The organism is Alteribacter populi, from assembly GCF_002352765.1.
GTDB classification, from domain to species: Bacteria; Bacillota; Bacilli; order Bacillales; family Salisediminibacteriaceae; genus Alteribacter; species Alteribacter populi.
In genome coordinates, this window is the sequence record NZ_KZ293963.1 from 1,481,471 (window position 1) to 1,539,141 (window position 57,671).

General features: G+C 41.7%; 58 protein-coding genes and 2 other annotated features (2 of these 60 running past the window's edge). Of the genes, 9 read left to right on the top strand and 49 right to left on the bottom strand.

Annotated elements, in window-relative coordinates; all coding sequences use genetic code 11:
- Both CDZ94_RS07190 and cudC read right to left on the bottom strand, forming a co-directional pair.
- Positions 1–192 carry the beginning of a high affinity choline transporter 1 gene (locus tag CDZ94_RS07190; RefSeq protein ID WP_232735873.1) on the bottom strand. It extends 1,341 nt beyond the left edge of the window, so only the first 192 of its 1,533 coding nucleotides appear in the window; it begins with the start codon at positions 190–192; the stop codon falls past the left edge of the window.
- Between the two features lie 238 nt (positions 193–430).
- Entirely contained in the window at positions 431–982 is a 552-nt protein-coding gene (gene cudC / locus CDZ94_RS07195; RefSeq protein WP_096435824.1) for a choline uptake/conversion transcriptional regulator CudC, read from the bottom strand.
- 274 nt (positions 983–1,256) lie between these two features.
- Between cudC and betB the strand changes: the two genes are divergently transcribed.
- Both betB and gbsB read left to right on the top strand, forming a co-directional pair.
- On the top strand, positions 1,257–2,714 hold the full coding sequence (betB, locus tag CDZ94_RS07200) for a betaine-aldehyde dehydrogenase (RefSeq protein WP_425352557.1): 1,458 nt from the start codon (positions 1,257–1,259) through the stop codon (positions 2,712–2,714).
- 46 nt (positions 2,715–2,760) lie between these two features.
- Positions 2,761–3,969: a choline dehydrogenase gene (gene gbsB / locus CDZ94_RS07205; RefSeq protein WP_096435826.1), complete on the top strand. Its 1,209-nt coding sequence runs from the start codon at positions 2,761–2,763 to the stop codon at positions 3,967–3,969.
- A gap of 839 nt (positions 3,970–4,808) precedes the next feature.
- Here the strand turns inward: gbsB and speB are convergent.
- The 20 genes from speB to CDZ94_RS07310 form a co-directional block, all read right to left on the bottom strand.
- Positions 4,809–5,762 carry an agmatinase gene (gene speB, locus CDZ94_RS07215; RefSeq protein ID WP_096435828.1) on the bottom strand — a complete coding sequence of 318 codons (954 nt, stop codon included), beginning with the start codon at positions 5,760–5,762 and terminating at the stop codon, positions 4,809–4,811.
- A gap of 251 nt (positions 5,763–6,013) precedes the next feature.
- A complete protein-coding gene (locus CDZ94_RS07220) occupies positions 6,014–7,330 on the bottom strand; it encodes an aspartate aminotransferase family protein (RefSeq protein ID WP_096435829.1) in 1,317 nt (438 codons plus the stop codon).
- Between the two features lie 179 nt (positions 7,331–7,509).
- On the bottom strand, positions 7,510–8,847 hold the full coding sequence (locus tag CDZ94_RS07225) for a YjiH family protein (RefSeq protein WP_096440640.1): 1,338 nt from the start codon (positions 8,845–8,847) through the stop codon (positions 7,510–7,512).
- A 153-nt stretch (positions 8,848–9,000) separates the two neighbouring features.
- Positions 9,001–10,374 carry a sigma-54 interaction domain-containing protein gene (locus tag CDZ94_RS07230; protein WP_096435830.1) on the bottom strand — a complete coding sequence of 458 codons (1,374 nt, stop codon included), beginning with the start codon at positions 10,372–10,374 and terminating at the stop codon, positions 9,001–9,003.
- Between the two features lie 891 nt (positions 10,375–11,265).
- The gene (locus CDZ94_RS07235) at positions 11,266–11,619 is read right to left on the bottom strand and encodes a DUF1516 family protein (RefSeq protein WP_096440642.1); all 354 of its coding nucleotides are present in this window, start codon (positions 11,617–11,619) and stop codon (positions 11,266–11,268) included.
- Positions 11,620–11,858: 239 nt separating this feature from the next.
- Positions 11,859–12,572: a response regulator transcription factor gene (locus CDZ94_RS07240; protein WP_096435831.1), complete on the bottom strand. Its 714-nt coding sequence runs from the start codon at positions 12,570–12,572 to the stop codon at positions 11,859–11,861.
- A 48-nt stretch (positions 12,573–12,620) separates the two neighbouring features.
- Positions 12,621–13,277: a phosphate signaling complex protein PhoU gene (phoU, locus tag CDZ94_RS07245; RefSeq protein ID WP_096435832.1), complete on the bottom strand. Its 657-nt coding sequence runs from the start codon at positions 13,275–13,277 to the stop codon at positions 12,621–12,623.
- An 18-nt stretch (positions 13,278–13,295) separates the two neighbouring features.
- On the bottom strand, positions 13,296–14,060 hold the full coding sequence (gene pstB, locus CDZ94_RS07250; RefSeq protein WP_232735871.1) for a phosphate ABC transporter ATP-binding protein PstB: 765 nt from the start codon (positions 14,058–14,060) through the stop codon (positions 13,296–13,298).
- Positions 14,061–14,152: 92 nt separating this feature from the next.
- A complete protein-coding gene (gene pstA, locus CDZ94_RS07255) occupies positions 14,153–15,037 on the bottom strand; it encodes a phosphate ABC transporter permease PstA (RefSeq protein WP_096435834.1) in 885 nt (294 codons plus the stop codon).
- A gap of 3 nt (positions 15,038–15,040) precedes the next feature.
- Positions 15,041–15,976, bottom strand: coding sequence for a phosphate ABC transporter permease subunit PstC (pstC, locus tag CDZ94_RS07260; RefSeq protein ID WP_096435835.1), 936 nt, complete (start codon positions 15,974–15,976; stop codon positions 15,041–15,043).
- 407 nt (positions 15,977–16,383) lie between these two features.
- Entirely contained in the window at positions 16,384–17,394 is a 1,011-nt protein-coding gene (locus CDZ94_RS07265; RefSeq protein ID WP_232735715.1) for a PstS family phosphate ABC transporter substrate-binding protein, read from the bottom strand.
- Positions 17,395–17,778: 384 nt separating this feature from the next.
- The gene (locus CDZ94_RS07270) at positions 17,779–18,513 is read right to left on the bottom strand and encodes an MBL fold metallo-hydrolase (RefSeq protein WP_096435836.1); all 735 of its coding nucleotides are present in this window, start codon (positions 18,511–18,513) and stop codon (positions 17,779–17,781) included.
- Positions 18,514–18,795: 282 nt separating this feature from the next.
- Complete coding sequence (gene rpmA / locus CDZ94_RS07275) at positions 18,796–19,089, bottom strand: 50S ribosomal protein L27 (protein WP_096435837.1); 294 nt, start codon at positions 19,087–19,089, stop codon at positions 18,796–18,798.
- Between the two features lie 5 nt (positions 19,090–19,094).
- Positions 19,095–19,427 (bottom strand): ribosomal-processing cysteine protease Prp, encoded by a 333-nt coding sequence (locus CDZ94_RS07280; RefSeq protein WP_096435838.1) that lies wholly within the window; start codon positions 19,425–19,427, stop codon positions 19,095–19,097.
- A 13-nt stretch (positions 19,428–19,440) separates the two neighbouring features.
- Positions 19,441–19,749 carry a 50S ribosomal protein L21 gene (gene rplU, locus CDZ94_RS07285; RefSeq protein WP_096435839.1) on the bottom strand — a complete coding sequence of 103 codons (309 nt, stop codon included), beginning with the start codon at positions 19,747–19,749 and terminating at the stop codon, positions 19,441–19,443.
- Between the two features lie 13 nt (positions 19,750–19,762).
- Positions 19,763–19,855, bottom strand: a sequence feature (ribosomal protein L21 leader region).
- 76 nt (positions 19,856–19,931) lie between these two features.
- The gene (locus CDZ94_RS07290; protein ID WP_096435840.1) at positions 19,932–21,428 is read right to left on the bottom strand and encodes an Rne/Rng family ribonuclease; all 1,497 of its coding nucleotides are present in this window, start codon (positions 21,426–21,428) and stop codon (positions 19,932–19,934) included.
- 373 nt (positions 21,429–21,801) lie between these two features.
- The gene (locus CDZ94_RS07295; protein ID WP_096435841.1) at positions 21,802–22,647 is read right to left on the bottom strand and encodes a M50 family metallopeptidase; all 846 of its coding nucleotides are present in this window, start codon (positions 22,645–22,647) and stop codon (positions 21,802–21,804) included.
- On the bottom strand, positions 22,640–23,458 hold the full coding sequence (locus tag CDZ94_RS07300) for a M23 family metallopeptidase (protein WP_096435842.1): 819 nt from the start codon (positions 23,456–23,458) through the stop codon (positions 22,640–22,642). The genes CDZ94_RS07295 and CDZ94_RS07300 overlap by 8 nt, the downstream gene beginning before the upstream one ends.
- Before the next feature lie 246 nt (positions 23,459–23,704).
- Complete coding sequence (locus CDZ94_RS07305; protein ID WP_096435843.1) at positions 23,705–24,721, bottom strand: DUF2332 domain-containing protein; 1,017 nt, start codon at positions 24,719–24,721, stop codon at positions 23,705–23,707.
- Between the two features lie 24 nt (positions 24,722–24,745).
- Positions 24,746–25,528 (bottom strand): Cof-type HAD-IIB family hydrolase, encoded by a 783-nt coding sequence (locus tag CDZ94_RS07310; RefSeq protein WP_157911702.1) that lies wholly within the window; start codon positions 25,526–25,528, stop codon positions 24,746–24,748.
- Between the two features lie 397 nt (positions 25,529–25,925).
- Between CDZ94_RS07310 and CDZ94_RS07315 the strand changes: the two genes are divergently transcribed.
- Positions 25,926–26,858, top strand: coding sequence for an ABC transporter ATP-binding protein (locus CDZ94_RS07315; protein ID WP_096435845.1), 933 nt, complete (start codon positions 25,926–25,928; stop codon positions 26,856–26,858).
- On the top strand, positions 26,848–28,092 hold the full coding sequence (locus CDZ94_RS07320; protein ID WP_096435846.1) for an ABC transporter permease: 1,245 nt from the start codon (positions 26,848–26,850) through the stop codon (positions 28,090–28,092). Before CDZ94_RS07315 ends, CDZ94_RS07320 begins: the two co-directional genes overlap by 11 nt.
- A 521-nt stretch (positions 28,093–28,613) precedes the next feature.
- On the opposite strand, the gene tyrS is transcribed toward CDZ94_RS07320, so the two are convergent.
- The 12 genes from tyrS to CDZ94_RS07385 form a co-directional block, all read right to left on the bottom strand.
- Positions 28,614–29,864 carry a tyrosine--tRNA ligase gene (gene tyrS / locus CDZ94_RS07330; protein WP_096435848.1) on the bottom strand — a complete coding sequence of 417 codons (1,251 nt, stop codon included), beginning with the start codon at positions 29,862–29,864 and terminating at the stop codon, positions 28,614–28,616.
- A gap of 47 nt (positions 29,865–29,911) precedes the next feature.
- Positions 29,912–30,139: a binding site (T-box leader), on the bottom strand.
- 430 nt (positions 30,140–30,569) lie between these two features.
- Positions 30,570–31,175: a response regulator gene (locus CDZ94_RS07335; RefSeq protein WP_096435849.1), complete on the bottom strand. Its 606-nt coding sequence runs from the start codon at positions 31,173–31,175 to the stop codon at positions 30,570–30,572.
- Between the two features lie 108 nt (positions 31,176–31,283).
- Positions 31,284–32,384, bottom strand: coding sequence for a sensor histidine kinase (locus tag CDZ94_RS07340; RefSeq protein ID WP_096435850.1), 1,101 nt, complete (start codon positions 32,382–32,384; stop codon positions 31,284–31,286).
- Positions 32,385–32,456: 72 nt separating this feature from the next.
- Positions 32,457–33,143, bottom strand: coding sequence for an ABC transporter permease (locus CDZ94_RS07345; protein ID WP_096435851.1), 687 nt, complete (start codon positions 33,141–33,143; stop codon positions 32,457–32,459).
- Positions 33,140–33,877, bottom strand: a complete 738-nt coding sequence (locus CDZ94_RS07350) for an ABC transporter permease (RefSeq protein ID WP_096435852.1) — start codon at positions 33,875–33,877, stop codon at positions 33,140–33,142. Before CDZ94_RS07350 ends, CDZ94_RS07345 begins: the two co-directional genes overlap by 4 nt.
- A gap of 2 nt (positions 33,878–33,879) precedes the next feature.
- Entirely contained in the window at positions 33,880–34,827 is a 948-nt protein-coding gene (locus tag CDZ94_RS07355) for an ABC transporter ATP-binding protein (protein ID WP_096435853.1), read from the bottom strand.
- A 245-nt stretch (positions 34,828–35,072) separates the two neighbouring features.
- Positions 35,073–36,002: a ribose ABC transporter substrate-binding protein RbsB gene (gene rbsB, locus CDZ94_RS07360; protein WP_096435854.1), complete on the bottom strand. Its 930-nt coding sequence runs from the start codon at positions 36,000–36,002 to the stop codon at positions 35,073–35,075.
- 26 nt (positions 36,003–36,028) lie between these two features.
- A complete protein-coding gene (locus CDZ94_RS07365) occupies positions 36,029–36,973 on the bottom strand; it encodes an ABC transporter permease subunit (protein WP_096435855.1) in 945 nt (314 codons plus the stop codon).
- Positions 36,960–38,459, bottom strand: coding sequence for a sugar ABC transporter ATP-binding protein (locus CDZ94_RS07370; protein WP_096435856.1), 1,500 nt, complete (start codon positions 38,457–38,459; stop codon positions 36,960–36,962). The genes CDZ94_RS07365 and CDZ94_RS07370 overlap by 14 nt, the downstream gene beginning before the upstream one ends.
- 30 nt (positions 38,460–38,489) lie before the next feature.
- A complete protein-coding gene (gene rbsD / locus CDZ94_RS07375; protein ID WP_096435857.1) occupies positions 38,490–38,879 on the bottom strand; it encodes a D-ribose pyranase in 390 nt (129 codons plus the stop codon).
- Positions 38,876–39,775, bottom strand: coding sequence for a ribokinase (rbsK, locus tag CDZ94_RS07380; protein ID WP_096435858.1), 900 nt, complete (start codon positions 39,773–39,775; stop codon positions 38,876–38,878). The genes rbsD and rbsK overlap by 4 nt, the downstream gene beginning before the upstream one ends.
- A complete protein-coding gene (locus CDZ94_RS07385) occupies positions 39,768–40,760 on the bottom strand; it encodes a LacI family DNA-binding transcriptional regulator (RefSeq protein ID WP_096435859.1) in 993 nt (330 codons plus the stop codon). The genes rbsK and CDZ94_RS07385 overlap by 8 nt, the downstream gene beginning before the upstream one ends.
- Before the next feature lie 146 nt (positions 40,761–40,906).
- On the opposite strand from CDZ94_RS07385, the gene CDZ94_RS07390 reads away from it, so the two are divergent.
- On the top strand, positions 40,907–41,326 hold the full coding sequence (locus CDZ94_RS07390; RefSeq protein WP_096435860.1) for a VOC family protein: 420 nt from the start codon (positions 40,907–40,909) through the stop codon (positions 41,324–41,326).
- Positions 41,327–41,340: 14 nt separating this feature from the next.
- On the opposite strand, the gene CDZ94_RS07395 is transcribed toward CDZ94_RS07390, so the two are convergent.
- The 3 genes from CDZ94_RS07395 to CDZ94_RS07405 all read right to left on the bottom strand — a co-directional run bounded on the left by CDZ94_RS07395 (position 41,341) and on the right by CDZ94_RS07405 (position 43,036).
- Positions 41,341–41,874, bottom strand: a complete 534-nt coding sequence (locus tag CDZ94_RS07395; RefSeq protein ID WP_096435861.1) for a histidine phosphatase family protein — start codon at positions 41,872–41,874, stop codon at positions 41,341–41,343.
- Between the two features lie 85 nt (positions 41,875–41,959).
- The gene (locus CDZ94_RS07400; protein ID WP_096435862.1) at positions 41,960–42,466 is read right to left on the bottom strand and encodes a GNAT family N-acetyltransferase; all 507 of its coding nucleotides are present in this window, start codon (positions 42,464–42,466) and stop codon (positions 41,960–41,962) included.
- Between the two features lie 33 nt (positions 42,467–42,499).
- Complete coding sequence (locus CDZ94_RS07405; protein ID WP_096435863.1) at positions 42,500–43,036, bottom strand: GrpB family protein; 537 nt, start codon at positions 43,034–43,036, stop codon at positions 42,500–42,502.
- Positions 43,037–43,408: 372 nt separating this feature from the next.
- Here CDZ94_RS07405 and CDZ94_RS07410 point away from each other — a divergent pair, with 372 nt between their 5' ends.
- Entirely contained in the window at positions 43,409–44,347 is a 939-nt protein-coding gene (locus tag CDZ94_RS07410) for an aminoglycoside phosphotransferase family protein (protein ID WP_096435864.1), read from the top strand.
- Positions 44,348–44,733: 386 nt separating this feature from the next.
- Here the strand turns inward: CDZ94_RS07410 and ilvD are convergent, their stop codons facing one another.
- Positions 44,734–46,425 carry a dihydroxy-acid dehydratase gene (gene ilvD / locus CDZ94_RS07415; RefSeq protein WP_096435865.1) on the bottom strand — a complete coding sequence of 564 codons (1,692 nt, stop codon included), beginning with the start codon at positions 46,423–46,425 and terminating at the stop codon, positions 44,734–44,736.
- Positions 46,426–46,996: 571 nt separating this feature from the next.
- Between ilvD and CDZ94_RS07420 the strand changes: the two genes are divergently transcribed.
- Complete coding sequence (locus CDZ94_RS07420) at positions 46,997–47,785, top strand: DUF2935 domain-containing protein (protein ID WP_096435866.1); 789 nt, start codon at positions 46,997–46,999, stop codon at positions 47,783–47,785.
- A gap of 1,007 nt (positions 47,786–48,792) precedes the next feature.
- On the opposite strand, the gene CDZ94_RS21220 is transcribed toward CDZ94_RS07420, so the two are convergent.
- The 3 genes from CDZ94_RS21220 to CDZ94_RS07430 form a co-directional block, all read right to left on the bottom strand.
- Entirely contained in the window at positions 48,793–49,089 is a 297-nt protein-coding gene (locus CDZ94_RS21220; protein WP_157911703.1) for a hypothetical protein, read from the bottom strand.
- Between the two features lie 391 nt (positions 49,090–49,480).
- Positions 49,481–50,047 carry a nucleotidyltransferase domain-containing protein gene (locus CDZ94_RS07425; RefSeq protein ID WP_096435867.1) on the bottom strand — a complete coding sequence of 189 codons (567 nt, stop codon included), beginning with the start codon at positions 50,045–50,047 and terminating at the stop codon, positions 49,481–49,483.
- 113 nt (positions 50,048–50,160) lie between these two features.
- Positions 50,161–50,655, bottom strand: coding sequence for a DUF6022 family protein (locus CDZ94_RS07430; RefSeq protein WP_096435868.1), 495 nt, complete (start codon positions 50,653–50,655; stop codon positions 50,161–50,163).
- A 135-nt stretch (positions 50,656–50,790) separates the two neighbouring features.
- Here CDZ94_RS07430 and CDZ94_RS07435 point away from each other — a divergent pair, with 135 nt between their 5' ends.
- Together CDZ94_RS07435 and CDZ94_RS21955 are read left to right on the top strand one after the other, a co-directional pair.
- Positions 50,791–51,153, top strand: coding sequence for a MerR family DNA-binding transcriptional regulator (locus CDZ94_RS07435; RefSeq protein ID WP_096435869.1), 363 nt, complete (start codon positions 50,791–50,793; stop codon positions 51,151–51,153).
- Positions 51,154–51,155: 2 nt separating this feature from the next.
- The gene (locus CDZ94_RS21955) at positions 51,156–51,509 is read left to right on the top strand and encodes a helix-turn-helix domain-containing protein (RefSeq protein WP_425352558.1); all 354 of its coding nucleotides are present in this window, start codon (positions 51,156–51,158) and stop codon (positions 51,507–51,509) included.
- Positions 51,510–51,667: 158 nt separating this feature from the next.
- Here CDZ94_RS21955 and CDZ94_RS07445 read toward each other — a convergent pair whose 3' ends face one another.
- The 8 genes from CDZ94_RS07445 to CDZ94_RS07485 form a co-directional block, all read right to left on the bottom strand.
- Positions 51,668–52,153: a tetratricopeptide repeat protein gene (locus CDZ94_RS07445; RefSeq protein ID WP_096435871.1), complete on the bottom strand. Its 486-nt coding sequence runs from the start codon at positions 52,151–52,153 to the stop codon at positions 51,668–51,670.
- 23 nt (positions 52,154–52,176) lie between these two features.
- Entirely contained in the window at positions 52,177–52,380 is a 204-nt protein-coding gene (locus tag CDZ94_RS07450; protein ID WP_096435872.1) for a DUF6366 family protein, read from the bottom strand.
- 24 nt (positions 52,381–52,404) lie between these two features.
- Positions 52,405–52,869, bottom strand: coding sequence for a DinB family protein (locus CDZ94_RS07455; RefSeq protein WP_096435873.1), 465 nt, complete (start codon positions 52,867–52,869; stop codon positions 52,405–52,407).
- Between the two features lie 526 nt (positions 52,870–53,395).
- Positions 53,396–54,268, bottom strand: coding sequence for a glycine betaine ABC transporter substrate-binding protein (locus CDZ94_RS07465; protein ID WP_096435875.1), 873 nt, complete (start codon positions 54,266–54,268; stop codon positions 53,396–53,398).
- A 134-nt stretch (positions 54,269–54,402) separates the two neighbouring features.
- Complete coding sequence (locus CDZ94_RS07470; RefSeq protein ID WP_096435876.1) at positions 54,403–55,233, bottom strand: ABC transporter permease; 831 nt, start codon at positions 55,231–55,233, stop codon at positions 54,403–54,405.
- Positions 55,230–56,429 (bottom strand): quaternary amine ABC transporter ATP-binding protein, encoded by a 1,200-nt coding sequence (locus tag CDZ94_RS07475; protein WP_096435877.1) that lies wholly within the window; start codon positions 56,427–56,429, stop codon positions 55,230–55,232. Before CDZ94_RS07475 ends, CDZ94_RS07470 begins: the two co-directional genes overlap by 4 nt.
- Positions 56,430–56,462: 33 nt before the next feature.
- On the bottom strand, positions 56,463–56,933 hold the full coding sequence (locus CDZ94_RS07480) for a thioesterase family protein (protein ID WP_096435878.1): 471 nt from the start codon (positions 56,931–56,933) through the stop codon (positions 56,463–56,465).
- A 23-nt stretch (positions 56,934–56,956) separates the two neighbouring features.
- Positions 56,957–57,671: the 3' portion of an L-carnitine dehydrogenase gene (locus CDZ94_RS07485; RefSeq protein ID WP_096435879.1), read on the bottom strand. 254 nt of this gene lie beyond the right edge of the window; only the last 715 of its 969 coding nucleotides appear in the window; its start codon lies off the right edge, out of view; the stop codon is at positions 56,957–56,959.

A 57,671-nucleotide genomic window follows, 5' to 3' on the forward strand; every position in this document is an offset into this window, starting at 1 on the left:
TGCAGTCCCATTAATGTAGCCGCCTCCTACCCAGGTAGCGGCCATTGTAAACATCGCAACACCCAACGGTAGACTTCGTTTTGCTACCATCATGTCACTAAGAGAATTGCTTTTTTTCGCAGCTACAAATGCCCCAACATAATAAATAAGAGCATAGAATACAAGCATCGAAATAAAGCCGCCCCAGTGCATATCTGTATTTGAGAAAAATAAATAGACAAAAAGTCCGGCGAAGATCGCGATAAACCCAATCACTTTGTAAGAATTCTTTTGTGCTTCTGTCACCTATAACACACTCCAATAATATAAGTTTGAAAATTCATAATATTCAGTTATTAAATCGCGCAAACACGCCTGTTTAGAACAACAGACAAATTTTTGCTGCTCAGTCTAGCGTGTTTTTTGAATTTTTTTCCATGAACTTTTTTAATTACTCACCCTTTTGTCTTGGGAATGCTTCGAAAATCTTTCCGTTGCGAATGCCATTAACGAGCTCACGAAGCCAGTAGTAATAAGGCTTTGACTGGTCTAATTGCTCATAAAGCGCTCTCGCCTCTTCTTTCATTTCATCTGAAATATCATCTGATTGAAACACTTCTTCAAGCTCGCCTTGAGCATTAGCGATCGCTTCAAGGTTAAGCTTCACTTCTCGTTCCCATTTTTGAGTGAAAAACTTATTAAAGAAACGGAAGAAATCTTTTTCAGCTACATATGTGTGCTTTCTGCTTCCCCTGCGAAATGTTTTTTTAACAATTTCGTACTCTTGAAGCTTTTTGACACCAGTACTCATGCTTGGCTTACTCATTTCAAGCTTCTCACGCATTTCATCTAGTGTCATATCTTCCTCAAAGTACATCGTACCGTATAAGTTACCGACACTTCTTGTTACCCCGTATAAGTCCATTGTTTCAGCAATCGACTCAATGACAAGGTCTTTGGCATGATCAATCGACTCTTTCGCATGATCATCCTTTGGGTTCATATAACAACCACCTTTTCCAATATAAAATTCGTTAAATTTTTTTCTTACAAACTTTATAGTAACGAAATGACGAGAAATGTCAAAATATAAATTTTTTAAAATAGTACTCACTGGTGAAGCGGCAAGGGATAAAAGAATTTTATTTATTTTTAGCTTTTGACAGAATATTATGCGCATGTTACATTCAATTTGTTAAAAACGTTAAATAAAAATTTAACAAACTTAACAAAAGGAAATGACCAAGAAGGAGGAGATCTCTTTGCCATTAAAACAAATGTTTATTAATGGGGAATGGGTTAATGCGCAATCTGGAAACACAAGAGAGATTATTGATCCATTTAATCAAGAGGTGATTGCAACGGCAACAGAAGGCAATCAAAAAGATACGATAGAAGCAGTTCATGCTGCGCGTCACGCTTTTGATGAAGGTACTTGGGCAACAACAACAGCAAGTGAACGCGGTGAAATTGTCCAGGAGCTTGCAAACCTCATCCGCCGTGATAAAGAGGAATTAGCCAAATTAGAAACGTTAGATACCGGAAAGACAATAGAAGAAAGTCGTGCAGACATGGATGATATCGCAAACGTCTTTCAATATTTTGCTGGATTAGCAGATAAAGATGGCGGGGAAGTCATCGCTTCGCCAATTCCGGATTCCGAAAGTCGGATCGTACGTGAACCTGTTGGTGTTTGTGCACAAATTACACCTTGGAACTACCCGTTATTACAAGCAGCGTGGAAAATTGCTCCTGCTCTTGCTGCTGGAAATACGATCGTCGTAAAACCGAGTGAAATTACACCACTAACAACGGTGAAAGTATTTGAACTTATCGAAGAAGCGGGCTTACCAAAAGGTGTAGCCAACCTTGTTCTAGGTCCAGGAAATAGTGTTGGAGCCGAACTGTCGGAGAATACAGATGTTGACCTCGTCTCCTTTACTGGTGGGATCGAAACAGGGAAAAAAATAATGCAAGCAGCTAGTCGCAATATGAAAAAGATTGCATTAGAACTAGGTGGAAAAAATCCGAATATTGTGTTTGCAAATGCTGATTTTGAAACGGCTGTCGACCAAGCATTAAACGCTGTATTTTTCCATGCAGGTCAAGTTTGCTCAGCAGGCGCTCGTTTATTAGTCGAAGAGAGCATTCATGATTCATTTGTTGAAGAATTAGTGAAAAGAGCGAAAAACATTCGACTCGGAAATGGTTTCAATGAACAGACACAAAGTGGTCCATTGATTTCAGCTGAGCATCGAGAAAAGGTCGAAGCCTACGTACAGATCGGAAAAGACGAAGGTGCGAAGCTTGTCGTTGGTGGAAAAAGACCAGAAGACCCTGAACTGCAACACGGCTTTTTCTATAAACCGACGATTTTTACGAATTGCACATCGAATATGAGAATCGTACAAGAAGAAGTGTTCGGCCCTGTTCTTACTGTAGAAAAGTTCACTTCAGTAGATGATGTTGTCCAAAAGGCAAATGATACGATTTATGGACTTGCAGGTGCAGTATGGTCTAACGATATTTCCAAAGCTGAGGAAGTTGTTTCTCGTCTTCGTATCGGCACCGTTTGGATCAATGACTTCCACCCTTACTTCGCTCAAGCACCTTGGGGCGGATACAAACAATCTGGAATTGGAAGAGAATTAGGTCACACCGGATTGGAAGAATATACCGAAGTTAAGCATGTATTTAGAAATAAGAAGCCACAGCCCATTGGCTGGTTTAACTAATAGAGTAAAAGATTATCAAACAACTATTTTTTAGGAGGTTTTTATTATGAGTTTAAATATGAAGGTTGAACAAATGATTAGCTATCACACGTTTGAAATCCCAACAACAATCAAGCACGGAATCGGTGCGATTGAGCACATCGGTGAAGAAGTGAAAGCGCTAGGAGTAAGTAAAGCATTACTCGTCACAGACCCAGGAATCTATGAAGCAGGCGTTGTAAATCCAGTAATTGAAAACTTAGAAAAAGCGAACATTGATGTTGTCGTTTTCAATAAAGTAGAACCCAATCCACCTGTTCGCCTTGTCGCAGAAGGGTCAAAGGTATTCCAAGAAAAAGGCTGTAATGGTCTTGTCGCTGTTGGTGGCGGAAGTTCGATGGATACTGCTAAGGCGATTGGCGTCGAAGCGACTCATGAAGGGTCTGTTTTAGACTATGAAGCAGCTGAAGGCAAAAAGCCACTTGAAAACCGGATCCCACCATTAACAACGATTCCGACAACAGCAGGTACAGGATCTGAAGTAACACAATGGGCTGTTATTACCGATGAAGACCGAGAATTCAAGTTTAATACAGGTGGCCCTTTAATCGCAGCTCATTTAACAGTTATCGATCCTAAATTACACGTTTCTATGCCTCCACATGTAACAGCGATGACTGGTATCGATGCACTAGCGCATGCAATTGAATGTTATACGATGAAATTCGCGCAGCCTATTACTGACTCTGTTGCGTTAACCGCGATGGAATACGGTGCAACATATATTCGCCGTGCTTACGCTGACGGTGAAGATCTTGAAGCTCGTTATGGGATGGCTCAAGCTGCGATGCTCGCGGGACTATCTTACGGAAGTGAATCTGCCGGAGCTGCTCATGCGATGAGTCAAACGTTAGGCGGTATCATCCCTGTGGCTCATGGTCAATGTGTTGCGGCCATGATGGGACCGGTTATGGAATTTAACTGGAAAGGAAATCCTGAGAAATTTGCTCGAATGGCACAAGCATTTGGCATCAACACATTTAACATGACTACTGAAGAAGCTGCAAAAGCGGCCGTCACTTGGATGTACGATCTCGTTGAAGATTTAGACATTCCAACATTAGAGAAGCAAGGCGTTAACCCAGATCAATTAGAACGCTTTGCAAAAGAAGCCATGAACGATCCACAAACAGTCGGAAATCCACGTGACCTAACTGTTCGTGATTACGAGTGGATTTATAAGCGTTGCTTTCATTTAACAGCAAAGACACTTTAAGATTTTTATAAAAAAAAAATTTCCCCCACTTTAACGGGTTTACTTTAGAAGTACAAAAAATCAAATCACAAAGGAAACGCATGGATTTTCTCACAAGGAAATCACATGCGTTTTTGTATTGATATATCAACGTTTTATAACCAATAGTCGTAAAATCTCACAGTAATTCACACCCCTAATCACATGACCAAAACGTCACATGAGAGATGTAGACATCATACTTTTCCATCGCTCGTACACTCAGCACCCGACAGCTGTCATCGGCATGTTCACGGGAAGCGATCATTTTTTCGCAATATCTCATTCTTCCGGCGTCAAGCTATTGTATGAAGGACCTTTCCGTTTTTTGTAGGGACGACGTTCATAGGGGCGGTCCTGTTCTTCCTATTCCTGACACCACCAACGCTGGACTCGTCTTTCATTCAACGTTAATACCTGGCAGGCTCGATACTGGGGAAGCCCTTCATCGCAAGCCCATTCAATCAATTCTAATAGGGCGCATCGATCGTCTCCATTGATATGCTGATTGGTGAGATCACCGTTATTCCGAGAGATCTTTTTTTAAGCAGTATGTGCTCTACCGTCAGGTCTGCCAGAGCACGCTCTTTCGATGCCAGTTCGGACTGTAGCGCTTTCAAACCTTTCTCATTTACTTGAGCAGAGGCCTTGGGATTTCCTTTTGCTTTATTCCGTGTATAGCCCAATGTTCCACGGATTGCTCGACCTCCCGAAGATCCGATGTAAGCCGCAGACTCTGTTCACCAAGAGCTTCTTCAGCTGGTAATCCAACAACAAAGGAACTGCATCCAAAGCCGATGCAGTCCCTTTTCCTATACCTGTTATTCTTCACGTCTTTTTTTCATTGCCACCAGCGTAATCATCTCGTAGGCGACCGCTGCAGCAAGACCCGCGGTAATATCCCCGGAGTCAAATGCCGGAAGTACTTCAACCAGGTCAAACCCTTTGATATTGAGGCCGTCCAAGCTTCTTACATACTCAAGGGCTTCAAAGCTCGTTGGACCGGCCACTTCAGGGGTCCCCGTCCCGGGAGCATAGGCCGGGTCCACAAAGTCGATATCAAACGTCACAAACACCGGACGATCCGGACCGACCCGGTCGTGAATACGGCGGATCACTTCTTCCTGACCGAGCTTTCGGGATTCCCGCATCGTGATCACTTCAAAGCCGAGCTTTCTGGAATCTTCAATGCAGCCCGGTCCGTAAAGAGGCCCGCGCATGCCGATCTGGATCGAATGATCCGTATCAACGAGGCCTTCCTCAACCGCACGGCGGAACGGCGTACCGTGCATGTATTTTTCCCCGTAGTAGTTATCCCACGTATCGCCATGGGAATCGAAATGAACCATGGCGACAGGGCCGTGCTGTTTGGCGAAGGACCGGAGATTTCCTAAGGAAATGGAATGATCACCCCCGAGAATGATCGGCACGACACCTTTTTCAAGTAAAGGCACCAGCCCCTCGGTCATCTGGTCGTACGTGCGGTGGACATTGCCCGGCACCACATCGATGTCGCCGTAATCCACGCCGGAGCAGTAGTCAAAGATGTTGATTTCCTGATCCGGATTGTATGGACGCAGAAGCACCGACGCGTCCCGGACGTGCTGAGGGCCGTAGCGGGCACCGACGCGGTTTGAGGCAGCTGTGTCAAACGGTACACCGAGAACGGCAAAATCCACATCCTCCACCGTACGAATATTTTCAAGGCGCATAAACGTGCGCACCCCGCTGAATCGGGGTGATAAAGAAGAATCTTTCGGCTGATATTTCACCATAGGTACCTCCAGTAAATAAAGTTATCTGTTCTTCAAGGCTATAAAACTGTAACTATGAAGCGGAAGGCCGCGATTCTGGCGGGAAAAGCAAGTGCTGAAGACCCCGAAGGGACGAACGGTTACTTCACGAGTATACTTCGAGTTGCTTCGACACAGACACTTCGAAGCGAGGCTCGTAGAGGAAGAAGCAGGATTGCCTTCCCCGAGGAGGCTCTTGCCCGCCGAAAGCGTCCGCCTGAAGCTGTGACCTTTTATTTTTTCTCTTCCGCAAACCGGGTCAGCGCTTTGTCTAGTGCCCTGAGTCCGTTATCAATCTGCTCGGTCGTCACGGTGAGCGGCGGAATCATCCGGATCACTTCCCCTTCGTTTCCGCAAAGGTAAAACAGCACCCCTTCCTCAAGGGCGAGGTCAAGAATTCGAAGAACCGCTTCCCCGTCCGGGCTGCCGGTCTCAGGATTCGTAATTTCTATCCCGATCATCAGACCCAGGTGACGGATGCTGCTGATGACTGGATGCTTTTCTTTCAGTTTGCGAATGCCGTGAACCGCATGCTCACCGGCCCGGATCGTATTATTAAGCAGTTTTTCCTCTTTGATTACATCGATTGTAGCAAGGGCGGCGGAGCAGGCTATCGGGTTACCCCCAAACGTGGTAGCGTGGCTGCCCATCGGCCACTGCTGCATCAGCTTGTGGTTAGCAGCCGTAGCACTGAGGGGCATCCCGGATGCGATCCCTTTGGCAACCGCCATAATGTCCGGCGTAACCCCAAATGTGTTGGCAGCAAACCAGTCGCCCGTGCGGCCGAATCCTGTCTGCACCTCGTCAAAAATAAGCAGCATCCCGTGTTCCGTACAGATATCCCGTACTTTTTTCAGCCAAGAGGCAGGAGGCATCACGTAGCCGCCTTCCCCAAGCACGGGCTCAAGAATCACCCCGGCCACCTCGTCAGGAGAGACATAGTACTTAAACAAGTTGTAAAAGTCACGCTCCAACTGGCGGATCGCTTCGTCTTCACGGACGGTGCCGTCTTCATTTTCAAAGTCAGCCGGGCGGTAGTACGGAACCTGATAGGTCAGGCTGTCCGGCTGCAGGTAGCGTCTATACTTGCTTTTCGACGTACTCACCCCAAGGGAGCCCATCGTCCGGCCGTGAAAACAGCCGGTAAAGCTGACCATGTACTGGCGGCGGGTCACGTACTTCGCGAGCTTCAGTGCCCCTTCAATCGCTTCCGTTCCGCTGTTTCCGAAAAAGAAACAGTCGATGTCACCGGGCATAATCTCGGCAAGCTCGTCTGCGAGCCGGAGAATCGACTCGTACTGAATCACGCCGATCGGCCCGTGGCTCAGCTCGTCCGCGGCATTTTTAATCGCCTCCACCACTTTCGGATGGCGGTGGCCCACATTCGTCACGGCGATGCCGGACGTAAAATCCAGGTATTTTTTCCCGTCCCGACCCCAGTAGTAGCAGCCTTCTTCTTTTACAACAGGCAGATTCGGATGGTCCTTGGCCATGCTCGGCGCAAGGCGTTCGGACATTTTTTCGGATAACGCATTCCAGTCTTTCGACACAAGTGAACACCTCTTTTTTGAGTTTTCATTTTAAAGATAAACATAGTGAAGCGAAAGGCGGCAACTCCGGCGGGAATAGCATCAGCTGAAGACCCCGCAAGGTGATTTTCCCGGGAGGCTGAAGCAATTCCCGCGGAAAGCGTCCGCCTGCAGCGAAGTAAGTTAAGATTAAAACAGCTTTAAAAGAACAGCAGATGTGCCATAAGCGTAATGATCGGCAGCGTAATGAGGGTACGCTGGATAAAGATAATCACAAGATCAAGCAGGTTGAGCGGAATTCTGGAACGAAGCAGCAGAATCCCCACTTCGGACATATAAATCAGCTGCGTGAGAGACAGAGCAGCCACAACGAACCGTGTTAGCTCGCTCTCGATACCGCTTCCAATTACAGCCGGCAGGAACATATCCGCAAACCCGACAATCATCGCCGGGGCAGCCGCATCCGCCTCAGGAATTCTCATCAGCTCTAAGAGCGGTACGAGGGGAGCGGAAAGGACGACGAAGAAATTCGTATACTCCGCAATGATAAGCGCCAGTGTTCCGAGTGCCATCACGAGCGGAATCAGGCCAAACCAGATATCCAGCACGTTCTGGAAGCCGCTTTTCACAACGCCTGCGGCACTTTTCACTTCAGACGCTTTTGAGACGGCTTTTTCGTACGCCCAGCGTCCGCGGGAGGTCCCGGTTGGCACTTCCTCTGAAATCTGCTTGCCGGTTTTTTCGTAGTACGTATTCTTTTTCCACGAAAGCGGAGGAATCCGCGGACAGACGATCGCCGCGATCAGGCCGGCAACAATGACCGTAATGTAAAACTGCACGAACATGTGCTCAAGGCCGATAAAGTTAATAACCACGAGACTGAATGCAATGGAAGCGACCGAGAAGTTCGTGGCAATGACCGCTGCCTCCCGCTTCGTGTAGTAGCCACTTTCGTACTGCTTAGTGGTAATCAGAACACCGACCGTTCCGCTTCCCATCCAGGACGCCACCGCATCAATGGACGAGCGTCCAGGCAGTTTGAAGACGGGTCGCATCACTTTTCTCACGACCGTTCCGATGTAGTCCATCAGCCCGAATTCAAGGAGAAGCGGCATCATCAGGCCGGCAAAAAAGAACCAGGTTGTGAGCACCGGAATCAGTTCGTAAAGCACCGTTCTGCCGGTAAATTCATCCCAGATAAAGGCAGGACCGAGTTCGAAAAGAACCATTACAGCGAAAATCGCACCGAGAAGACGCATTATGAGCCAGAAGATGGAGACGTGGAACAGGCCGGCAAGAAACGGCGACTTCATAATCCACTCAGGCTTTGTCGTACGGGCCACCACCGTCAGGACAATGGAGAGCACGAGGACGGCTGTCATAAACATCGGAATCGCACCGGTAAACAGACCGAGGAAAAATTCGGCCAGAATGCCAACACCGATTGTCCATTGGCCCATGAACGGGACCGGCACGAGAAACAGAAACAGACCGAATAAGGATGGTATTAAAAACTTCAGTTTGTTTGAACGGGTCATGGTTGCGGAGAGATCCTGCGTATCACAGGTCTCTCTCGCCTCACTTTGCTCATTCAATGAAACACACGCACCTTTCTGAATTGGATTGCGGCAGAAAACCACATTTTCACTCTTTTGTGTTTATATTCATGCAAGGTTTGTGCCAGATTACGACTAAATCCTGTATTTTTTTAATTTTCGAACAACGGAGGGCTGGCTGATTCCTAGAGCCTCTGCGATTTTAACGGTCGTCTGCCACCGCTGTTTTGCCTGGCGCAGCACCTGTTCCTCCACTTCCTCAAGGGTCTCTTTAAGAGGCACTTCGTCTCCGGTCTGAAGTTTTCCGGAAAAGTGACGGTACGTTTCCGGCAGGTCGCTGTGGGTAATCACATGGGTCGGGGAGGTCACAATGAGGCGCTCGATCAGGTTCATGAGCTCCCGGACGTTGCCTTTCCATTCCTGCAGGTAAAGCTCCTGCATCACCGCGTCATCGAGCACTTTTTTCCGGTTGTACTTCTCCCCGAACATCCTGACGAAGTGGGTGACGAGCGGCGTCAGGTCTTCCGGCCGTTCCCGGAGAGGCGGGATCTGTATCGGCACCACACTGAGCCGGAAGTACAGATCCTCTCGAAACGTTTTGACTGCCACCTGCTCTTCAAGAGGCTGATTGGTGGCTGCAATCAGGCGGAAGTCCAGCGTTTTCGGTTTCGTGCCGCCGACCCGGTAAAACTGCTTTTCCTGAATGAATTTCAGGATTTTCACCTGAAGCGCAAGGCTGAGCTCGCCAATTTCATCGAGGAAAAGAGTTCCGCCATCTGATGTTTCCGCCAGACCGGGCTTTCCTTTTTTGCTTGCGCCCGTAAATGAGCCGCCCTCGTAGCCGAAAAACTCCGCTTCAAAGAGAGACTCGGGGATCGATCCGCAGTTCACTTCGATAAACGGCCCGTTCGCTCTCGGGCTCTGCTGGTGAATCATCTTGGCGATATGGGTTTTGCCGACACCGGACTCCCCAAGAAGCAGCACGTTCACATCCACGTCTGCCACCTGTTCGGCGGTCTGAAGGCATGCCTTCATCAGCGGCGATTCAACGAAAAAACCGCTGTAGCCGAAGCTTTTACGTCGCAGCTGATCGAGTTCGTTTTTCACCCGGGTCATTTCGTCCTGCATGTCTTTTAAATGATTCTCCATTTTCGCCATTTCGGTAATGTCGTGTGAGTAGGAAGCAATCCGCCACACATCGCCGTTTTCATCAAACACAGGGACGCCGGTAATGAGCAGCTTTTTTCCAAAATAGGTGGTCTGGATGATGTTGACCCGGTCTTTCTGCTCGAGTACAAGGGGGGTGACGATCGGTGTGAAGACACCTTTCTTTTCGAGCTGGTAAACGGTTGTGCCAAGCACGTCACGGTCCTCAATGCCGTACAGCTTTTTCGTGGCGTCACTCACAGACATAATCGTGCCGTTCCTGTCCGTGACAAGCAGGTCATCTTTTAACGCCTGTAAAATCGCTTCGCTTTCGTGATGGGTTCTCGTCTGGTCATGGGTCATCTTAAAACCTCCGGATTATTTAAAAATGAATATTCAAGTAGTTTACATTGCGGATGAAAACTATGGAAAACGCTGTTTTGTAAAGGGCTTAACCTAATTAAAATAGTACTGAGTTCACTATTAATCAAAATAATAAAATTATTTGAATTAGAATAGCTATTCATTTTTGTATAGTTTAACAGATTAGTCGGAAAAATGAGAGTTTCTGAGGAAAAGAGGCTATGAAAAATATGGTAACATGGAAGAGGGAGAGCTACTTTGTGTGACCCATTCTCGGAATTTAACGCGAGCGGGGATTACTTTGCGGAGTCCTTAACAGAAGACCATTACGTGTATCTGATTAACCTGCGCGGATGCGGAGAAAGCATACCAGCTGAGTCTTCTCGAAACAGTGTTTGACCTGGAAGTCATCCGGAACGGTCTGGGCCTCCGGGAATGGGGCTATGCAGGTCATTCGACCGGAGAGATGATTGGCGTAATATATGGTATTTATCCTTCTGAATCCCTTACATTTTCGATTCTGGTAGGTGCTGCGGTGAGGGGATACATGACTTTTTCCGAAGACTGTATTTACAACCAAGCCCACCCGCAGTTTAGCGTTATGCAGGACCTGACATAAGAAACTGGCAGAATCGGGGTTGACCGATGCTGAAAGGAGGAGGCTGACAGCGGAACGAACGAAGCTGTCCCTCTAACGGAGAGCGTTAGTTTAACAAGAAAATACAATAAAAAAGGCACGAAGAGTAATCTTCGTGCCTTTTTTGCGATGTGATTTATACCGTGAATTTGAATGTAAAAGTTGTATTAATTAGCGAGTGATTTGTTCTGTGATTTACACTTTTGTACCTCACAAGTAACCCCGTTACCCTCACTTAGGGAGCTCTTTCTTTTTTAACCTGTCACAACATAACCAAAATATAGAACGATAATTAACAAAATCCCAAATTGAGACCAGTAAATCATCTTTCCTTTATTATCTAGAGTGCCTTTTTTCATGCGAGTTGAGATCATTTCCATTGTGTAAATGAGCCATACCGCTAGTAAGGCTTTAACGCCTGTGCCCCACCAAAAGTTGTTGATGACCATAAATGCTCCTGTGACAATGACGATCACGTAAAATAATCGCAGCGTCATTTGCACAATCTTCGCACCTTTAGAACGATTTGTACGAAGTAAAATAACCGTTACGACAAACAAAATGATGGCCACAAACCAACCAAGTGCATGGGTATGTAACATTGCCATGTAATTCACAATTTTTCCTCCTCTTACAATTAGCCTTCACTTTATGTAGTATATCGTTTTCTGCTCCATTGGTAAAGAATAAGCCCAAGTGTTCAATGATTTGTAAGAAAAACAGCGTTAGCTTCCGCCACATATTCATAAGCCTCAAGGATATTTTTCTCTTGAGACACAGTGCGTGAAGGTAGCTGTCTGCTCTATACTTCATTATCTCTTAAAAAAGATGCCATTTAAATGGCACCTTACGTAACTTCGTTCATCATATAGCCGATGTTTCTGACAGTCTTCACATAGGTTGGATTCTTACGGTGAGGTTCAATTTTACGACGGATCCTGCTGATAAATACATCAATGATTCTCACTTCTAAATGATGGTCAGAAAGTTCTTGAAGAAGTTGCTCCCGTGAAAATGCTTTTCCCTTGTTTTTTGATAAAAAATGAAGAAGTTCGAATTCTTTTTTCGTAAGCTCTACTGGCTGATCATTTTGGTATACTAAAAAGTGAGCCGGGTCAATTGTAATCTCGCCGATTTTAATTGTGTTTGAAAAATGATGGTCTGCAATTGGTTCTTCATTAATACAACAACGCTCGCCTCTTCGTATTGTTGATTTTACTCTTGCCGCCAGTTCCTTTAACCGAAGTGGTTTTGTCATGTAATCATCAGCCCCTAATTCTAAGCCAAGAACAGCATCTAACTCTTCATTTTTCGTTGAAGTAAAAATAATTGGTGTCCAGTCATTTTTTTCAAACCGAAGTTCTCTACATAAGTCAAGACCACTTAGTCGTGGAAGATCCAATTCTGAGATAATAGCATCCGGTTTAGTGACACGGATTTTTTTAATTGCTTCAAGTCCGTCTGTACAGGAATAGGTTTGAAAGCCAGATCGACCAAAATAGTCATCCATTTTTTCGATCAGCTCGATGTTACGATCAACAATAAGTAAAGTTTGAACCATAGGCGCCCTCCTTTGAACGCATTGCACCTAAATCTACTGCTATTTTAATTAGTTTAAATCAAACCGCTGTCCATTAACTTCATAGATGATCCATTCAGCAATGTTCGTACAATAGTCTGCGATCCGCTCGATGTAACGGGCAATAAACGCCATTTGGGTAATTTGCTGTATGTCTTCTTTTTTAGAAACGGCACAATTAAAGAGGTTGCTGACGAAACGTCCGTATGCATGATCGACTTCATCATCTTTAGTAGCTATTTGCTGAGCGTCAAGTACATTAAGCTCTTTGTATGCTTTTAACACATCCGTGAGCATGTGTTGCGCTTTAGAAGCAAGATCCACCAATTCTTCTTCATATGCTATCATGGTATCGGTTGGCTTCATTCGTTTTGCGGATTTGGCCATATCAACAGCTAAATCCCCCATACGCTCTAGGTCACTTGAAATCTTTAAAGATACGATAATCCGACGTAGATCTGATGCAACAGGCTGTTGTTTGGCTATCATAAGAGTTGCCTTCTCGTTAATTTCCAGTTCGATTTCATTTAAATTTTTATCTGCTACAATAATATCATCCATTTTTTGATTATCGTTTTCTTTAATCGCTGTCATGATCTTTGACAAAGAACTTTCTACCATTTTGCCAAGACCCACCATCTCTTTTTTTAAGTCTTCCAGTTCGATTTCAAACGTCCCTCTAACCATTATTATTGCTCTCCTCTCTTAGCCGAAACGCCCTGTAATATAATCTTCAGTTCTTTTATCTGAAGGATTTGAAAAAATACGGTCTGTTTCGTCATACTCCACTACTTCTCCATTGAGAAAAAATGCGGTTCGATCAGAAATACGTGCTGCTTGCTGCATATTGTGTGTAACGATGACAATAGAATATTGTTTCTTCAACTCTTGTACAAGCTCTTCTACTTTTAAAGTAGATTTAGGGTCTAATGCTGATGTTGGTTCATCCATTAAAATGACGTCTGGCTCTATCGCTAAACAACGAGCGATACATAACCGTTGTTGCTGGCCGCCGGATAATCCATAAGCATTTTCATTTAGGCGGTCTTTTACTTCATCCCAAATAGCAGCCCCTCGCAAACTATTTTCCACGATCTTTTTAAGTAATTTTTTATCTCGTATTCCGTGAACCTTCGGACCATATGCAACATTTTCAAAAATAGATTTCGGGAACGGATTAGGCTTTTGAAAAACCATCCCTACACGTGTACGAAGCTCTTCTACACGATAAGAGCGGTCGAAAATGTTTTTATCTCGGTATAAAACCTCGCCTGAAATTCGCACGCCGGAAACTAGTTCTACCATTCTATTTAACGTCTTAATGTAGGTAGATTTTCCACACCCTGACGGACCAATGACCGCAGTCACTTCATTTTCACGAATCGGAAGGTGGATATCTTTTAAGGCATGGGTTTCACCATACCAGAGATTTAATCCTTTCGTATCATAAACGACCTTTTTGTGATTCATATCAGGTGCTACAGATTTATTTTGAATCAACGTATTTTCTTCTTTATCTCGTAAAGGAGTAGAAGCTGACATAAGGTATACCTCCTGGAATATTAATATCGTTTTTGAAACTTGTTTCTGATCAGGATCGCCACTGAATTTAAAACAAATAAGACAACGAGTAGGACCACGATTGTTGCCGCTGCCAAATTTGCGTACTCATCGACAAGGACAGAGTCAATTGTCCAATAATAAATTTGCATCGGTAATGCTGTAAAATTATCAAACAATCCAGATGGAAGTGGTATGAGTAAAGCCGGAATACCAATGACAACGAGTGGCGCTGTTTCACCAATCGCTCGGGATAAGGCGAGGATCACACCCGTTAATATACCGGGTATAGCAGCTGGCAGCACAACATTTTTTACTGTTTGCCATTTGGTCGCCCCCATTCCATACGATGCTTCTCTAAGAAACCCTGGAACCGAGCGAATCGCTTCTTGGGCTGCAACGACCACGATCGGTAAAACAAGTAGTGACATTGTAAGACCCCCGGCGATAATACTGGAGCCAAACCCAAACAGGCGAACGAATACTGTAAGCCCTAAAAGCCCGAAAACGATAGAAGGTACACCTGCTAAATTTGAGATATTCGTTTGAATAAACGAGTGCAAACGGCCTTTTTTCGCATACTCCTCCAAATAAATCGCTGTACCGATACCCAGAATCATCGTAACCGGACCAACGATAATCATAAGCCATATTGTCCCGACAATTGCCCCTTTAATACCGGCTCTATCAGCACTCGTCGATAGTTTGTTATTTAGGAAATCAAAGTTAATCCAACCAATACTATCGATATACACGCGATATAAAAGAATGGCTAATACGATAAGTCCAAATAGTGCCGCACCTAAAAATACATATTTGATAAGTTTATTTAAAAAAAGACGCTTCGTCATTCTCTCTTGTACTGCATGAAGATCAATATATTCCATGTGCTAATAAACCTCCCTGAATCTGCGGCTGATGTGTCTCGCAAGCATGTTCATTGAGAGCGTAAAGACAAACAATGTCATTGCTACGGCATAAAGGCTGTAATAAATCGTTGTGCCAGTTGCCGCGTCTCCACTAGTAACTTCAACGATATAAGCAGTCATCGTTTGCATTGATTGTGTAACATCAAAGGTGAAGTTTTTAGAGCTACCACTTGCAATCGTTACAATCATCGTTTCACCAATAGCACGGGATATGCCTAAAACGAAGGAGGCAATAATCCCTGAAATTGCAGCAGGGATAACGACACGGAATGTGACCTCTAATTGCGTCGCACCTAAAGCCATCGCACCTTCCCTCATCGCGTTTGGAACAGAATTCATCGCATCTTCAGAAAGTGATGCTACAAGAGGAATAATCATAATCCCCATGACGATTCCAGGGCTCAGTACGTTTGTAGCCTCAAGTCCGGGAATAATATCTCGTAAAACAGGTGTTACGAAAGTTAAGGCAAAGAAGCCATAAACGATTGTTGGTATTCCTGCTAATACTTCAATCATTGGTTTGAGTATTTTTCTAGTATTTTTTGTTGCATACTCACTCAAATAGACTGCTGTCGTTAGTCCGATTGGTATCGCCACAAACATGGCAATGATTGTTGTTAACAATGTACCCATAATTAGCGGAAGAATACTAAACTGCGGATCGACAGGACTCAACGGTCTGAGTACAGTCCCAGAGAAAAACTCGAGAATCGAAACTTCTCGAAAAAAAAGAATGGTTTCATATATTAATGTAAAAAGAATTCCAATTGTAGTTAAGACAGAGATAAATGCAGCTGCAAATAATAATATTGGTACCACTTTCTCTAATACAGCAGTGCTGCTAGTTGACTGCTTTTTTTGCTGGATCAATTCTTTGACACTTACAGTCTTCAACATGAAAAACTGCCCCTTTCCAACCAACGATCGATTATCACTATTAAGTGGGTGTTCAAAAGAGAGGACAAAAAGAGCCGAGATGTCGAGGCGGCGCAGCTTGGAGCGTAAAGCTGGTCGCTTCGTCAGCCATACCACACTCCGGAAAAGTGTTTTTCTTTTCCAAGGAACAGAGCGTATGGTGTTAATACGTGAGTAGCGTAGGAGCAAGCTAACGAGCTTCCCCAGGACGGGGTGATTCCTGCGTTCTCACAGGTCGTGGTGGTATTTAGCAGGAGATCCTATTCTTCGACAGCAATTTTTCCCGGTCTTTTTGAACATCCTCTTTAAGCAACACGTGATGGGAAGATGAAAAGCTAGTCTTGCTACCACCTTCCTCACGAATTACTTTTAGTCCATGTTTCTAAGATTTATTCGATTGATTGAATGAATTCAAGTGATTCGTGCAACTCATCTTCTGGAAGTGGAGCAAATCCAGTTTCTCCAGCAAAGTCATTGGCTATTTCAAAAACATACTCAGCAAAAGCTTTTACTTCCGGTTTTTCTTTAGCAGAATCAAGGTTTAAGTTTGTGAATACCGGACGTGTAAACGGTCCATAAGCTCCGTCTTCTTTGATCGTATCAAGAGAGGGTTCAACCGGTCCTTCGCCAAAATCAACTGCTACCGCTTGAAGGCTATCCGTATTGCTTGCATAGTATCCGTAACCGAAGAAGCCAATCCCGTTTACATCTTCAGAAACTAAATTCACGAGTGTTGAATACTCTTGTTGAAGATTAATGGTTTGGACCAGGTCTTGCTCTTCAATAATTTCTTGAACGAAAAATTCATTTGTGCCATGATTTTCATTCGGTCCATAAAAGTTAACCGGCTCTTCAGGCCACTCTGAACGAATATCTGACCATAAAACTTCATCATCGTCTTTATAAGTACCTGTTACAAACATTTCGATAATTTCTTCTTCCGTCAGTTCAGTAGCCCAATCATTATCTGGATGAATGACAATCGTTAATCCATCTAACGCTACTTTAAATTCCCGAGATTCAATGCCGTTCTCTTCTAATTGTTCAATCTCTTCATTTCTAATTTCACGAGAGGCATTTGAAAAATCTGTTTCCCCAGCAACGAACTTACTCATCCCTGCGCTCGTCCCTGCCCGACTTACTTCAACACTCACATTTTCTTGCTCATTAATCATAAATTCCTCAGCAATTCGAGACATTAAAGGATAAACAGTACCAGAACCGTCAATCGAAACGGTACCAGAGAGTTCTTCATTAGTAACTTCATTCGTTTCATCAGAATTGTTTGCGGAATTAGAATCTGAACCCTCGCTTACACTAACCTCTCCTTCTCCTGCACCACAAGCTGCTGTAATGACCATAAACCCTGCTACGACAACTGATAACCCAAATTTTTTCACGACAACATCCTCCTCATCACGAGTGATTTCTTTTTTTGTGTGACGCTCTCTCTTACAATTGCTAGTATAGTAGAGCAATATTAAGGAGAAATAAACGCAATGTAAATCGTTTGTGAAAGAATTGTAAATGACGGGGGACTGTCCCCGCACAATTTTGTGTAAAATTGTGTAAGGGACAGCATGTCTAAAAGCCAGGCAGTTAAATACTGCCTGGCTTCTTTGAATTTGTATTTTATTAAATTTCCGTACGATTATTTTCTAGAATAACTTGAATAACATGTAGAATAATACGTAAAACTAGTAGAATTATTTGAGTGTCAGTCAGATAGAATTATATGCTGAACTGACTCTATAATACGCTTATTCTAAAAGGATCTTTTCCTTTTATACCTCAAATACCTGTCCACTCCTAGCCAAAGTCACCTCGCCTCCGAATACGTCAGAAGCTTCATGAATGAGCTCGTCTCGCTGCCCAAAATGCGGCAAATGGGATAACACAAGTTTCCCAACGTTGGAAGCCTGAGCGAGCTTTCCGACTTCTTCACTATTCATATGCCCGTAACTAGCAGCAGGCTGACCTTTATAAAAGCTGGTCTCAGCAATGAGCAGGTCAGCGCCACGACAAAACTCCTCAAGCGATTCTTGATAAGAGGTATCAGCTGTATATACTAACGTTCGACCACCTGCCTCTACTCGAATTGCAAAACAAGGTACCGGATGTGTCGTCCTTTTAAACGAAAACGTCATTTCCCCGAGCTGTAGTTTCTCGTCTTCTGAATACGGAAGCCCTTCCGTAAAAGGTTTTTTCGTCAATCTAGCATAAGCAGCCTCGTCCTCTTTATGTCCATAAATGAGCAATGTATCACTTGTACGATTTAAGTTTTGATCGACAACTCGGCTGTATTGAAGCACCCCTACATCTGCCACGTGATCAGCGTGATAGTGAGACAGGACCACCGCGTCTATATCTTTTAATTCTGTATAGTGTTGCAGCTGTGAAACGGCTCCGCTGCCGCAATCAATTACGACCTTCATCCCGCCATGTTCGATTAAGTAGCACGACGTTGCTTCCCCACGTTCCGGATAAGCCCCCCAAAACCCAACGATCGTAATCTTCATTTTTGAACACCTCTCCTTATTACAAAATGCGCGGCCACCCGTACATGAATTGACCAGCTCTTAACAATATATTAAACGAACACTCTTAATTTATTCAATTCATTAGGTGTGGCTATAAGTATCGATTATCTTTTAAGAAAGGCTTTTTCAATGTAGGAATTATTCGAAAAAAGTCGGGAGGAAGCACCCCAAAATTCAAGAGGATCCCTAACCTCCGCAAAATCAAAACATAAAAAAACCCCAACGAATGCTAACGCACCGTTAGGGTTTTCTTCTACTGATTTACGCTTCTTGAACTTCTGGGTATACACTTACGCGTTTGCGATCGCGTCCCACACGTTCAAATTTAACAACGCCGTCAACTTTTGCGAACAACGTGTCGTCGCCGCCTTTACCAACGTTTACACCTGCGTAAATACGTGTTCCGCGTTGACGTACAAGGATAGATCCACCAGTAACAGACTGACCGTCTCCACGTTTAGTACCTAAACGTTTAGAGATGGAGTCACGACCGTTTTTCGTACTACCTACCCCTTTTTTCTGGGCGAAAAATTGAAGATCCAGTTTCAAAAACATGGCTCTCACCTCCTGTTTACTTGGATGTACTCTCCGTATTGTTCTTCCAGCATGGAAAATGATACGACGAGCCCTTCTAAGAGCAGCTGTACTTTCTCATACGTATCATTCCCGAGATCACTCGGAACGTGACAGCGGAGAAAGCCACCTTCCTTCCCCATTTGTACAGGGAGTTCAAGTTTACAAAGCTCAGCTATTGCATTAATCGTTCCAAACGACAAAGCAGAGGCTGCGGCACACACAAGGTCGTGACCATGTGGACCGGAATCAGCATGTCCTTCCATCGTAAAGGAAGCTAAATGCTTATTTTCATTTCGCTCAATCGTTACTCTAATCATAAGAGCCCTCCGATTAAACGGTGATTGAATTGATTGTAACTTTTGTGTAAGGTTGACGGTGTCCTTGCTTACGACGGTAGTTCTTACGCTTCTTCATTTTGTAAACGATTGTCTTCTTTCCGCGGCCGTGTTTTTCAACTTTAGCAGAAACGGAAGCACCATCTACGAATGGAGAACCAACTTTTGTTTCGTCACCACCGATTAGGATTACATGGTCAAACGTTACTGTTTCACCTTCAGCAGCGTCAAGCTTCTCAATGAAAACCTCTTGGCCTTCTTCCACTTTGACTTGCTTACCACCAGTTTCAATAATTGCGTACATTATGCGCACCTCCTTAAATACTCAGACTCGCCATTGCAGGTGCTTTCTATCCCTAATAACTAGGGGCAGCTCGCTTATAACCTGATCTGTGCGGTTGTAGCTCTTTGGGTGCAACCAAACAACTAACAAGAAACATCATATCATAGCACAAGAATCGGTGTCAATTCTGTTTTGTGACAGCATCAACTGCTTTCTGTCGCTCTCTTATAAAACGCTTCGACATCTTTTTTACCTGCTAACAAACGAACAGCAAAACCTTCTCTTGCCAAGCCACTCACTTCCCGGTAAAAAACAGTGAGACCCGTTGCGCGCTCTAGCTGTTTCACATAACTGCCTCCTTCAAGATATCGTGCGAGCGCTTCACTTACATCAACCATCGCCGCTTCCACGTTGTCATCTGATTCAAGAAATTCCCTTTCCAATGCAAAATATTGTGCTTGTCCCGATTTGACACTCCCTTGTCCATCACAAGCTGAACAAGTTTCAAGTAACCGATTTGCAACCGTGGAGCGCGATTTTTTCCTCGTCATTTCTACCAGTCCTAATTGCGTAAAGCCAATGACATTTGTACGTGTCCGGTCTTTTACCACCGCTTGCTTTAACGCTGTTAGAACCTCTCGCTTGCTCTCTTCTTTTTCCATATCGATAAAATCAATGAGGATGATCCCGCCGATATCCCGTAACCGCAGCTGTTCAGCGACTGCAACAGCCGCTTCTCGGTTCGCTTTAACGACCGTATCCTCGAGTGTCGTTTTCCCGGTAAACTTCCCCGTGTTCACATCGATAACCGTCATCGCTTCGGTTTCGTCAATCACAAGATGTCCACCATTTTTCAGCCACACTTTTTGATTGAATACACGCTCAAGCTTTTTTTCTAGATGATAAGTAGAAAAAATCCCTTCCTTATCTGTGTGCATCACCAGTTGCGCCTGATTTAATTCGTTCATCTTCATCCAGCGCTTCAAAAACAGATAATCCTCATGATTATCGGTAACAATCTTCGTCTCTGGGTGGTGAGAATAGTTCCGAGCAATTTGATGAAGCATGGATCCTTCTTCAAAAATCAAAGCAGGCGCAGATTTGCTTTTTCCTTTTTGCAAGCTTTCTTGAAAAAGCTCACGCAAAACGTTAAGCTCTTGTTCGACTTGCTTCATTTGAAGCTCTCTTGCAGCTGTTCTTATAATGATACCTTCAGGTCTTCTAACCGTTTCTTGACCAAAAGCGCGCCACTCTTTTCTCAAATCTTCATCTCCAAGACGTTTCGAGACTGCAACATAATCTGAAAACGGTAAGTAAACAATCGTTTGTCCCGGAAGCTGAATATATTCCGACAAGCGCGGCCCCTTCGTACTCATTTCTTCTTTCATCACCTGAACGAGCACTTCCTGTCCTTCGGTAATACACTCTGAAATCGTATACGTCTCTGCTTTATCTTCTTGAGACTGTTTTCTGTTTGAAGCTTTCACATCATTTATATGTAGGTACCCGTCTTTTCCGATTGCAAGATTCACAAAAGCCGCTTCCATACCCGGCAATACTTTCGTAACTCTTCCTTTATAAATGTCCCCAACCTTAGCTTGCATTTGCGGAGATTCGACGAACCACTCGACCACTTGACCTTGATCGAGAATAGCGCCGCGCTTTTCTTCTGTTATCGTATTTAAAATAATGTCATACACAGCTTGTCGCTCCGTTTCTTTTAATAATTATCACTATTATACATCACTGAAAGAAACTACGCTTTTAGGTGACTCCAGCTATTAAGAAAAACAGCGAAAGCCTCAAGGATGTTTTTCCCTTGAGACGAGCTGGCCACTCTAAGATTTCTAACTCTAAATAGAGGCTACTGAATAAGTAGCATACGCCTACATGGCAAGAGGGTATACTCCTTCTCATGGAGAGAATCTGCAAGAAAATAACGCTCCTTTTGCCAAAAACCTTACACTTGAATGGGATAAGCAAGTGGTGCTGCTGCAATGGCGGAAAGCGCAGCCATGGAAGATTTGAGTTCTAGCGTTATTCAGTAATCCCTAAATAAAAGACGCCTTCTCACTAGGAGAAGATCGTCTCAATTGATAGCAACCTTTTCTTTTCATCAAAATAAGCTTCTAGTGCTTTTTTTTCTTCCAACGTTTTTCCGGACTGTTTTAAAATAATCACGTGACTGCAGTCCCGACGTAACGCTTTCATTACTTGCTGAATCCGTTCATCACCCTGTACGAAAATCGGGCGGATCCTTTTAACTGAAGAAACTGCTTTTTTCTCAACTCGCTCGATTAAAAAACGCATAAAAATAAAATGCCGTTGTTTCCATTCTAAATAATGGTGAACCGCTAGAAAACTCAACACAACCAAAAGATTTAAATGAAACGGAAGTAGTGTCAATGCTACAATCCAAAATAAACTTAAACAAAAAAGTGAAAAATAAAACGATCCGTAAAACGCATCGCGATAAGGGAAAATAGCTGTTTGCAGAGAAAAAAACAATTTACCTCCATCCAAAGGCTTGATCGGTAATAAATTAAAACCGAGAATCGTGACATTATGAAAAAGAAATATCGAATGATCAGCTGCCGTCCACCAATCAAAATGTAACAGCCCATAACTTAGAGCAATCAACCACAAATGCTGGAGGGGACCCGCGACAATCACAAGAACCTCTTCCTTCACTGGCCGGTTCCCATACTCCTCTGTTTCTGCTACGCCGCCGAACGGCAAGAGTTCTACCTTCGTCAATCGCCAGTCGTAGTGTTTCGCCATTAACGCATGTCCCATTTCATGAACAAATACGATTAGAAACATCATCACCACTTCTTTAAAGTAACCCGTAATCACACCGGAACCGAGTACTAGCCAGAATAGCGGATGGATTTTAACGACTTTTAATACATTAATCAAGTGTTATCACATCAATAGGGTCGATAAAGATATCGTCTTCTTTCAAGGCAAAATAATAGACACCTACAGATTCATTATCCTCAGCAGGAGACACATAACCAATAAGGTCACCAGCTTCGACGTGATCATATAAATTGACTTGGATATCATCGAGCATTCCGTACCAGGATTCTCCCCCATTATAGTGACTTACAACAACTGTTTTCCCCCACTCTCCTGCTTCATCTTCTCCTACAAAACGAATGGTTCCCCCTCGAACCGCCTCAACCGATTCCTCGAGACTTGTCTCAACATAAATTCCTCTGCCATTTTGTTCAAACGATTCAGCAATCGTACCTGTAGCAGGTAGGGCGGAGGCGATATCGATCTCACTTTCACCATCTTCTAATGGAGCCGGAGCTACTTCAAGTGTTGGAGGAACAAGAGCTAAAGGACGACCAAACTGCTCTTCATACCAACCAGAAACTGCCGCAAACTCAAACTCTTGATTAAAAGATTGGTGAACAAACTGTCTCGCCCCGTCAAGTTGTCCATTCGGCAAGCTAAATAATACGCCAATGCCAAGCATTAAACAAACGCTGGCAAGCACTTGGAATAACACAAACTCCTTTTTAAAAAAAGGTTCAGAGCGATCCTTTGAAAAAGGACGGTGCTGATAATAATCAGTCTCCTCTCGTGATTCATCGTGTCGATGGAACCACGGTGGTGAGGCAGGCCCTTGCCGCTCTCCTTCCCTTAACCTCCCTGGTGACTGGCGGCGCTTGCGTTTTGCATCCATCTTTTTTCTAATCTTCTCCACTCTATTTGCCATAACTCTCCCCCACTTCATTCAACCGGTAATGTATCACTCGTTAAGTTAATAAGTCCGTTTGTCTCATGATTGTTACACTATATGACTTGTCCGGCGTGAATATGCGAGAGATAGAGAGCTTCCATAGTAAAAAAACGACTTTCATTCGAACTGTACTTTAATTTAATGGTACTGTTCTAACCAAATACATAAAAATGAAATAACCTGTCTAAGCTTCCGGTCCTTTATATCTCCTCACTTTTGTGATCATAGCTTCCACTCGAACCATCTACCGTGACCATCCGTTTTCCCAATCGTATGTTGGTTACGGGTGCCATCGATAAAATAATCAAGGTGAAGCTTCCCATCTGACATGTTGTTATATAGATGGAAAACGTCTCGCCTTCTTCCAATTTCATTGATCGTATCCATGAGTTTTTGCTTCACTTCATTCGGCATCTGATTTGCGACATGCGTATGGAAAATGCAAAGAGCGGAGTCGTTCGGGACTTGCGCTGCAATCTCTGGAAGTAATGTAACACCGTCTCCTTCAATTAGCGTAACGGGTTTTTCTTTCATGAATGAAGCAGCATTCTCAAATAGTTCAAACCTTTCCTTGTGTTCGGGCCAGATTAGCGACTTGAGCCATATGTAATCTTTTGTATTATTCAAATCATTGAGGTGCAAATCTACTCCTATTCTCTCAGCTACCGGAGGGCTTTGCGGCAAAAGGAATAGAGGGTCCTTTGATCTAGAGGTGATTCGCACATTAGAGTGAGGGGCTCCATAAACGCGCTCGCTCCCGTAAGAATAACAATACTGATCCCACAACAGCTGAAGGCCTGCACTTGTCCCGATTTCTATCAATGATAAAGGCCTCTTCACTTTTTCAAAAATAAAGCAAAAGGTCGGATAAAGATAAGCGCAGCGCGTGATTTCATTGGTTTGGACCCGCTTTGTATTGAGTATAGAAATGATCTCTCGTTTATTCTGCTTACAGAAGTCTTTGAAGTGAGGTAAGGCATCGTCTATTTCGCGGGGAGGGTTTGTGATGCTTGGATAATAGTGCTTTAGGGAATGTTCGTTTCCTTTGAGGAGAAGATAATGAACGGCACTGAGAAATAAGTTCGGAATGGGCTGCCCTTCCTGAGCATGTGATGCAATTTCAAGCAAGTCGTCATCTTCAGCAGTGTGGTGCGACAAGTATTCATATAACGCACTAGAGCCGCGGCATTCATGATTGGCAAAGTCGTCAAATCGTTGCGATATTTGAACTTTTTCCATCTTATCCTCCTTGGCGCAATTATTTTAAAAATGCTTCTTCAACGCATGATAGACACCATCTTCATCGTTTGATAACGTTACATCATTGGCAATTCTTTTTACATCCTCTGGTGCATTTCCCATTGCGATGCCTAAGCCTGCGTATTCAAGCATGTCTAGGTCGTTATAATAGTCACCAATGGCTATCATTTCTGAAGGTAGAATATTTAACTGCTTCATTACTTTCTTTAAGCTGCTCGTTTTACTTGATTCCGGATGAATATATTCTTTGAAAAACGGATTGTCTACTTTCCTCCGTAAATTTGCGCATTCGATCTCCTGCCAACCACTGACTTTTCTATTATCTGAAATCGTGAATTTCATAACATTTTCTTTTAACTGCAGCACATCGTCGTGGAATGTGTGACGGATCTCGTGTTGCTTATGGATTTCCGCTTGATGGTCATACAACAACTCTACAAAATAGTCGTAGGCTGTGCACACGGAAAAGTGAATCCGATGCTTCCGGCAATAGCGAATAAGAGGTTCTAACTCATGAATAGAATACGAGAATTCATCGATTAATTCCTTCGTATCAGTCTTAATCGTCGCTGCACCGTCGTTGGAAACGAGCACTCCTTTATATTCCAATTGGTCAATAATCCATTCGGTTTGCATAAAATACCTTCCCGTTGCAATTACTATCGTAACACCTGCTTCTTCCGCTTCCCTCACAATCTCCACATGCTTTTCAGGTAATTGCCCTTGACTATTTAGTAATGTACCATCTAAGTCTAACGCTACTAGTTTGTACTTCAGGTTGATCACTCCTCGCCAAAGCAATGACTAGTCAGAAAATTCCTATACTTGTAATTTTAACATAAAATCCAACTCAATTATCGCGTGTAAAATCTTGAAGAAAACTTGGCTTACCGCCAAGCTAATGGCGGAAGCCTTAGTTGAACTTAAAGTATAAAAAAAACAGCCCTGCTCCATTACCGGAAAAAGGCTGCGTAAATGATTGATCACGTATTACTGATTTTGCAAAAGCTGAAAAGTCATCTAAATCGGAATCCAATATGTAAATTTCACAGATTACTGTGTAACTTTTTAAAATAAAGCAGATTGTGAAACTTTTTGACCTCCTACAATGTATATATTAGTTGTATGGATTTTGATCAATCTTCATCTTCTATTTAATGAACGACTAGAAAAGGAGCGCTATATGGAACCAGTATTGAGTATTCATCAGTTAGGCAAATCGTTTAAAGACAAGCAAATCATTAAAGACATCACCTTTAACGTACATAAAGGTGAAATTATGGCCGTTCTTGGTCCCAATGGAGCTGGGAAATCGACAACGATTCGAAATATTATGGGGATTATGTATCCTGATGAAGGAGCGGTTCAATTTCACAACCACGCATCTAAGGAAATTCCTCGTCATAAAATCGGTTATTTACCTGAAGAACGAGGGCTTTATAAGAGCGTAAAAGTGATGGATGTATTGCTTTATTTTGCAGAGCTAAAAGACTATCCGTTAAAGAAAGCAAAAGAACGAGCTCTTACCTATTTGGAAAAATTCGACCTAAAAGGCAAAGAAAAAAGTCCTATTGAAGAACTTTCCAAAGGGATGGGGCAAAAAGTTCAGTTTATCGCATCAATCATTCACGAGCCCGAACTGCTTATTTTAGACGAACCTTTCTCTGGACTTGACCCTGTCAGTCAGGAATTGTTTAAAAAAGAAATCAAAGCGTTGGCGGATAACGGGACGGCGATTTTACTTTCCTCCCATCAAATGAATCTCGTAGAAGAGCTTTGCGACAGGTTATTTATGATCCACCGTGGTAAGAAGGTGATTTATGGAACGATGGATGAAGTGAAATCTCAATACGCCAACTTCAAGTGCACGCTTAAAGGTGAAAATGACCTTTCAGAGTTAGAACGCCTACCTGAAGTCCAGCATGTTGAGCATAGCGGCGACGTTTTTGTTCTTCATTTAACGAAGGACGTAAACATCCCACGTTGGTTAAAGCAACTACCTGACGAATTATCCGTACATGAGCTGTCCATCGACCGGATCTCCTTACATGAAATATTCATAGGAATTGCAACAGATAGATTAGGTGAAAAGGAGGCCGATTTACATGCGGAATAGTCGAAAAGTCGCGAAATGGGAAATTAAACGAAACATGATGAATAAGTCTTTTCTTATTTCACTCTTTTTAACGCCAGCTCTTTTCCTACTCTTTTTTACGATTCCCATCCTCTTTCAATCGGATGATGAGCAAGGTAACGTTACTGTCTATGTAAATGACGAGCTCGGGGTGTGGGACGAAGCGTCCTCGATGCTTGATCATGAAAATATGAATGTAATTACTGATCCCCCTTTTGAAGGTGAAGAAAGTATCGTAGAAGAGCTCAGGGAATTAGAAGAAGCGGCTTACTTATCGATAACAGAGAATTCCTTAGCCGATGGAGAGGTACCGGTGTATTTAACAGACGACGTGGATGAAATGTTCGCCTTCCAGTTTAATGCACTAGAAGTTCCTCTCCGGCAAATTCAACTTGAAAGTTTAGGGCTTTCAGGTGAAGAAGCTAGTATCGCTGCACACGGTGTCGGCATTTCACCTGTCTCAGTCAACGAAATGGCACCCTCAGATGGAGATGAGTCCGGTGGAGCTGCTGAAGCTGCGGAGACAGATCCTTTCGAAAGACTTGTGCCAGGACTATTTGCAGGATTAATTCTCTTTTCTGTTGTTATTACCGGGATGATGATATTCCAAAGTGCTTCTCAGGAGAAAAAAGAGAAAGTCGCTGAAATGGTCTTATCATCAGTAACGCCAACTGAGCTCATGCAAGGGAAGATTCTCGGGTATTTCGTCCTCGGAATCGTTCAAGTGTCTGTATGGCTCACTATCGCCTTGCCAATCGTCCAATGGCGGACGGATATTCCTGTTTTCGACTATTTGTTTGTCCCAGAATTATTGATCCTTGTTTTCATTGCGGTTGCAGGATATCTACTATTTGCATCTTTGTTCGTAAGCCTCGGTGCTACCGTCGAAGATATGAATACATCGAGCAACTTCCAAGGAATCGTCATGATGCTTCCGTGGGTGCCCTTTATTCTTATCGCACCGATTTTATCCGACCCAGGTGGCTTGGTCGCTCAAGCAGGAACATTCTTCCCACTAACGTCTCCAGGCGTCATGCTCATTCGCCTGTCCATAATGGAAGAATGGCCTTGGCTAGAAATTATCATCGCTTTAGTTGTTCTCCTCTTTAGCATTTGGCTACTAATGAAATTAGCCGGTAAGATCTTTAAGACAGGAATACTAATGTACGGAAAAAATGCGACACCACAAGAAATCTGGAAGTGGATTAGGCATTAATTAGATAGAAAAAAGAGCTTGGGGCAGTTTTTATGCCCCAGGCTCTTTTGTATAAAATATCCAACTAACTAGATGCAGTTAATTCTATTAGTTTTTGAATCTATTGCGACTAGTTCGACAGTGTAAAATGTTAATGACATTTAACGTGACGACCTCTTTCATGAACAACATATTTTCCATAAGTAGAGGCTGCTGAATAAGTAGCATACGCCCGCGTGGCAAGAGGCTATGCTCTTTCTCATGGAGAGAATCTACAAGGTTTGCTAAAATGGGCACACCTTTCGCGAATGAGAAGGCTGATGCGTTGCCTGCGGAAAACGAAGCCATAGAAGCGGCACCCTTTGTATTTGAGTTCTAGAGTTATTCAGCAATCCCTAATTATGAATTTTTACGCATTGTAATTAGCTATGAATTCATTCACTATTAATGAACCGTTAACAAAACAGCTTCTCATTGGTGAACTACTAAACGAGTGAAGTAAATGAGAGCCCCATTCTTACACGGAGCTCCCCTATTACCTCTTAATTAGAGGCTATTTTTAACTTGACGAATTTTCTTTTTCCAACCTGAATGACAATCCCCTCTTTAATCGCGATTGTTTCGTAAGGGTCTTGAACTTTTTCTTGATCGACACGAATCCCCCCGCCAGTTACCATACGTCTTGCTTCACTTTTCGATGGAAGCAAGTTTAACTCCTTAATCAAATCGACAATATTGATCGTCAGCTCCCCAGTCCACTCTACTTCCGGAATTTCATCTGGCATTTGATTTTTTTGAAAAACAGTAAGAAAATGCTGCTTACTCTGTTCAGCCGTTGCTGTGTCGTAGAACATTTCAACAAATGAAAAGGCTAATTCGAGCTTAGTGTCTCGAGGGTTTATGCCACTTTGCTCTAGCTGATCTTTGATTTGCTTTACCTTTTCCACCGGTGCATTGGAGGCAAGTTCAAAGTATTTTCCAATAAGTTCATCAGGAATGGACATCGTTTTCCCGAAGATTTCATTTGGCTCCTCATCAACACCAATGTAGTTGTTTTTAGATTTAGACATTTTCTCCACACCATCTAAGCCTTCCAATAACGGCAATAACAGAACCACTTGTCTTTCTTTATTGAACTGCTCTTGTACTTGCCTTCCGAATAATACGTTAAAATGCTGATCGGTTCCGCCTAGCTCAATATCCGATTCCAGTACAACTGAATCATAGCCTTGCATTATTGGGTAGAAGAATTCATGCAAGTAAATCGGCTTATTCGCTTCGTATCTGTTCGTAAAGTCATCACGCTCGAGCATTCTTGCTACCGTAACATTACTTGCGAGATGAAGCATTTTTGTTAAATCCACCTCAGATAACCACTTGGAATTATAGTGAAGTTCAACAGCTTCCATATTTATCACTTTTCCAAACTGTTCAAAGTAGGTCTTTGCATTGTAGCGCACTTCTTCATCAGTTAACGCTTTGCGGGTTGTATCTTTACCAGATGGATCCCCGATTTTACCCGTAAAATCACCGATAAGAAGCTGAATCGTATGCCCAAACTCCTGGAACTGTTTCAGTTTATTTAACACAACAGTATGACCAATATGAACGTCAGGTGCTGTCGGATCAAGCCCCAGTTTAACCTTTAATGGCTTCTGATCTCTAATCGATTTCGCAATTTTTTCTTTGAATTCTTCTTTTGGGAGGATTTCAGCCACCCCGCTCGACAAAATCGAATATTGCTTTTCTAACTCCTTTAACTGACTTTCATTTAATTGCTCGATGACATTCATTGTCATTTCCTCCCTTTTTAATGTATAAAAAAAGACACATCCCTATAGAAAGGGACGTGTCTGATCACGCGTTACCACCCAAATTGAAAATGAGACGAATCTCATCTTCCACTCAAAAAAGATAACGGATTTACCGTCTTTCACTACTGACCCTATGGCTTTTGCAAAAGAAGCTCAAGAAGGTAATTCATATAGACCTTTGTATCGATTCGCAGCAACCATCGACTCTCTGGAACAGGGAAATCTATACTACTTTATTCTATCATTGCAGTACAGTATTTTTTAAATTAACGTCATCATAATCGTTTTTTTATCGCTTGTCAATCATCAAAGTGCCTTGTCGATCGTGTTAAGCATCTATGTCCAAGCCTTTTTAGTTGGTTCGATGTAATCTGCCCAAGTTGGCGCGTTAGTGTGACCTCACATCCGGCTATAGTAGGAACGATGTCGATGATAACAGTTTAAGAAAGCTTCCCACTCTGCTTTCATATATCACCTTTACTAAGATTCCCATCGACCGACTGACATAGTATTTCGTCAGTAACTTCTGTATCTTCGTTGATGGCTGGAATTTTGGTTTCGTGTATTCTCTAACATGGATCGAGATTTAGGTAGATGAACTTTTTAGGTTTATGCCTTTACAAAAATTAAAATAGACCCTTTTGGATATCCAAAAAGGGTTGGTAACACGATTTCTGAACACAACTACTTTTTTTTCCAATAATAAATCGCCAATTGTGTGCGGTCTCTAACTTGTAGCTTATCTAAAATAATCGAAAGGGTATTACGTACAGTCCCTTCACTGATAAATAATTGCTTCGCTATTTCTCGATTCGAAAAGCCTTGAGCGACTAACTCCAGAATATCATTTTCACGAGGTGTCAATTCGCTGAGCCCTTGTTTTTCCGGTTGGGTCAATTTTTTTAAAACTTCTGCATCCAAAACCGACGAACCCGAAACTAATGCACGTAGTTGTTCTGACATGCTCGAAACCTGTGTTGATTTTAACAAATAGCCTTCCGCTCCTGCCAGAAGTGCTAATCGGATATTTTGTTCGTCTTCAAATGTCGTTAACATCATGATCCTAATGTGAGGCCAGCGCTCTTTTATCTCGCGCGTTGCTTGAATTCCATCCATGCCAGGCATCCGAATATCCATCAGAATCGCATCCGGCTGTGCCTGTTCGCACTTCTCTATCGCTAGCGCGCCGTCGTTTGCGGTTCCGATCACTTCCATGTCCTTTTCACGAGTGAGCAAAACTTGAAGACTTTGGTATACCAATGGATCATCGTCTACAATTAGGATCTTCATTGTCGTAACCTACCTTTCTTTTATTGGGCTCCAAGGCTCCCTCTTACTATTCGAAATTGGCTCGTAAATGTAGCATTTCCACTCGTATAAGTTCCTCGATTCATGAAATTAGCTGCCTTTTTCCATCGGCAGGACACAAACGATGCGAAAGCCACCTTTCGCATCGAACGATACACTTCCTCCTACTGATTGTGCTCGTTGGCGCAGGTTTCTAAGCCCCATTCCCCGAGTATGAGCATTCTTAGCCACTCCATCATTGTAAATTGCAAGTCGAACGATGCTTACACTTACATCCAGTGAAACATCTACATGCGTCGCTTCCGAATGTCGACTCACATTTGTAAGAGCTTCTTTCAGACACGGTTCAAGAATACTCCACAAATACACAGGTACTTTGGCCGTATCTCCGTACACCTTCAAGTCAAGGGGGCAAGCTGTAAACGCATCACAAACTTCTTCAAGACTACCAAGTCCGATCGTTTTAACTGGTGCCATATTATGGACGGTTTCCCTTAAATGAAGAGTACTGTTGGATAGACGCTTTTGTGCTTGTAAAAAGATCTCTTTTGCTTGTGGGTCGTTTTCCTCCCACAGCTGCTCAAAGGCTTGAAGTGCCAAGGAAGCCCCCGTCAATTCGTGACCAACGTGATCGTGTAGTTCTTGTGAGATCCGGTGTCGTTCGGTTAACTCAGCAGACCGGGCTGCCTTTACTTTAGATAACAACAACTCCCCTTTTAAAACCTCAAGTTCATACCGAGTTCGACGTTCACGATCCGCTTCCACCCTATATTGTTGTATTTGTATTTCCCAGCCTCGAATGACCCATCCTATAAATGCTGCAAAAACTAAGGTCACGATAAGCAAAACAGAAGGCTCTGCATAGACGAAAAAGGCGATAACAGCAGGTAATATAAACCATGGCCTTCCGTTACGGATTGCTTCAAAAATAGGCATAACTAACGCAAGCCACGCCCCTGACCAAAAAGGAATGACGATAAAGCATGCCGTCTGATCTATTAGCACCGTCCAACCGGGTAATGTAAAGCGCCACCTCGCAAGTGCCATGACTGCTAAAAACAGGAGAAGGATTACTCCAAACTCACCACTTTGACTCGTAAGCCATAGTAAACTGAGTAGAAGTAATCCAAGGAAACGCCAAAGTAACGTGCTTACTTTCGGAGTCCATATATCAAGGTGCTTTTCAGTCATTGGCTTCTCCTTCCCCTCATCTAGATGAAAACACGTCTTTTCTATAGATTAACACATAGACAGAATCCCAGTTTATGCGATTCTTCTTTTGCTTCCCAACAAAACGAAGGCCATCGTAAATAAAAGCAAAATCACAAGAGGGATGATGAGCTCAACCAAAGGCTTTGAAGAAATGATGACGCTTAGCCCCTCTGTTAACCAATATGTTGGCAAAAGCATTGCGATACGTTGGAAAAAGTCAGGCATGATCTCAACAGGCCAAAAAATACCACCAAGCATCGCCATCAGGATGATGACATTCATTAAAATAAGGAATGCTGAATCCTTGTTTCGGTACAACGAAATCCAAGCGAGACACAAGGCAATCGCTGTCAATGAAAAGAACGAATAGACAACAAATAAAAGAAGCGGTGCTATGAGAGCCTGACCATGAACGAGCATTCCACCAACAATCACGACAGCATTTTGCCCAATTAGGATGAGAGAGTATGCGAGTAAGCTCTGCCAGAGATACTGAAAATGGGTTACGGGAGCGACACCAATTCTCTTGAGGACACCGGTTGAACGATCTTCCATAATGAACTGAACGAGTCTTGCAGCGCCAAACAGCATGATCATTCCATAAAATTGGTACCCTAAAGGCAGCACTGACCATTCACCAACAGGTAGCAGTATGACAGCTATCGGTAAGACAAGTAGAAGAATCACATTCCCTAAACTTCGAAAACTCCGCTTTAAAGCAAATGTAAAGATCGTCATCCCAGCTTCCTCCTTCCCACAAAAGTGGCTACAAGAGCGAGTACAAGAGATGCTGCAAACAATAGCCCTATACTTAAGAACATTTTATCGATTTCCTCTCCGGTAATCATACCGAAAATTGCATTTTGTCCAAGAGATACAGGATTACCATAGGTTGACATGAAATCGAAAAAACCTGTAGTTGGAATCGGAAAGATCATTCCCGCAAAAACCATCGAACCTATTCCATAAACTTCTGAAAGCCGCTCCGCTATTTTAAAGTTACGAACGGTAAGGACCAGAATCATGCAAACAAGTTGAGACAATAACGAAACGGCTAAAATAACAAGCAACACCCAGCCAATATTTCCCCAATTCACACCATACACCCATTGCGTAAACAGCACGATGAATAATCCTTGAAGGACATTGAATAACATACTCGCTATAAGCAATGAACTCGCATGGACGTGGGCTCGGTAAGGGAGAGAATACATTCGCCACTTTCTAGCTGTAAAAAAATCTTCTTTCATGTACGACATCGTATAGGCACCGCCAAAAAGCTGAAAACTAATCATAAAGCTTACTGAAAGCCACGTCATACTTGATATGCTTTGGCCTTCTTCCCCCGCGACATGACCTGAGACCATCCCTAAAACGGAAATCAAGCAAAGCGGAACAACAGTTAAAAGAAAAAGTCCAATATAGCTTCTAAGCATCCGCTGCAACGCAAAACGGATTGTTCTAAACAACATCCTTATTCCTCCTCCCCATCGCGCAGGCGCTTTCCAGTAAGCGTCAAAAACACATCTTCAAGAGTAGGTTTTTCTGCACTTACAGAACGAACGCCACCTGCATCCTTTACGATGGAAAGGGCGCGGTCAAGATTTCCCGAACCAGTGCTTGAAATAATTTGCAGTTGTACACCATCTTGAACAACCTGCTTCACTCCGTCCAGATTTCGTAGTTTTTCAAGCAGTTCTTCAGTTGGCTCTGCTGCTAGTTCCAGCTTTATCTTCTCTTCATGCTGGATGTTTTCCACAAGTTCATCAATCGTTCCTTGGGCAATCACATGACCTTGATCCAAGATAACAACACGGGAAGCAATCGTCTGAACTTCCTCCATATAGTGCGTTGTATAAAGAATTGTCGTCCCTTGACGTTGCAGCTCACGAACCGATTCAAGGATATGATTCCGAGACTGCGGGTCAATTCCGACAGTCGGCTCATCCATAATGAGAAACCTAGGTTTGTGAGTAAGAGCACAAGCGATGTTTAATCGGCGCATCATTCCTCCTGAAAATTTCGTCGGCAGCTTTTTCGCTTGGTCAGAAAGTCCAACAAATTTAAGTGTTTCTTCAACTCGCTGTTTAAGTGCTGCTCCTTTCAAACCATAAATCCCACCAAAAAATTCAAGGTTTTCACGAGCGGTAAGATCCTCAAACACCGTGATATCTTGCGTCACTAACCCGATTTGTCGCTTAATATCGATCATATTGTGTTGCTGAGGTTTTTGAAACAGTTCAATATCACCTGAATCAACACTAATCAAACCTGCCAACGCATGAATGAGCGTTGTTTTCCCCGCGCCGTTCGGACCTAATAATCCGAGAATTTCCCCTTCAGCAATATCTAGGTCCACATGGTCCAAAGCTCGATGCGCCCCGTATCGTTTTACTATATTTTGCATATGTGCAATTGCCATACTAATTCCCCCTCATAATAAGTGAAACTAACAACTAACATTATTATTACAGCAAGAGGATTTAAATAGTAGTTACATTTGTAATGAAAGTTCAGCGGAAATTCTCATGAAGTCCACAACGTGGCTGTTTACATGGGAGTAAATATAAAAGTCGGACGTATTACCGAAAGTACCCCTGTCTATAAAAAAAGAAGACCCCAGTTCATCACTGGAGCCACACCTCAAAATCGCCACTCTTTTAAAATTTATTCTGTCACTAATTCCAGCTCGACTGGAATAAAGTCTTCTACATCCTCTCCATTCAGGACGGAAAATGCTGCATCTAGCGCTTCTTCACCGATGAGTGTTGGCTGTTGGGCGACTGTTCCTGCAAGCCGTCCAGCTTCTACAGAGCTCACTGCATCATCTGTTGCATCAAAGCCTACAACAACAACGTCTTCTGCGCCTGCTCCTTCTAACGCCTCTAAAGCACCTAACGCCATTTCATCATTATGAGCAAAAACACCTTGAATATCAGGATTGCTTTGAAGGATGTTTTCCATTACGGTTAACCCTTCTGACCGGCTAAAGTTCGCTGTTTGTGATGTGACTACTGTTAAAGAGTCTGAAGCAATATTGGTAAACCCTTCACCACGTTCACGAGCTGCCGAAGAACCTGGAATCCCTTCTAGTTCTGCAACGTCTGCATCTTCACCTACGAGTTCAACAAGTAACTCTGCGGCCATCTCGCCACCCGCCACGTTATCCGAGGCAATGTGTGTGACAGCCTCACCACCATCAGCACCACGATCAACAGTAATTACTGGAATGTCGGCTGCATTTGCAGATTCAACCGCTGAAATAACAGAGGACGAATCAGTTGGGTTAATTAAAATTACATCGACACCTTGTTGAATTAAATCTTCCACGTCATTGACTTGCTTTGCGTCATCATCTTGAGCGTCAACCGTTACTAAGTTTACACCGAGATCATCAGCTTTTGTTTCTGCACCTTCCTGTAATGTAACAAAGAAAGGATTATTTAGTGTTGAAATCGAAAAGCCGATTGTAAATTCACCATCTCCGCCTTGACCATCACTTTCATCACCAGAATCATTTGCAGGTGATTCCGTTGTACACGCGATCATGACAGCACCTAAAACCGTTACCATAAACATTAGCCATACTTTTTTCATGCTTCATTTCCCCTTTCAATCGTGTGTTATGCATTTTTTTTGCGGTCTAGTAAAACCGCCAGAAGAATGACACTGCCTTTCACGACTTGTTGGAAGAATGAACTGACTCCCAACAGATTGAGTCCATTATTTAAGACTCCTATGATTAAGGCACCAATTAAGGTACCGACAATCCATCCTCTACCTCCGGTTAGACTCGTGCCTCCTAGTACAACAGCAGCAATGGCATCCAACTCATACATCTGCCCTGCGGTTGGCTGAGCAGAATTCAACCGTGAAGTTAAGATTATACCTGCTAGTGCAGAGAGAAAACCGGTCAATGAGTAGACGTAAACTTTAATTCGGTCAGCTTTTATTCCGGATAAGATGGAAGCTTCTTCATTACCCCCAACGGCATAAACACGTCTACCAAAGGTCGTTTTCTTTAACACTAAATATAGAACGAGAAAACTAACCATCATTGTAATGGCAGGAACGGGTACACCGAAAAAGTAACCGCGTCCGAGTAGCTCAAAAAACGTTGACTCGCCTAAACCAGTTACCGGACGACCATCTGTAAAAACAAGCGTTAACCCTCTATAAATCGTCATCGTAGCAAGTGTAGCAATAAAGGGCGCGACTTTTCCTTTTGCAATGACAAATCCATTAATTGCTCCAAGAATCGTTCCTACTAAAAGACCGATAAGCATCGCTAGTATCGGGTCGACACCTGCTGCCATCAATGTCGCTGTTACGGCACCTGAGAATGCGAGCATGGAACCGACTGACAAATCTATTCCCCCTGTTAAAATGACAAACGTCATTCCAAAGGCAATCAAGGCATTGATTGAAACTTGTCTTAAAATATTTAAGATATTTGAAAAGGACAAAAAGCTAGGATTAATAATCGTGATAACAGTGACAATTAAAAGCAACCCGATAAATGGACCTAACGTTGCCAATAAGGATTTTAACCTCTTATTGTCGAACATGTTTATCCCCTCCTGTGGCGTAATGCATGATCGTTTCTTCAGTTAGTTCACTTCTTTCAAGTGTTGTTAATATTTCCCCTTCAAACATGACCGCTACCCTCGTACTTAAACCAATCACTTCAGGCAACTCGGAAGAAACCATAATAATCGCAACGCCCTGTTTTGCCAGCTCATTCATAATCATATAGATTTCTTTTTTTGCCCCTACATCTACACCACGAGTCGGCTCATCTAAAATTAACACCTTGGGGCTGGTGCCTAACCACTTTGCAATAACAACTTTTTGTTGATTTCCGCCACTCAACGACTTGGCGGCTTGTGCGGGTCCCGAGGTGCGAACGCTTAGCTTTTTTACCAGTTCATCGTATAAGGCCATTTCTTTTTGACTTGAAATCCAGCTTGAAGATGAAATATCTGAAAAATTCGTTAAACTTAAATTATCTTTGATTGAAAAATCAACGATCAACCCTTTAGATTTTCGATCCTCTGATACAAATCCAATTCCTTTATTTATCGCGACATGTGGACTCTTAATAGTAACTTTTTCACCGTCTATCAAGATCTCGCCATGATCTGCTTTTCGGTAGCCGAAGATCGTCTCTACTAATTCTGATCTTCCCGCACCCATCAACCCTGAAATACCAAGAATTTCACCCTCTCGCACATAAAAGGAGGCGCTTTCAAATTCACCTGCTCTTGATAGTCCTTTGACTTCGAGTTTTGTTTCCCCAGGTTGTAGGTCATGATCTGGAAATCTCCCACCTAGCTCTCTACCTACCATCATTTTCACAACATCGTCAAAATTCGTATCCGGGATTTTTTTCGTCCCAACGTATTCCCCATCTCTTAAAACCGTAATGCGCTGACAGAGTGAAAAAATTTCTTCCATTCGGTGAGAGATATAGATAAAAGAAACACCTTTTGCTTGTAAGTCTCTTATCGTTTTAAATAACGTTTCAATTTCTCGTCCTGTCAATGCTGCTGTTGGCTCATCCATGATGATGATATCGGCATTTGTTAAAAGCGCCTTAGCAATCTCAATAATTTGCTGTTTTCCAACTGAAAGACTTCCAGCTCTCTCAGTTGCCTTTACCTTTAGACCTAGATCTAAAAGTTTTTGCTCAGCGATTCGATTCATTTCCTTCGTTTTTAACCAACCAATTTTCCCAACCGTTTGCTCATTTCCTAAAAATAAATTTTCTGCGACTGTAAGCTCAGGCAGAATGTTTAGTTCTTGATGTATAACGGCAATGCCATCTTGTTCAGCGTCTTTTGGATGCTCGTATTTTACCTGTTTATTTTTCACTTTAATCGTGCCATTGTCTCTTTGGTGAATCCCAGTAAGGATTTTCATGAGTGTTGATTTTCCCGCTCCGTTTTCGCCCATTAAAGCGTGGATTTCACCTTTATTTAGAGAGAATTGGACATTTTTCAAGACTTGATTTGCACTAAAGGATTTATCAATGCCTTCCATCTGAATAACCATACCTACACTCCCTTCCAGCTGCTTGCCTTTTTAGAAAATCACCCCTGATTGTAAAATCACATTCGCATAAGGTGTGTTTTCTCCGGTACGAATAATCGCTTTTACATGATGAAGCTCTTTTTTGAAATCTTCATGAGAATAGTAGTTAACGAGTACGTCGAACTTGTTCATTTCTTGTTGCACCTTTGGATTGTGAATTTGCATTTCTTTGGCAATGTATAGCCTTTCTACAGCCATGTCATCCAAAACTTCTGATAACACTTCTAAAAAAGAAGGCGTGCCCTGTCGAATCGATAAATCAATGCATGGAACGTGATCGGGGATCGGCAAACCACAATCCGCAATCGCAATTCGATCTGTATGACCCAATTTTGCTAGTAAACTCGCAATGTCTCGATTTAAGATACCGTTCTTTTTCATTCTCGCCCCCCTCCCTGTCGTTGTTCCATAAATCTATCAAGTTGATCACGCGTTGGCATCCCGCCCTGTGCTCCTAACTTTTGAACCGATAAGGCTGCCGCTCCATTCGCAAAAGAAACAGCCTCCTCAAGTGCCCGACCTTCCGCAATAGCTACAGCAAATGCGCCATTAAACGTATCTCCTGCCCCTGTCGTATCTACGGGTTCTACACGATAACTGGAGATTTCGACCTCATGCTGACCATCGAAAAATGAAGCACCACGTGCTCCCTTAGTGATAATCAGCTTGGAACGCAAGTCGCTTTGTATCGATGCAGTAAACAATTGATTATATTCTGTTTCGTTAGGGGTTACATACGTTGCTTTCTGCCAGCTTCCTTTCCTTAACAGCTGGGCAGGTGCCGGATTTAAAATCACAGTCGTTTCATATTCAGTACACAAATCAAGAACGTATTCTATTGTTTTGAGTGGGATTTCTAGTTGAAGTAACACGATATCGCTTTTGATAATTTCTTCTTTAAATTTCTCTACATACTCTGGTGTCACATGATTGTTCGCTCCCGGGGTCACAATAATCCGATTATCTCTGTCAGATAAAATAATCGTTGCGACACCTGAACTGCATTCTGTAACCGGTTCCACATCACCCGAAAAAATTCCATTATCAGATAACACTTGCTTTAAAACCGGACCGAATGGGTCATCGCCCACTCTTCCGATCATCCGAACCTGAGCCCCTAGCCTCGCTGCCGCAACAGCTTGATTTGCTCCTTTTCCTCCTGGCATCGTACTGAATGACTCACCTAAAACCGTCTCCCCTTGACTTGGAAAAATATCTGTATTCGTAACCATATCCATGTTTATACTGCCAATCACTGTAATCGTTGGTTTAGTCATGACTCTCCTCCGTTTGATTCGTCGTTTCACGAACAACTAGATTCGTAGGTAGCTCGTAGTAATAAGAGTCTAATGGTATTTTTTCAATCTGCTTAATTAACAATCTCGTTGAAAGCGCGCCCATTTCATATATTGATTGTGCCACGGTAGTTAAAGAAGGGACAAGCATCGTCCCAATCGGAACACCATCAAACCCTACTACTTTAAGGTCTTCAGGTATTCTTTTTCCTACACTATGTGCCGCTTTCATTACTCCAGCTGCTGTTACATCACTGCTAGCAAAAATACCGTCAATCGTCGGATGTTTTTTTAGTAGCTCTCTTGTTACAGTCTCTGCACGGTCAATTTGAAAATCGGCTTCAATAACGATATTGGCAGTCCCGCGTTCTTCAACCACTTCTTTAAAACCAAGAAAGCGGTCATCAGAAGGTGCTAACCCTACAGGACCTCGAATATGTGCTATAAATTCACACCCATTGCCAATCAAGTGATCTGTCGCTGACCGGGCTCCCTCTTTGTTATTTGAGACAACAGAAGGAATATTCTCATCAATGACACGGTCTAATGCCACAATCGGGATATCAAGTTGATGGTAATCATGTAATGATAAGCTACTCGTTGTTAAAATGATCCCATCCACATACTTTTGTTTTAATGCTTCTAAATATTTCTTTTCTTTTTTAACCTCTTCATCCGTATTACATAAGACCACCGTATAGCCATATGTTAAAGCAACGTCTTCAATTGCTCTTGCCAGCTCCGGGAAAAACGGGTTGGTAATATCCGGCATGACAAGTCCGATCATCCCTGACGTTTTATGATAAAGCGTACGTGCGACTGAATTTGGGCGGTATTTTAATTCTTTTATTGAGGTTAAAACCGCTTGTTCTGCCTCTTTACTTACATAACCTTTTTTATTTAAAACTCGTGAAACAGTTGCTACAGAAACTTTTGCGTGCTTAGCCACATCTCGAATGGTTGTCATTATTATCCCGCCTAAGTTTTTTGTGTAACCGGTTACACAAAGCATAATATGAACTTTCATTCTTGTCAACGATTGATATCAGTTATGATATAAATAAGCGAATTCTATGATAAAATGGATCAATAATACAAACAAGGAGACTAGCTATGGAGAAAAAACTCGACCACATCGGTGTAGCTGTTCGTAACTTAGAAGACAGCATTGATTTTTATCTAAATGTCTTAGGTGGAAAATTAATTGATCGCTATCGAAGTGAGGCACAAGGTGTTGAAAGTGAGATTGCAATTTTGGAAGTTAACGGCAACCGAACGGAGCTTCTCATGCCAACAAACAATACGACCTCGCCGATTGCTCGATTTATTAAGCAAAAAGGCAAAGGCGTTCATCATATCGCATATCACGTTCACGATTTGGATGAAGCACTTGAGGAATTAAAACAAAAAGGGATTCGGACATTGGAAGATACGTTACGAGTTAATAAACACGGGAGACGGTTAATCTACTTAAATCCCGCTGATACAGAAGGAACAATTATTGAGTATTGCGATTATCCAAATATGGTATAAACAAATAAAGCTCATTAATCTTCAAAGATGTATAGCTTTCCATTAGCTGGTCTTTTGAAATTCGGTCCTTTAAAACCTCGATTGACCAGTTCTTTTCGCATTAACAGCATAATACCTCCATGACCGACGATAAGAACGTCGTTTTTGGACTCGAGTATTTCGTCTAAGGAAACATTAATACGAGCCATCACATCTTTCTTACTCTCCGGTTGTGATTGGTGATTAAACAGCCAGGCAACTCTTAGAAATAGCAGATGAAGTAAAAGCGGGATTCGAATGTTCCACTTGATGAATGGCGCCATTCGTACCTCTCTTAATTCACTTCTAAACTCAATATCTTTATCGAAAACCTTTCTGGCCGTAATATCTGCTCTTTTTAAATCACTCGAAAAGCACCGCTGCCAGTCAATTTTTTGCAAATCGACATCGGTCTCCGTGACATCAGATTCATCGTATTCATCGACCCACTTGATTAATTCTGATGCACGAATGAATGAATTCGGATAGCCACGCTCCACTTCAAAATGCCGTAATAATCCTATTCTCAATCTTCATCCCTCCCTAACCACCTAAAACAAATCTTTCAATAGACTTCATCCAATTCCCTGCTTTAAGCAAAGATTCGTTGTACAATTATATCGAAACCGAATATACAGCGATTTCTTTTCCCCATTTGTAGATAATCTTTTCTCTCCTCATTCCAATTCTCTCAGCGACTTTCGTGGATGGGGTATTGTATATATCGCATAATGAAACGATCTTTGTTAGCTTCAACTGGTCAAATCCAAACTTTTTACAAGCGAGTGCAGCTTCTGTAGCATACCCGTTTCCCCAAACCCGTCGAGTAAACAAATAACCAATTTCCATTTCACTTCTACCTTCTACCTCTTGAGGGACAATGCCACACTGCCCCAGAAACTCACCCGTCTTTTTATCTTCTACGATCCAAAGGCCGACACGATCGTTTTCATAATTAGCTAATGTCCACTCGATCCAATCATTTGTTTCCTTTTCACCTTTTGTAGAGGGATAATACCTCATAGCTTCTCGGTCAGAGAAGATCTCCATTAGATTTTTCATATCATCGTGTCGCATTTTTCGTAGAGTCAGTCTTTTAGTGGTTAGTACTGTGTTACTCATCACAACTCTCCTCCATTCTTCCTTATTTAAAGATTATTCTAATACCTTATTAACGAATGTAGTTTTCGCTTTTGTATAAGCTTCCCGATCTCCTTGGAATTCTTTTGCTAGATTTCTTTTCAGGTGGGCATATTCAGCTCTGAGTTTTTCATTCATTCTTAACCGATCACGAAATAACAGCTGTTTTTCCCACCGCTCATCACCTTCATACATGATATGAAGATGGGCGCTACGTTTATCGTTTTTTACTTTTACAAAAAACCTTCTCCATGGACGATTATCTAAGTTTGGAGGTACGAAATGCCAGTCAATTTTGATTAATGCTGAGGAAATTTCATCTATTCGTTCAAATGATTCGGTTTTAGCCATTAAATCGATAATTGGTTTTGCTAATAAATGACGGATCGATGTGCTTCCGAAATGCTCCACTTCAGTGATACCGTAAGGAGATAGAATAGTATAAAGTTCGTTTTTCTCTTGCATCCCTTTATCAATCCACTTCGGATCAGGTTCGATAATTTCAACTGACTCTGTTGCCCAAACTGGCCAATCACTTTGAGTAACGCACATACCTACACCTCCATAAGATATTGACGTTATCATTCATTATTAATTCTCTTAAAAGCGAGTCAATCCTGCTTTATTCTCAACCCGCGGTGTTCCACCGAAAAAAGTTCTATATGTGTAAGAAAGTCGTTTACTGCAATAACTCTACTGGTACAGGCTGCTGTTCTTAAACAAACCGGGCCAGATTGTGGAGTAATAGTTAGAAGTGTTCAGATTATAAAAGAAGGTATGATATATTCTCACAATGATGAACTTGGAGTGATTATAATTGAGTGAAAAACAACCATTGGAAGATATAACAAACAGAAGAAAAATTACTGAGAGAGAAATAGTGAGTTTTAGCTTTTTCTTTATGACAAAAAAAGAGGCACAAGAATGAAAAGAATTGATGATGTTTTAAAGAATAACTATGGTATTGAACCAATTAGTTTAGATCCAAAGCAAGGAGGCTGGGCAGCTCTTGCATATAAAGTTTCAAACAAATATAATGCATATTTTCTAAAGATTTATGAGAAACACAGAGCTTCTACACCGAAATTAACAGCATTGATTGACCTATACTCTCCAATATTGGTTTGGTTAGAAAAAAATAGTTATTTAAAAGGAATGATTTCCGTACCTTTACTATCTAAAGACGGTCATTATAAATGCGAAGACAGTGAAAATATTTATTTGCTTTATAACTATATTGATGGAGAAACCGTTGGAAAAAAGGAATTAACAGAGAAGCAAATCAGAGAATTTTCTCAAATTATAGCTGAGCTACATTCATTTGGAGAAGAAATACCTGTTCAAACAAATGCAATCATTGAAGATTTTGAGGTCTCATTCTTAGATCGGTTAGAAGAGGTATTGGATAGACCAAAAGAAAACTTACCAGAAGAACTAAATGATCTTATCAGCAAGTATAAACAAAACGTAATAGCATTAATACTCCAAATAAAAGTCTTGTCAAACAAGTTAAAGACAAACCAATTAAGTATGTCTCTTTGTCACACCGATTTGCATAATTGGAATTTAATGCAGACAGAAAATTTAATGCTCATTGATTGGGAAGGGCTGAAAATAGCTCCTGTTGAAGCTGATATGATGTTCCTCGTTGATAAGCCATATTTCGATGATTTCCTTAGAATTTATAAGGAAGAACACCCTGACTATTCAATAAATCAAGATGCTCTGAATTTCTATCAACTAAAAAGAAGATTAGAAGATACATGGGAATTTATTGAACAGTTATTATTTGAGGAACTTGAGACTAAGGATAAAAATGAAGCCTTGTATTATCTAAAAGATTTAATGGGAAACATTGATTGAGTTTCTTATTTATTGTTCTTCATAAAAGGTAGCATCATAATTTGTTTTTAGCTATTCAAGAAATAGGCGCCAATCTTGAATAAGAAGGTGTCCTTTGGAATTGGGTCATATAGTTGAATAACCAATAAATCTACTGCACACTTGGGTCGCAGGATAGTGGAGATAAAAGGCATTCGTGATCCTCAACCTTAAGAAAACTAAGTTCCTAAAAATATGAAAATCCGCATAACAACCTTCTATTAAAAATAGCGTTAGCTTCCACCGCCTGTTTGTAAGCCTTAAGGATGTCTTCCCCTTGAGACAAGCGGCGTTAAGGTAGCTCTCCACATATACTTATTTTCTAAAAAAAGACAGTGCTGAACTAACCTCAACACTGTCTTACTTCTTTAATCTGTTACCGCGCCTTTAGATGCACATGATACAAGTCTAGCATATTTATTTAATACGCCTCGTGAATAACGGAGCGGAGGCTCTTGCCAATTGGCTAAACGAGCAGTCATGTCATTATCGGAAACATTTACGGAAAGCTCCTGGGTTTCACTGTCAATTGTGATCAGATCGCCTTCTTCCAAGAGCGCAATCGGTCCTCCCGCTTGTGCTTCAGGAGCTACGTGGCCGACGACCAATCCATGCGTTCCACCTGAAAAACGCCCATCCGTTAACAGCCCTACCTTTTCACCTAATCCTTTGCCAACAATAATGCCTGAGATGGAAAGCATTTCTGACATACCGGGTCCGCCTTTAGGACCTGCGTAGCGAATAACCAGTACATCACCTGCATTGATTTCATTGTTTAAAACCGCTTCTGTCGCTTCTTGTTCTGAATCAAAAACGCGAGCTGGACCGGTAATTTTGCTTACTTTTAGACCAGACATTTTCGCAATGGCTCCTGCAGGTGCTAGGTTTCCTTTTAGCACATAAAGCGGACCTGACTCCTTAAATGGATTGTTTAGTGGACGAATGATCTCCTGACCTTCGTGAAGGCCTGGAATTTCTGCAAGGTTTTCTGCAAGTGTTTTACCGGTTACTGTTAAGCAGTCTCCGTGCAGCAGTCCTTCTTCAAGAAGCAACTTCATGACGGCAGATACGCCTCCTACTTGATGGAGATGTTCCATGACGTAACGTCCGCTTGGCTTTAAGTCAGCAATATGTGGCACTCGTTCGCGAATTCGCTCAAAGTCATCCAGCGAAAGCTCTACATCTACCGAGTGAGCAATTGCTAAAAGATGAAGGAACGCGTTCGTTGAGCCTCCTAACGCCATAACGACGGTAATCGCATTTTCAAACGCTTCTTTCGTCATAATATCTTTTGGATAAATTTCTTTACGAAGGAGTTCAACAACTGCGTCACCTGCATGATAGCAATCTCCGAGCTTCTCTGATGTTTCACCAGGATTAGATGCACTGCCTGGTAAGCTCATGCCCATCGCTTCAATCGCCGATGCCATCGTATTCGCTGTATACATTCCTCCACAAGATCCAGCACCAGGGCACGCATGACATTCGATATCATGAAGACCTTCTTCATCAATGGACCCAGTGTTGTATTTGCCGACCGCTTCAAAGACGGAAACGATATCGATATCCTTGTCTTCTTTCGATTTACCAGGAGAGATCGTTCCTCCGTACACAAATACAGCCGGAAGATTTAAACGTCCGATGGCAATCATACAACCCGGCATATTTTTATCACAGCCTCCAATGGCTACGACGCCATCCAACCGTTCGGCACCCACAACGGTTTCAATGGAGTCCGCAATCACTTCACGGCTCGGCAGAGAATAACGCATCCCTTCGTGACCCATGGAAATCCCATCAGCCACGGTGATCGTGTTAAAAATCATCGGAGCGCCTCCACCTTCTCTTGCTCCTTTTTTCGCTTCGATCGCGAGCTTGTCTATATGTACATTACAAGGAGTGACCTCGCTCCACGTACTAGCCACGCCAATCATCGGCTTTTTAAAATCTTCATCCTGAAAGCCTACCGCTCTCAGCATCGCTCGGTTTGGAGCACGATTTTTTCCCTCACTAATATCTTTACTACGAATTCTTAAGTCTTTTTGTTCTTGATCTGCCATCAGTCAAACTCCTCTCGTTCCTGTTGAAAAATGATTAAATGAATTAACTTCACATTATACAGAAAATTTATATTTTTTGTACTACTATCAGCAAAATTAAGTAATTTTTTTAAAAAATAGTTTCGTGACAACGCTTTCAACTGGTTGAGCATAGAACAAATTCACTTTAAATGAGAATAACTTTATTAATAGAATCACTTTCATAATTCATTTGTTTAAGAAAGCACACAACTTCAAAATAATATCTCTTCCATTTTTTTATATTATTTGTTGTAGAAAGCGTATCTTTGTGGAGCTCCGTAGGCCTGCATCTGCTCGCTTTCCGCGGACGAACCGCCAAGCCTCCTCGGGAAAAGCACCCTGCGGGGTCTCGGCTAGTCCGTTTTTCCGCAGGGGTCTCACAGATGAATTATGAAATTCATTCAATCATATCTACTTTCAGTACTTTTTGAAAATACTAAATTCACGTTTTGTCCGCGGGACCCATATTATCGGAGAAAATACTTGTTAGAATAGGACAATAAATCTGGCATATATACTGTAAAAGGAGATGAGAAAAAGGAGGAACAACATGGCTAACCCGATTGTTGTAAGGTCCTTAGATGAAATTAAATTTTGGTCTAGAATTATGAAAGAACATGCTTTATTTTTAAGTCTAGGATTTACACACGATCAGAAGGAATTAATTAATGAAGCACAGCAGTTTATCACTACTTTTGAAAGAATAGAGGAAAAGTTGAGCAGGTTCACGGTAAATTCTGATTTACGTCAAATTCAAGATTTTAATAATGAGGTTTATCAAGCAGCAGCCGCCATATGGAGTTATAAGAGGAAAGTATTAGGTTTAACTTTACGGTGTGAGATTCACTCAAATAATTACCCTTTATTGGTCGACCACATTAGCAGAGAAGCAGCTTACTTTGCTAATCGATTAAAAGAACTAAATGAAGGAATACTAGCGCCAAAACCAGAAGCAATTATTGAAGAGAATGTTTTTTTCCTTAAAATTATGGCAGACCATTCAAAGTTTATCGGTCACCTTTTAGACCCTTCAGAAAGAAAGTTGGTAGAACAGGCTAGAGAATTTAGTCATGATTTTGACCAATTGGTTTTTCAGGCAATTGATTTAGATTCTATGCGCCCGCATTCTGAAACTAGACCAATATTAACTCATTTCCTAAATCAAAATAAAGTATCAGTTACTTCTTTAAGGGATTTTAAGAAAACAGCAAGAGAATTAATAGAAGCATGCCGCATCAAAAGTAACATTCACCCGCTTTTAGCTGACCATACATTTAGAGAAGCTGAGAGGTTTTTAGAAATTATAGATTTATTTGAAGCTAGTTTGAAAAGAACATGAATTTAAAATAATAAGAGCGATTGTTTAATTAGGTTAATTTCTTTGTAATTAACGAATCAGGTTTGTAACCAAGAATTCACTATCTTCAGAATACACGCATTTAATTCACTTCTGCTCGGATTTTTAAAGTAGAACCTCCAGTAACGTTTTTGGTGATTTTTATTGGTTGGTTATTAGTTGAAAAAATAATCAATAAAAATTCGAAACAATAGCAATTTACTTCAGTCAGGATTAGTCTCTAGATAATAACCTTCCTTTAGGTTAATAAGGCATTACAAAATTTCACAGCTACCTTTTGCTGTTCATATATGCAAATCATAAAAACAACTTAAATGCTCGTGAATGAGATTCTATTTCTCGTTCTCACCTTTAATGAATCTATTAGTCAATTCCACTGTCAGGTAACGGATGCTTTCTAGAAGATTATTGCTTTTTGCAAAGTTAAGATTAATTCTTTTACCTGAGCCAATTTCATAATTCATTTGTTTAAAAAAGCACACAACTCTAAAATAATATTTCCGCCCATTTTTTGATTATTACTTATTGTAAAAAGCGTATCTTTTTGTAGCTCCGTTGGCCTGCATCTGCTCGCTTTCCGCGGACGAACCGACAAGCCTCCTCGGGAAAAGCGCCCTGCGGGGTCTCGGCTGGTCCGTTTTTCCGCAGGAGTCTCACAGATTACGGCCTACTACGCAGAAGATCTTTTTTTATTTAGAGACCTTTTAAACACACTTCAACTTGGCTAGGGTCTCCAACTTGCTTGGTGTTAAATTAAGAGTAGCTTTATGTAGCTCCGTAGGGTGCTAGAAAAACTCTCTTCGCAATAGTCATGAGGTGTTTCCTCCCACTTCATTTCGTTTGTTTGGTCACTTACTTAATTCAACATTTGGGGAGGTGTCCTTTTTTCATGTCTTAGACCGTTAGCCGCCTAGGCTCAGAATGTGAAATTCATTCATTACTAAAGAACACTCGGATTTAATCCAAGAAGTGTTTTTAAAGCATCTAATCTATACATCTGAACATTTTTTGAAACTGCTTATCACAACGTACCCAAAGATCAAACTAGCAATTAAAGTAAAATCATTCCCTAATAACAACTGAGACCCTGAGACAGTTAAAACAGGAATGTAAACAGAAAGAAAAAAATATAGAGTTAAATACAACATTGGGATCCCAACAAAGACTAACTTTTCAACGTTGATCGTCCACTTCCCTCGTTTATTAAATTCTTTGATGAGTCGTGGCAAACCGAGCAATATACCAATAGGGAAAAACAGTATAGAAATGATTAGCATGTTTGGCATATACTGACCCGTTGTCGAAATCGCTTGCCTCAATACCCCGTTATAATGATCGACAACTAACAATAAAACAATGATAACGAATGAATATAAAAGATACAGTAAAGATTTCTGTAAGGTTACGGAACCTCTCCTTTTTTAATAAGAATCTATAAGAGGACAGCTACCTTCACGCGGCTCGACTCAAGGGAAAAGTACCCTTGAGACTTTAATACATGCGAGCTGACGCGTTTGTTTAAAATGATGGTGGAGATTCACACTAGTAGTTAATGACCGGTGAAAAATACTCATTACCATTCTTATGTTAAGTGCCGGATAAATGTCATGATGTTTGTAAAATGGTTCTAGTGAAGAAGATAGGTTACTGTGATAATTCTGGAGTTCTGCTGACAACTTACAACAAATAAAGCCATTTATGATTGGGGCAATGCTTTCTTATCGCATCCTGCAGCCAGGTTTTGGCTTCACTTTTTAGATGGTCTTTTACTGCTAAGAAGTCCTGCTCGTCTTTTTCTCTTATATTCTTTGCTTTATATAAAACGACAATTTCCGGATTGAGATACGGAATACCTGAATCAGTATAGCTCCAAACAGATTGACAAGGGTAAAATATACTCAAATTCCGCCTAAACCTCCATTCACCATCCTCCATCTCGTTTAAAAGAATTTCTAAATGTTCTCCGTTCAAAGGATTCCGAGCGTGGATCTCATGTATAGGTAATTCCAAAAACTCATCTTCCCAATGATAAAACTCGCCTTTCCTCACATACTTCATTTCCCAGTCTTTTAGAAAGGCTTTTAGATCTAATTGGTCGCCGCGAAAGAGCGCAATTTCTACATCGTCATGGTGTCTCGTTTCTCTACCAAGAAAAAGGTCAATGGCCCAACCTCCAGCGAAAAACCACGATTTGTTGAATTCGGCCATCACATTCGTAATGTTTTTGCATTGTTTAAAAGCCAAAGTTACCTCATTCTCCTTTCTATTCAGCTAAAAAGTAAAATATTTAGTAACGAATTCAATAAATTCAGGGGGACTCTGCCACTCCGCCTAATAACGAAATGGCTGTACATTCATCATGAACGACCTTTGAGCTCTCGAATTTTTTGAGTAATCTCTCTTCGTTCTGTTCCTTCAAATACCGTGACCTTAGGCGGAGCGGGCAAATCAAATTCAACATGAGAATGAGGTAATTCAAAAATCAATGTACCGATCTGCTCTCGGTGCTGATTTTCAATCACAATCCAAAATACACGGATTTCATGACTTGGCGTTCCCCAATGAGCTTTTTCAATAGAATTTCTAAAATTTAAGCACCCACCAATTATAAAATCGTCCTCTTTCGTTTCTTCTGCAGACTGAAAGCCATTTTTTTCAAGAACTCCCCAAACAGGTGGAAGTAATTTGTCTAAATAGATACCATAAGTGGCATCTTCATACTCCGGATAGAGTTTTAATAATTCTTCCTTGTTTTCCTCAAGTACCCGTTCCCAGTGGTCCTTTATATAAGCGGTTAAAACTTCTCCTAACTCTTCGATCAACAAATCTGGCTTAACATTTAGTTTAGTCATCATAACCCCTCCAATTTATTTTGCGTTACAAATCCATCCTATAACATTAAAGCAAATGCTAAAGTTTTTTGATAAACTTATTGCAATAACGGTTCTTATAGTTAAAAACTTCATAAGAAATCATGTGAGGGTGATATGATGAAAAATAATGTCCGACCTGTAGATATTGCAAGAAGACTTCAAATTAGTACAAGCTCTCTTAGAAATTATGAAAAAAGAGGACTCGTTCCACCTGCAGAACGCTTACCGACTGGATACCGCGTGTACACAGAAGAACATGTAGCTTATTTCGAATGTATCGTAGCCATGTCCACCGGATTCGGAATGGACATAACGACAAGCGTTTTAAAGAAAATCCAAATCGGCGATTTAGATTCAGCCCTTTGGGATGTCAATAACGCTCAGGTAGTCAATTCAGGGGACAGGAAGAAAATTAAAGAAGCATTTGAGTACCTAGATAAATTGCTGGGTGAGCATCAATTAAAAAAAAACTGTTAAAAATTGGAGAAGTAACCACTGAATTTAGCATTACTGCATCAACGCTCCGATACTGGGAAAAAGAAGGATTAATCCGTTCTAAAAGAGATGAGAGTAGTCAATATCGTTTGTTTGACACATTTCAAGTATTTAAAATGCTGTTAATAAAATCCATTCAAAATTTAATTTATTCGGAGCAAATGATTCAGGTTAAGGAAGCAATAAAAGCATTGGATGAAAGTGATCTTCCAAATGCAAAACAATTGATTCATGATATCCAAACCCAATTTAATAAACGCAATAACGATCAATTACATGGACTGTTTCATCTTTATAAATTGTGTAAGTTACTAAACTTGAATAAGTCCTTGAGTTGACCGTAGTTAAATTGAGAAAACTCGTGGCTGACGATTAGTTAGTGGCAGCTAGCACCTTGAGACGAGCGGCGTGAAGGTAGCTGTCCGCTTATAAATTCTTTCAACAAAAATCACATAGATTTCTTTGAGAAAATCCATGTGTTTCGTCAAGGTTTCTGTTACTTCCATGTCGTATCTAATTTATTCGAGTAAAAATCAATCGCCCTTTTATAACGTATAACTTTCGGGTCGTTGCTCGTTTCCGTTAAACACTTTAGAAGAATCTCCATTGCTTTTGAGTGCTCATTCACATTATATAAGCTCATCGCATAGAAGGCTTTGAGTGCGTTATTGTTAGGAAACAGCGATATTCCTTTTTCTAGCGTAGCTTTCGATTCCTCATACTGTCCTAATGTTCGGTATGTACTTCCCAACCCTAATAAAGCCCCTTCTAAATCTTCACCCGATAGCCCTTGTTGAATCGCTGTTTTATAATACGGCACGGCTTCAGCTTCATGACCTAAAGCATCAAAGCTCCAAGCACAATGATATTGGACAAGCGGATCTTCAGGAAATTTATCCGCTAGCTTTACTAGTCTTTCATTTGATTCGTTTAGCTTTCCTTCTTTTCTTAAAATAATTGCTCTTTCTAAGTCTAGTTTCATGTTTTCCCCCTCTTCATTCAACATTAGGAACCGCACTTTGATAAAAGCAAGAAACCAATGACAATAACCACCAACGTAAAAACTCGAACAGCACAACCACCTCTGAATAGTTCCCCGGGTTCACCAACCAAGGAGCGATTCACAGAATCAGAAAAATTGGTCCCTGGACTCTTTTTATATTCTTTTTTTCGGAAACGATCGTTTTGGTCGTGAAAATCGTTATTCAAATTCTCATCTCCTTTTGATCGCTATTAAATTCTTATACACTTCTTCAAATCCATGATCACTTGTAAATGCATGCCCTCATGGAAAATCGTCCGAATAAATACTTGCTCCAAGGTATACATCCCCATTTCTGTTGGCGCATATTCCTCTTCTAGCCTTTCACCGTAAGCTTGTTTCATTATTGCTGGCTGTTCTTTAAGTAATATCATTAATTCCTCAACGGAGGGTGTCTCAGTAGTAAAGTTGGCAGGTGAGGTTCCAAACCCAAACCATGAGTTAAATTCTTCGGGAACCGGTCCTTTTTCTTTCGTTAGTGCTTGAATCCATAAGTATTGATCCAAATAATCATGCCCAAGGTTCCAGCGGATATTATTATTAAACCCCTTCGGTACCATTTCCGCTTCTACTTCTGTCACATCGTCCAGTACATCTAGAACGCCATCTCGGTATGATTCAAGTTGATTGAAAAGAACTTCACGTCTTTTTTTCATCATCTTTCCCCCTCGTATGAAAATTCCATATGCTCTCTATTTTACACTTACACATGAATGGCAAAAACCCTGTCTGTAATTTAGTAGGCGCGGATTTTAAAGTAATCGGTTTGAGTATTTTATCAGCGGAAACTGGCATTATACCGGCGGAAATAGTATAGATATCGAGAATCCGACAAATATCGCGCACCTTCAACATAAAATAAAGAAAACTTGGCTTACCGCCAAGCTTTAATGGCGGAAGCCTTTTCTTAAAGTACAAGAATAGCTCCAGGCGCCCGACTATCGCGATGGCGCCTGGAGCTAGACATCGAAACGTAGATTTTTTTATAATTTCTTAACTCTTAAGAAAAACCACATAGCGGTCTTTTATTAAAAACAGCGTTAGCTCTCATGTTTTAAAGTCTCAAGGATGGTTTCTCCTTGAGACGAGCGGCGTGAAGATAGCTGTCCGCTCTATAAAATCTATCTTTAAATTAAAAAAGAAGCCTGTAATAGCAACTATTACAGACCTCTTCCCTTTTTATTATTCACCAATCATTTCTTCTACTTTATCTTGGTTGTTATCGATCCATTCACGTGCAACGTCTTCTGGATCTTCATTATCTTCTTCAATTTTTACAATCATTTTTTCTACTTCATCAATTGAGATGCTCCAATTGCTTAGAAATTCATAAGCATCAGGTGCGTTGTCTTTTAATTCGTGATTAGTAAGAACGTGAACGGATGATGATTCAAAGAAGCCTTCTTCGTTAGATAATACCTTTAGGTCATGCTCGTTAAACATCGTGTGCGGGCGCCAACCGTAAAAGACGACAGGCTCCTCTTGATTCATTTGGCGCATAGCTTGGGACAGCATGCCACCTTCTGAAGAAGCTACTTGAGTCATGTCTAGATCGTAAGCATCAATTAAATCGTTTGATTCACCTGTTGCACTTGCGCCTTCTTCAATTCCGTACATTTCGTTATTAAACAGATCTTCATTCCCTTTTAGGTCTTCAATTGAATCAATGTCTTCCATATAAGTGGGTACTGTCCAGCCTGTTTCAGCTTCAGGGTAACTCACAGCTGTGTCATTAATTGTGTCTTCGTATTGACTCATGTAATTTTCGTGCATTGGAAACCAAGAATCCATAAACACATCAAGGTCACCACGTGAAAGTCCGACAAATACACTTCCTACATCAGCACTTGTTTGCTCTACTTCATAGCCCATGTCTTGCAAAATAAGACTCGCGATTTCTGTTGGTGGTACTGTACTTGTCCAAGGTGTAACACCAAAAGTAATCGTTTCACCATTTTCGTTACCTTCTGCTTCTCCGCCTGCTTCTTCAGAAGAACAAGCAACGCTGAATGCTACTAATAATGACATCATTGTGCCTATTAATACTTTTTTCATGATAAATCCTCCTCTAAAATTTTTACCTCTTTTTTAAAAGATTTATAAGTGTACAGCTACCTTCACGCCGCTCGTCTCAAAGGATAAACATTCTTGAGACTTTAAACATTCGACGAAAGCTAACGTGTTTTTTCTTATACTTTTTTTCCTAAGCCTTGCGTAATTCTATCTAAAATGATCGCTAACACAACAATTCCTAAACCACCTGTTAATCCAAGGCCAACATTAACTGTAGAAATACCTGATAAAACAGTAGAACCAAGTCCAGGTGCTCCAATCATCGATGCGATTACTGCCATTGATAACGCAAGCATGATCGTTTGATTTACTCCTGCCATAATCGTAGGTAATGCGAGTGGAAGCTGAACCTTCACTAGTAGTTGACGTGAAGTCGAACCGAAAGCACGAGAGGCTTCTACCACATCAGCCGGTACTTGCTTAATTCCTAATGCGGTCATACGAACAGCTGGTGGTGTTGCAAACACGAAAGTTGCAATGACTGCCGGCACTCCACCTAGACCAAATAATAGAATCGCGGGGATTAAATATACGAAACTAGGTAACGTTTGCATAAAGTCTAAGGCCGGTCGTACCATTTTATCCATCATACTGTTCGTAGCGGCTAATATTCCTAACGGGATCCCGACAAGGACCGACAGAAATGTAGATACGATGACAATCGCGATGGTTTGCATCGCTGCCGGCCATAAGTCTACTGAACCTAGATAAAGGCAACCAATGAGTGAAAACAGTGCGACATTTCTACCAGCAATTTTCCATGATAGTAAAATGAGGATCAACGCAATGATTTCAGGAGGTGTCATAATTAATAGATCTGTCACAAAATTAATAAATCCTCCAAGCACCTTGCTCATGCCGTCAAAGAATCCTCCCATGACCGGGATCAGCCATCCATCTACGAAGCTATTTGTCCACTCTTCTAATGGAAAGTAGAAATAGTTCATGCTGATGCCACCTCATCTTTCTCTTTTCCAAGGGCTAGCCCTGATAAAATGGAAACTCGAGAGATGATGCCTAGTAACCTACCATTTTCCGTTATGGCAATTGGATATTTTGCATCTACTGCAATACCAATGAGGTTATTTAACAATGTATCAGGCGATGCCGTAGGGACGTTTTTAATTAAAAACTTATCGAGCGCGATTGAATTTTTATAGGCTTTTATTGCGTCATCAATCGTTAACAAGCCTTTAAAGTTTTTATCTTTATCGACAACAAAGATGCTTGAGGCACCTACCTCTTCCATTTTACGTATAGCTACCCGCGGACCATCTTTAAATGTCATCAACACTTCTGGTGTTTTCATAACTTGAGAGGCTTCTAGTACTTTAGAGCGGTCAACATCTTTTACGAAATTCGAGACATATTCATTCGCCGGATTTTCTAAAATTTCTTCAGACGTTCCGACTTGAACAATGTGGCCGTCTTTCATAATTGCAATGCGATCACCAAGCTTTAATGATTCGTCTAAGTCATGCGTAATAAAGATGATCGTTTTACCTAGTTTTCTTTGAAGATTGAGTAATTCATCTTGCATTTCTTTACGGATTAACGGATCTAATGCGCTGAAGGCTTCGTCCATCAATAAAATGTCAGTATCATTGGCAAGCACACGAGCTAAGCCGACACGTTGCTGCATCCCACCACTTAGTTGCTCAGGATAGCTACCTTCGTAGCCTTTCAACCCAACATCTTCAATGGTTTTTCGTGCCTTTTCTTCACGCTCTACTTTCCCCACTCCTTGGATTTCCAAGCCATAAGCGACATTTGCTAAAACGGTTCGGTGAGGTAGCAATCCAAACTTTTGAAAAACCATCCCTAATTTCTTCCGTCGCGTTTCAATAAGTGAGGATTTATCCATCTTCGTAATGTCTTCACCATCAATGAGCACTTCACCATCAGTAGGGTCAATGAGTCGATTAATGAGTCTGATTAACGTCGATTTTCCGCTTCCTGATAGCCCCATGATCACGAAAAATTCTCCAGGTTGTATGGAAAAAGAAGCTTGATTTACACCAACTGTCATCCCGGTTTTTTCAAGAATTTCATCTTTTTGTTCACCATTCTTTAACAGCTTAAGTCCTTGCTGAGGATGGGAACCAAAGATTTTCGTCAAATTATTCACTTCAATCTTATTCATAAAACTCTCCTCTTTTAGTACATGTTCATGTTCTTATCGCTTGATCCCAATCCGCCTGCCTACTTGTTTCGGCGTTTCTAATTGTTCATGTACACTGCGGATCGATTCAATGGCTGCTGCAATAGGTGATGGGAAAGGAGCAGGTCGTTCCTGTAATGTATCCATCCCCATTAACATTTGCTCACTTGTGGCAATGACATCTCCACTTGTATTTTTCATCGTAAAAAAGACATGGAGACGTTTTGCGTCATCATCAAGAAGCTGCATTTCTACGTTTAACTGCTCACCTTCGTGAGCTTCTTGTAAATAGCAAAGGTGTGTCTCTAACGTAAAAATCGTGTATTGGTGACTTTCACGTGCACTAGCATCAAGTCCAATATGATCCATAAACGCGTCAACAGCTAAACTAAACACCGTTGCATAAGCAGCGTCATTCATGTGGCCATTGTAGTCCACCCATTCTTGTTGTACATGATTTTGAAAGGAAAACGGTTTATATGACATCTTTATCCCCTCTTTCTGTCTCGCTATTTTGTTACGACACCTCTAGATTCAGGCCAATACTCTTCCACTAAATCAAGCAATTTAACTAAAAATTCATTTCTCTTCTGCTCTAACTCAGCAATTGATACATCTCCAGCATGTGTTTCACAGCCTTCAATGACTTTTTCTTTGAGGTCATCTGTTAATTCTGGTGCTTCTAATTTAGTCCATGGGAGTTTAAGCGCAGGACCAAATTGTTCTAACATGTGACGCATTCCATGTTCTCCGCCTGCTAAATGGAATGTTAAAAATGGTCCCATTTGTGCCCAGCGCAGTCCAGCGCCATAAACAATCGCAGCATCGACTTCTTCTGTCGTTGCAATACCATCATTGACTAAATGTAAAGACTCACGCCAAAGTGCCTCCATTAGCCGATCTGCAACATGGCCTTCAATTTCTTTACGAATGATCAAAGGTTTCATTTGTATAGATTGGTAAAATTGGTTCGCTTGTTCAATGACCGCTGAATCGGTCTCATTTCCTCCAACAAGCTCGACAAGTGGCAAGATGTAAACCGGGTTAAATGGATGTGCAACGATTACACGCTCAGGATGGTTTAGCCCTTCTTGCAACGTGCTCGGCATAATGCCCGATGTACTTGAACCGATAATGGCATCAGACTTTGCATATTGGTCAATGCTTGCTAACACACTTTTTTTCAGTTCTTCACGTTCAGGTACATTTTCTTGAATCAAATCG

What these genes read in the sequence shown, in the direction of transcription:
- rpmA (WP_096435837.1), bottom strand. Translation starts at nt 19,089, where the DNA reads ATGTTTTTGAAACTGGATCTTCAATTTTTCGCCCAGAAAAAAGGGGTA.
- CDZ94_RS07235 (WP_096440642.1), bottom strand. Translation starts at nt 11,619, where the DNA reads ATGGCAATGTTACATACCCATGCACTTGGTTGGTTTGTGGCCATCATT.
- CDZ94_RS07345 (WP_096435851.1), bottom strand. Translation starts at nt 33,143, where the DNA reads ATGACGATCTTTACATTTGCTTTAAAGCGGAGTTTTCGAAGTTTAGGG.
- CDZ94_RS21220 (WP_157911703.1), bottom strand. Translation starts at nt 49,089, where the DNA reads ATGCCAAACATGCTAATCATTTCTATACTGTTTTTCCCTATTGGTATA.
- CDZ94_RS07385 (WP_096435859.1), bottom strand. Translation starts at nt 40,760, where the DNA reads ATGACAACCATTCGAGATGTGGCTAAGCACGCAAAAGTTTCTGTAGCA.
- gbsB (WP_096435826.1), top strand. Translation starts at nt 2,761, where the DNA reads ATGAGTTTAAATATGAAGGTTGAACAAATGATTAGCTATCACACGTTT.
- speB (WP_096435828.1), bottom strand. Translation starts at nt 5,762, where the DNA reads ATGGTGAAATATCAGCCGAAAGATTCTTCTTTATCACCCCGATTCAGC.
- tyrS (WP_096435848.1), bottom strand. Translation starts at nt 29,864, where the DNA reads ATGAATGTCATCGAGCAATTAAATGAAAGTCAGTTAAAGGAGTTAGAA.
- cudC (WP_096435824.1), bottom strand. Translation starts at nt 982, where the DNA reads ATGAACCCAAAGGATGATCATGCGAAAGAGTCGATTGATCATGCCAAA.
- pstC (WP_096435835.1), bottom strand. Translation starts at nt 15,976, where the DNA reads ATGTTGAAGACTGTAAGTGTCAAAGAATTGATCCAGCAAAAAAAGCAG.
- CDZ94_RS07305 (WP_096435843.1), bottom strand. Translation starts at nt 24,721, where the DNA reads ATGGAAAAAGTTCAAATATCGCAACGATTTGACGACTTTGCCAATCAT.
- CDZ94_RS07480 (WP_096435878.1), bottom strand. Translation starts at nt 56,933, where the DNA reads ATGTCATATAAACCGTTTTCCTTTCAAAATCATGTACAACAAGAATGG.
- CDZ94_RS07280 (WP_096435838.1), bottom strand. Translation starts at nt 19,427, where the DNA reads ATGATTAGAGTAACGATTGAGCGAAATGAAAATAAGCATTTAGCTTCC.
- CDZ94_RS07355 (WP_096435853.1), bottom strand. Translation starts at nt 34,827, where the DNA reads ATGGCAATTGCACATATGCAAAATATAGTAAAACGATACGGGGCGCAT.
- CDZ94_RS07340 (WP_096435850.1), bottom strand. Translation starts at nt 32,384, where the DNA reads ATGACTGAAAAGCACCTTGATATATGGACTCCGAAAGTAAGCACGTTA.
- CDZ94_RS07420 (WP_096435866.1), top strand. Translation starts at nt 46,997, where the DNA reads ATGGCTAACCCGATTGTTGTAAGGTCCTTAGATGAAATTAAATTTTGG.
- CDZ94_RS07365 (WP_096435855.1), bottom strand. Translation starts at nt 36,973, where the DNA reads ATGTTCGACAATAAGAGGTTAAAATCCTTATTGGCAACGTTAGGTCCA.
- pstA (WP_096435834.1), bottom strand. Translation starts at nt 15,037, where the DNA reads ATGGAATATATTGATCTTCATGCAGTACAAGAGAGAATGACGAAGCGT.
- CDZ94_RS07300 (WP_096435842.1), bottom strand. Translation starts at nt 23,458, where the DNA reads ATGGCAAATAGAGTGGAGAAGATTAGAAAAAAGATGGATGCAAAACGC.
- CDZ94_RS07370 (WP_096435856.1), bottom strand. Translation starts at nt 38,459, where the DNA reads ATGGTTATTCAGATGGAAGGCATTGATAAATCCTTTAGTGCAAATCAA.
- CDZ94_RS07445 (WP_096435871.1), bottom strand. Translation starts at nt 52,153, where the DNA reads ATGAAACTAGACTTAGAAAGAGCAATTATTTTAAGAAAAGAAGGAAAG.
- CDZ94_RS07320 (WP_096435846.1), top strand. Translation starts at nt 26,848, where the DNA reads ATGCGGAATAGTCGAAAAGTCGCGAAATGGGAAATTAAACGAAACATG.
- rbsB (WP_096435854.1), bottom strand. Translation starts at nt 36,002, where the DNA reads ATGAAAAAAGTATGGCTAATGTTTATGGTAACGGTTTTAGGTGCTGTC.
- phoU (WP_096435832.1), bottom strand. Translation starts at nt 13,277, where the DNA reads ATGGTTAGAGGGACGTTTGAAATCGAACTGGAAGACTTAAAAAAAGAG.
- CDZ94_RS07435 (WP_096435869.1), top strand. Translation starts at nt 50,791, where the DNA reads ATGATGAAAAATAATGTCCGACCTGTAGATATTGCAAGAAGACTTCAA.
- ilvD (WP_096435865.1), bottom strand. Translation starts at nt 46,425, where the DNA reads ATGGCAGATCAAGAACAAAAAGACTTAAGAATTCGTAGTAAAGATATT.
- rbsK (WP_096435858.1), bottom strand. Translation starts at nt 39,775, where the DNA reads ATGACTAAACCAACGATTACAGTGATTGGCAGTATAAACATGGATATG.
- CDZ94_RS07465 (WP_096435875.1), bottom strand. Translation starts at nt 54,268, where the DNA reads ATGAAAAAAGTATTAATAGGCACAATGATGTCATTATTAGTAGCATTC.
- CDZ94_RS07455 (WP_096435873.1), bottom strand. Translation starts at nt 52,869, where the DNA reads ATGAAAAAAAGACGTGAAGTTCTTTTCAATCAACTTGAATCATACCGA.
- CDZ94_RS07430 (WP_096435868.1), bottom strand. Translation starts at nt 50,655, where the DNA reads ATGACTAAACTAAATGTTAAGCCAGATTTGTTGATCGAAGAGTTAGGA.
- CDZ94_RS07410 (WP_096435864.1), top strand. Translation starts at nt 43,409, where the DNA reads ATGAAAAGAATTGATGATGTTTTAAAGAATAACTATGGTATTGAACCA.
- CDZ94_RS07335 (WP_096435849.1), bottom strand. Translation starts at nt 31,175, where the DNA reads ATGAAGATCCTAATTGTAGACGATGATCCATTGGTATACCAAAGTCTT.
- CDZ94_RS07390 (WP_096435860.1), top strand. Translation starts at nt 40,907, where the DNA reads ATGGAGAAAAAACTCGACCACATCGGTGTAGCTGTTCGTAACTTAGAA.
- rbsD (WP_096435857.1), bottom strand. Translation starts at nt 38,879, where the DNA reads ATGAAAAAGAACGGTATCTTAAATCGAGACATTGCGAGTTTACTAGCA.
- CDZ94_RS07270 (WP_096435836.1), bottom strand. Translation starts at nt 18,513, where the DNA reads ATGAAGATTACGATCGTTGGGTTTTGGGGGGCTTATCCGGAACGTGGG.
- CDZ94_RS07240 (WP_096435831.1), bottom strand. Translation starts at nt 12,572, where the DNA reads ATGGTTCAAACTTTACTTATTGTTGATCGTAACATCGAGCTGATCGAA.
- pstB (WP_232735871.1), bottom strand. Translation starts at nt 14,060, where the DNA reads ATGAATCACAAAAAGGTCGTTTATGATACGAAAGGATTAAATCTCTGG.
- CDZ94_RS07470 (WP_096435876.1), bottom strand. Translation starts at nt 55,233, where the DNA reads ATGAACTATTTCTACTTTCCATTAGAAGAGTGGACAAATAGCTTCGTA.
- CDZ94_RS07230 (WP_096435830.1), bottom strand. Translation starts at nt 10,374, where the DNA reads ATGACCCATGACCAGACGAGAACCCATCACGAAAGCGAAGCGATTTTA.
- betB (WP_425352557.1), top strand. Translation starts at nt 1,257, where the DNA reads ATGTTTATTAATGGGGAATGGGTTAATGCGCAATCTGGAAACACAAGA.
- CDZ94_RS07350 (WP_096435852.1), bottom strand. Translation starts at nt 33,877, where the DNA reads ATGTTGTTTAGAACAATCCGTTTTGCGTTGCAGCGGATGCTTAGAAGC.
- CDZ94_RS07475 (WP_096435877.1), bottom strand. Translation starts at nt 56,429, where the DNA reads ATGAATAAGATTGAAGTGAATAATTTGACGAAAATCTTTGGTTCCCAT.
- CDZ94_RS07225 (WP_096440640.1), bottom strand. Translation starts at nt 8,847, where the DNA reads ATGACCCGTTCAAACAAACTGAAGTTTTTAATACCATCCTTATTCGGT.
- rplU (WP_096435839.1), bottom strand. Translation starts at nt 19,749, where the DNA reads ATGTACGCAATTATTGAAACTGGTGGTAAGCAAGTCAAAGTGGAAGAA.
- CDZ94_RS07405 (WP_096435863.1), bottom strand. Translation starts at nt 43,036, where the DNA reads ATGTGCGTTACTCAAAGTGATTGGCCAGTTTGGGCAACAGAGTCAGTT.
- CDZ94_RS07400 (WP_096435862.1), bottom strand. Translation starts at nt 42,466, where the DNA reads ATGAGTAACACAGTACTAACCACTAAAAGACTGACTCTACGAAAAATG.
- CDZ94_RS07315 (WP_096435845.1), top strand. Translation starts at nt 25,926, where the DNA reads ATGGAACCAGTATTGAGTATTCATCAGTTAGGCAAATCGTTTAAAGAC.